Source organism: Vibrio sp. Vb0349, from assembly GCF_033338975.1.
The window spans coordinates 1-57671 of the sequence record NZ_JAWOTS010000011.1 but is presented as its reverse complement, the minus strand read 5'-3'; the positions used below and the strand labels follow the sequence as shown (position 1 = coordinate 57671).

The window sequence follows — 57671 nt, the reverse complement described above, 5'->3', positions numbered from 1 at the left end:
CGATACGAACAAAAGCGAGTCCAATTGTTCGACTTCGATTAACGCACTTGCGAAATCGAAAACATGCTCGGACTGGCCATAAGGTGTAATATCTTCACAAGTTTCAATGCTTTTTGCAGAGAAATACGCACTGATCTCTTGCCAAGTTTGTTGAGCTCTAATGTACGGACTCACCAACACTTTATCGAATTGCGCAAAACCCTGTTCTTTACAGGCTCTCGCAACCGCTTCTGATTCGACTCTGCCTCTTGGGGTCAATTGTCGTGCTGCGTCTGAATCTGCAAAATGCTCGGCTTCACCGTGACGCATGATGAATATTTTCATGTTATTTCCTAGGGATAGCTAACGCTACCAAAAGGTTGACTGCTATCTTTATTAGATAGACGGGGCTAACTTTAACAATGACGAAACAAAAATACTGATATAATTATCTGTTCATTATACCAATTCGCTTGTTAAAGATAGCGACTTTCTTAACAATCTATTAAAAGAATGTACTCAGTTCATCACACTATTTAACTGTGCAATGAGTTCAGAGCATTCACTCAAACAGTTCTTCCCCATACGCAAACGCGATGGGCCTGTGCAGAAGTCTACGAATAACAAAAATACGGCAAGCAGTATTTGTCGAAACGCAAACTTTGCGCCCCCCGCGAGGGGAGCCTAAATTACTGTAATGCGAAATCTGGAGACGCATCGTGCATCTAAGTCCTAACGATTCAAATCAATACCGCTACATTACCTTGAGCAATGATCTGCGTGTACTGCTGATTCATTCCGATACAGCTCAACAGTCGGCAGCTGCTCTGGCAGTGAACGTTGGACACTTCGACGACCCAAACGATCGCCAAGGTCTGGCACACTATTTAGAACACATGCTTTTTTTGGGTACGGAAAAATACCCTAAAGTGGGCGAGTTTCAAAGCTATATTAGCCAACACGGTGGAACAAACAACGCTTGGACTGGTACAGAGCACACTTGTTTCTTTTTCAATATTGCTCCAAATGCCTTTGAAAGTGCCTTAGATCGATTTAGCCAATTCTTTACCGCACCTTTGTTTAACGAAGAAGCATTAGACAAAGAACGCCAGGCTGTCGACTCCGAATACAAGCTCAAACTCAATGATGATTCTCGTCGCCTGTATCAAGTTAACAAAGAAGTCATCAATCCAGAGCACCCGTTTTCAAAATTCTCTGTCGGAAACTTAGATACTCTTGGCGACCGAGATGGTAAATCCATCCGCGACGAAATTGTGGAGTTTCACCACTCTCAGTATTCCGCCGATTTGATGACACTGACTCTATTTGGGCCACAGTCGCTCGATGAACAGCAAGCTTGGGTAGAAACCATGTTTGCCGACATCCCAAATCACCACCTTCGTGGAAAATCGATTGATGTACCGATAGGCACTGAGGAAAGCACGGGCATTTTGGTTCAAGTCGAGCCGCTCAAAGAGTTCCGTAAACTGATTCTCACATTCCCCATGCCGGGAATGGATGCGCATTATAGCGTGAAGCCACTCTCCTACTTTGCTCACCTGTTGGGTTATGAAGGAGAAGGCAGTTTGATGCTTCAACTCAAAGAAAAAGGCTGGATTACCTCTCTCTCAGCGGGCGGCGGCGCGAGTGGCAGTAACTACCGAGACTTTACCGTAAGCTGCACCCTGACGCCAAACGGCTTAGATCATGTTGATGATATCGTTCAAGCGGTTTTTCAATACCTCTCGATGATCAAACAAGACGGGTTAGATGAATGGCGCTATCTCGAAAAACAAGCGGTATTAGAATCGGCTTTCCGCTTCCAAGAGCCATCGCGCCCAATGGATCTCGTCAGCCATCTGGTGATCAACATGCAGCACTATCAACCGGAAGACACGGTTTATGGTGACTACAAAATGGCGGGCTACGATGAGGAGTTACAGCGTTCATTGCTGCGATACTTAACCATCGATAATGTACGCGTCACTTTGATTGCTAAAGGCCTGGAATACAACCGTACTGCCGAATGGTACTTTACCCCGTACTCCGTCACACCTTTTAGTGAAGACCAACGTCGTTTCTATCAACAAATCGACCCAAGCTGGCAATTCGTCTTACCGAAAAAGAACCCTTATATTTGCTACGACCTCGACCCCATGCCACTCGAAAATGGTGATTCGCTGCCAGAGTTGATTGAGGATCTCGAAGGGTTTCGGCTGTGGCATTTGCAAGATGACGAATTTCGCGTGCCTAAAGGTGTCGTTTATGTCGCTATCGACAGCTCTCATGCCGTTGCATCACCAAAGAACATCGTCAAAACGCGCTTATGTGTAGAGATGTTCCTCGATTCGCTAGCAAAAGAAACCTATCAAGCAGAAATCGCAGGGATGGGTTACAACATGTACGCTCACCAAGGTGGCGTGACCTTAACCCTCTCAGGGTTCAGTCAAAAGCTGCCTCAGTTGCTAGAAATGATTCTGCACCGTTTTGCTTCTCGAGATTTCAGCCCTGCTCGCTTTGAAACCATCAAACAACAACTGTTACGAAACTGGAGAAATGCTTCACAAGATCGCCCTATTTCGCAGCTGTTTAACGCACTTACTGGGTTACTTCAACCCAATAACCCGCCTTTCGCAACCTTAGTCGAAGCGCTAGAAGAAATCGAAGTCGATGAACTCTCGGTATTCGTAGAATCCATTCTTGCAGAACTGCACGTTGAAATGTTTGTTTACGGAGACTGGCAACGCCAGCAAGCCCATGACATGGCTACGACCTTGAAGGATGCTCTAAGAGTTAACGAGCAACGTTATGAAGAGGCACTTCGCCCGCTCATTATGCTAGGTAAAAATGGCAGTTTTCAACGTGAGGTGCATTGTAACCAGCAAGATTCCGCGGTCGTTATTTACCACCAGTGCGAGGATATTGAGCCTCGTAGTATCGCGCTATACTCATTGGCCAATCACCTTATGTCGGCAACGTTTTTCCACGAAATCCGTACCAAGCAGCAATTAGGTTACATGGTAGGCACTGGCAATATGCCGCTAAATCGTCACCCTGGTATTGTACTGTATGTGCAGTCACCTAATGCAGCACCTGCCGAGCTGGTTACCTCAATCGATGAGTTTTTAAATGCCTTTTATATGGTGTTGTTAGAGTTAAACGATTACCAATGGCACAGCAGTAAGCGCGGCTTGTGGAACCAAATAGCAACGCCGGACACCACACTTCGAGGTCGGGCTCAACGTCTTTGGGTTGCGATAGGAAATAAAGACACTGAGTTTAACCAACGTGACAAGGTACTGGCGGAGTTGAAGAAGCTGACGCGCGCAGACATGATTCGCTTCGTTGTGAACGAATTGAAACCTCGTACTGCAAATCGTTTGATCATGCACTCTCAAGGTCAAGCGCATTCGGAGGCTCCGCGCATCCATCTAGGACAAGAAATAGGATCGATTGAAGAGTTCCAACTTCGGCCAAAAGATTGCGGCTTGGGGTGATCTAGTTGCGCAGAAATAAAATTGTCAATTACTAGAATGAACCGACAAACCCATGAGGTTGTCGGTCTCATAGATTGAATCGGCACCATAATTGGCAGAAAATTGAAATTACGCCATTGCGGCTTATGCTCTAATTACCGCACTAAAAATAACTTAATGAGGTAATCATGAAAAAAGCACTTTTACTTGTGGCTCTTATACTGCCATTGGCATCTGCTCACGCTGAAATCTCAGTCAAAGGCGATGGCTTCGAATTAAGTGACGACTGTGTGCGCCTTAGCGGAGACAATGTATCCATCAAATCAGATGATTGCTCTTCAAAACAGTGGAATGATAAAGACAAAAAAGGTAATAGCAGCGTTCATGGGGACGACAACCCTGGTAAAGGCCACAATAAAGATAAGAAAGACAAGAAGAAGTAACCATTTCTTCTTTATGAAAAAGGCTTGCCACTGGCAAGCCTTTTTCTCTACCGAAGCAACGTTTAATAGAACGTTGTCCCTTCACCAGCTCGAGTAAGCAAACCATCACATGGCGCGTAACGATCGCCATACTTCGATGCAAACTCATTCATTTTCTCTACGAGCTCTTTAATGCCAAATTGGTCCATGTAACGGAACGGACCACCCAAGAACGGTGGGAAACCAATACCAAATATCGCGCCAATATCACCGTCACGTGGCGAGCGAATGATGCTATCATCCAAACAACGTACCGCTTCATTCAACATTGGCAGCACACAGCGCAACGCAATATCGTTATCGCTTAGCTTAGATTCAGGGTCGAGCTTAAGCAGTTTGTAAACTGATTTGTCGACATCTTTCTTCTTGCCCTTATAAGTGTAAAAACCCTTACCACTCTTGCGTCCTTTACGTCCATCATTTAACAAGATATCAAACACATCCGGGCCTTTGAATCGGTCACCTAACTCATTAACCAGAATCGGCATAATTTTCGCGCCAATGTCGACACCGACTTCATCCAACAAGGTAATCGGGCCGACAGGGAAACCAAAGTCAAGCAACGCCGTATCAATCTTTTCGATCGGTTCGTTAGCCAACAAAATATGCGCCGCTTCGTTCATGTATGGCGCAAGAATGCGGTTCACGTAAAAGCCCGCTTTGTCTTTCACTACGATCGGAGTTTTACCTTGCTTCTTAGCAAGTGCAACAACTGTTGAAACGGTTTCATCTGACGTCGTTTCATGCGGAATCACTTCCACCAAAGGCATTTTTTCTACTGGGCTGAAGTAATGCAAACCAACTACGTTTTCTGGACGCTCTGCTTTTTCTGCAATTTTGTGGATAGGCAACGAAGAAGTATTGGTCGCAAAGATAGTTTCTGTCTTAGCGTTCGCTTCAATGTCCGCCACCATTTTTTGCTTAAGATCTAGGTCTTCAAAAACGGCTTCAATTACGACATCAATATGATTAAAACTGGTAAAGTCGACACCACCAGACAGTTGCAGCATTTTCGCTTGCAGGTCGGCCTTGGATAGAATGCGACGTTTGCGCTGTTTCTCAAATAACTTGTAGTTGTAGTTGAGCGCGTTTAAAACGCCATCGTTGCTAACGTCTTTGATGCGAACAGGTACTTTTGCTTTTGCAACAGACACATGGCTGATTCCGGCGCCCATCAGACCACCACCAAGCACACCAACTTTATGAACTGGTGCTGGTTTCGCATCCGTGCCATTTTCTTTCTTCATTTCTGTTGTGGCAAAGAAGATCGAACGGAGCGCTTTTGACTCTGAGCTCATCACAAGCTCACCGAAGCGCTTCGCTTCAAGTTCTTGACCTTTAGCGAAGCCTTTCTCTAAACCATGTTGAATAACTTCTAGAATTGCAACCGTTGCTGGATAGTTACCGCGAGTTTTTTGATTCGTTTTCTTCGCAGCTTGCTCAAATACAAACTTGCGCCCTAGCCCGCTACCAGACATCACCTTTTCTTTCGTCGATAGCTTTTTCGTGCCCTTGTTTTTACCTTTGTCGATAAACTGTTTTGCTACGTCGAGCAAAATGGTGTCAGGCACACAGGCGTCCACAACGCCCAGTTTTTTAGCTTTCTTCGCACGAAGTTGTTTACCCGTCAGGATCAAGTCCAACGATGGTAACAGGCCAATCAAACGTGGCAGACGCTGAGTACCACCAGAACCTGGCAATAAACCAAGTTGTACTTCTGGCAGACCTAAACGCGTTTTGTCAGAATCCGTACAAACACGATAATCACATGCAAGAGCCAGTTCTAAACCACCGCCCAAACATGGGCCATGAATGGCCGCAACGACAGGATACGGTAAGTCCGATAGCTGCTGGAACAACTCCTGACCCTGCCTTGCTAAGGCTTCCGCTTCACTTGCTGTGGTGCATGCTTCTAGCATTCTAACATCTGCGCCCGCAACAAAATTGTCCGGTTTTAGGGAGTGGATGATCATCCCTTTAATACCACTGGAGTCTTTTAGCTGAGCAAAAATTTCTTTCATTTCGTCAGCAAAAGCCGCCTGCAGCGTATTCATTTTTTCATTAGGAACATCGATGGCTAACCAAGCAATATTTTGCTCATCAACCTTTAGACTAAATGCTTTTTGCTCGCTCATTACTCAACCTCCAGAATCATTGCCGCACCAAGACCACCAGCAGCACATGCGGTATTCAATGCAATACCACCGCCACGGCGTTTTAGCTCTCGTAGGGTTTGCGTCATCATACGCGCACCAGTCGCAGCAAATGGGTGACCATAAGCAATTGATCCGCCAAGCACGTTGAACTTATCCATGTCAATTTCACCAATCGCTTTTGAGCGACCAAGGTTTTCTTGAGCAAACTTATCGGAAGCAAACATCTTCACATTCGCCAATGCTTGAGCAGCAAAGGCCTCGTGCATGTCGATCAACGTCAGGTCTGACAGTTCCAAGCCTGTATTTTCAAGCACTTTCGCTGTGGCATAAGTCGGCCCCATCAGCATGTCCTTTTCCACGCCGATAGCAGAGAATGCATAACCTCGGATGTAACCAAGAATCTCCATTCCGAGCTCTTTCGCTTTACCTTCTCGCATCAACATCACTGCCGCACCACCATCAGTCAATGGCGTACTGTTCGCAGCCGTAACACTGCCATACTGACGATCAAACGCAGGTCGCAATTTCGCGTATCCCTCAACCGTTGAGTCATGACGAATATTGTTATCTTCCGAAATCCACTTTCTGTATGGTTCAGGGAAAGCCGTCATCACTTCATCTTGGATTTTTCCTTCTTTCCAAGCTTGAGAAGCCAGCGTATGAGAACGATGTGCAAGCGCATCCTGTTCTGCGCGAGAAATACCATGTGTTTTAGCCATTTGCTCTGCAGTTTGTCCCATGGATAAACCCGTAGAGTACTCTGCTACTGCTGGTGGCACTGGCATCAGGTCTTTAAAGCTCAAGTTTTTGAGGATACTAAGCTTCTGACCCATTGTTTTTGTCTTACTAAGAGCAAGCAGATTAGCGGCCAATTTCTTTGATACGCCAATAGGTAGGACGGAAGAAGAGTCTGCACCGCCAGCAATACCAATATCGATGGTTCCCGCCATGATGCTTTCTGCGACATTAACTGCCGCTTGAAAACTCGTTGCGCACGCTCGAGTCACACTGTAAGCATCAGTATGGATGTTCATACCGGTGCCTAACACGATTTCTCGTGCGATGTTTGGCGCTTCAGGCATTTGTACTACTTGTCCAAATACCACTTGTTCGATTAGCTTCGGATCAATATCTGTTCGAGCAAGCATTTCGCTTACTACCATTTTCCCTAAATCGACCGCTGGCACTTGGCTAAATTCCGTGCTTTGACGAGCAAAGGGAGTTCGAAGCCCCGCGACAATAGCGACACGCTCACCATTGCGTGTTTTTACTTCCTGCTTGCCCATTGTTTCTCCTTAAATACAAGAGGTCTGACCTGATGCATTGTAATGAATTTGTTAAATTTATCAAACGTGCGTTTAAATAAACGTGAAGCAAGTAGTTCAATTACTCTACTTCTTTGATTCTTATGCGATTACTAATGGTTAACTATAGAGAGTTAAAACGGTAAGAGGTATACGGAAAGTAAAATCGAAGCAAAAAAAAACCACACATAACTGTGTGGTCGGAATATCTATAAAACAATTAACTTACGCCAATTGAAAAGTAATCAGTTTCCTGATTAGGAGAAAGTAAAGTCAGCCTTCAAAAGGAAGTGTCATCTTGCTCAACATGTTAGTCGCAATGACTAACGAGATGACAAGGTGTACTATAACCCCTTCACTGCTTGATATTTTGAAATAGATCAATTTTATAGTGATTTTACGAGTTTTAAGCTCACCTAGAGCGATTATTGATTCAAAACAATTCAAGAATCCACCATCAGAAGTCCCTTTTAATGCTCCATCGAGTGAACTTATCCAAGCCATTGATTACTAATGATGATATTGTTAACAATATATATCAATTCGTGTTCGATGATATCTGACATTTGCGTATACACTTTTAGGTAACCACATGGCTTATTGTGTCAAAGGGGTTGCATGACAAATCCTGCAACCAAAACCGCTAGGCGATGAAGCAAGTAAAGTCATGCTCAGAACAAATAAGAAACTCACAGAGCGAGGATGGAGGCTCCTGTGGCCATATTAAAAATGTTTGGAAAGAAAAATTCCAACAGTCCGGTCAACTCTGATATGGACAAGCAAAGAAAATACGAAGCGCTCGTCCGAGGGTATCATCGTGACTTGTACCGCTATGCATATTGGTTGTGCAAAGATAAAGCGGTCGCGGAAGATCTAGTTCAGGAAACCTGTCTTAGAGCTTGGAAGTCACTCGATAGCCTCCAAGACGAAAAAGCTGCCAAGTCTTGGCTCATCACAATATTGAGACGAGAAAATGCGCGCCGCTTCGAACGTAAACAATTTGATTTAGTTGATATCGATGATTACGGCAATGATGCTAAAGTCAGCGATGACTCACATCATCAGCAAGAATGGCTGCAGGCACAGATCATGAAGCTCGATGTTGAATATCGTGAGCCTTTATTTCTCCAAGTTGTCGGTGGTTTCAGTGGAGAAGAAATTGGCGACATTCTTGATTTAAATAAAAACACAGTGATGACTCGACTATTTCGCGCTCGTAATCAACTTAAAGAGATGTTGGATTCTCAAGATACTAAGAGAGGACAAAAGAATGGATGATTTAGAATTTCGTCGTCGTATTTTGTCGGATCCAAAACAAAAGGATGAAGAGATTCTGCAAGCTTTAGCTGGTAGCGACGCCAACAATAAGTTTGTTGATGACGTTTTGGATCTCGATGTAAAAATTAAACAAGCCATGAATGTGGATGTACCCGAAGATCTCGCAGATAAGATTTTATTTAGCCAGACGTCGAGTGCACTTGATGAAGAGAAGGTCGTAAGACCAAACTTTGTCCGCAAAGCAATGGCACTTGCCGCTTCTATTGCGTTCACCGCAGGGTTATTAGTTGGCCAAGTAAACTGGGGAAATGTTTTGGTGTCTCCAGCACAAGCCAGTTTAGCGGATACCGCGATGAAACACGTTATTCATGAAGAACCGTTTGTTCGTCATCTTGATGAGGATGTACCGAGCTCGCAAATTAATGCGAAAATGTCGCCATTTCATTACCAGTTTAGTGAAAACTTTCCATATCACGTTTACTACCTAAACCACTGCGGTTTTGGCGAATCCAATGCGGTGCATATGGTGTTCCAAGGTCCAAAAGGTAAAGTAACGTTATTTATTACTGGTATTCCAAGCGAACAAAGTACCGACTTTAGTAAGGATGGCATGACCGGAATCGTTCAGCCCGTCGGGAGTTCAAGCCTGATTTTAGTCGGGGAAGAAGGTGAAAATATTGATGCGCTCGCTACGACTCTTGCATCAATGATTAAGCCGATGTAACAACTTCGACGATTTCCAGCCTTCAAAAGGTTAAATGCCGCTAAATGATCTTATTTAGCGGCATTTTTGTATAAATAGAACACAAAACATTCACCACCCCTATCGCATTTAGAGCTTAAACTCTAAATTATGCATTTTAAGTGCAATTTCCCGTCTTTTAGACATCATTTCTGCAATTTTTATTCAATTTTATCCAATGGTCGGATTTGTCCAAGCAACTATTGATACTACTATCTGCGCCACTGAGCAAAAGCTCAATTTATCGTCCAAAGAGACGAATCTAATAAGGAAAAACAAATGACTCAGAACACGCGTCTGTTTAAAAAGACTCTCCTAGCAGTAACGGTAGCTTTTGCCTCAGGTCAATCGATGGCAGCGGGTTTCCAAATCAACGCTCAATCAGCAACTGGCATCGGCCGTGCATTTGCTGGTGATGCGGTAATCGCAGATAATGCAGCAGTAATGGCTCGTAACCCAGCAGCAATGGCTCTGTTTGATAAAATGGAACTGTCGCTAGGTTTCGAAAGCATTACTTCAATGATTGAAGTGAAAGATGCGAAATATAACGTTAATACTCCTTTGGGCTCCAATACTGTAAGTGTTGCTGATACTGATGATGTGGGTGATACGTCAATAGCTCCAAACATTCACCTAATCGTTCCAGTAAATGACAAGTTTGCATGGGGCGTAAACGCATACTCTAATTTCGGCACTAAAACTGAATTTTCAGATAACTACACCGCAACCGAGTACGGTGGTCTTACGGATGTAAAAAGCTTCAACTTTGGATTGGCGGGTTCTTACCGTTTAAACGAACAATTGAGCTTTGGTGCTGGTTTAGATTTAATCTACGGCCAAGGCACAATGAAGCGTACAACTAGCTCTTCAGTCCCAGGGGTTGGCGGTCAAAAAATTCTGGACGTAGATAAAGCTGATGGTTGGGCTGTTGGTTTTAACGTTGGTACTGTGTACGAACTAGATGAAAACAACCGTTTTGGTCTAGCGTATCGTTACAGCCCTGAATTTACGGCGAAAGACGACAAAGGTCAGGAAATCACGCTACCTCTACCAGATATGGCCGAGTTTTCCGGTTTCCACAAAATCCAAGACACTAAATTTGCTGTACACTACAGCATCCAATACATCGGCTGGAAAGATTTCGACCAAATTGATTTTGAGAACCTAAATCAGGGTTTACTTAAAGGTGGTTACTCGAAAGACTATCAATGGCAAGATGGCTGGCACTACGCAATTGGTGGTACTTACTACCTAAACAACAACTGGACACTTCGTGCTGGTTACATGTACGACACAAGCGCTCAAGATAAAGTAACGTCTATCTCGGTACCAGACTCAGATCGCCAGTGGTTCTCCACAGGTTTCTCTTACCATATTGATAATAGCTCAAACATCGATTTTGGCTTCACGTACTTGTTAGGTGAAGATGTAAAAGTTAATGAGAATACTCAATTAGCTCCTGGTCTTTCTACCGGTGTAACAGCAACAACTCATGCTGATGCAATTCTATTCGGCTTACAATACAGCCGTAGCTTCTAAACGCTTCGCTGTTAGTTAGTAGAAAAATACTTTATATAAAAGGCTGGATTTCCAGCCTTTTTTCATATCTGCGATTTATTGCCCACTCAATTTGAGTGAACACGTGTATCTAAATCTCACAATTAGGACGCACAGCTGTTCGCTGAATTCCGTTTACAAGCCTTTCACAGTTAGATAATTAAACCACCTAATCAACACTTGATAGCATAATATTCCAAATGACTACTCATGCTGGATTTTCATTTCTAAAGTAAAAACTCTACCTTTAAACTTTCGTCCCACGTTATAAACAAATCAGCGAACATTCGAATGAAAACCAACAAGACTCTTCTATCAACAGCAGTGGCATTAAGCCTACTTGGCACAACGGGCATGGCTAACGCAGCAGGTTTCCAACTTGCTGAATATTCTGCAACAGGCCTAGGTCGAGCATATGCTGGTGAAGCTGCAATGGCTGACAACGCAAGTGCACAATGGCGTAACCCAGCAATGCTAACTTATTTGGAAGGCACTCAAGTGTCCGTTGGTGCAATCTATGTGAACCCAAATATTGATATTGAAGGTGATGTAAACTTCCACGGTAGCACTTCTTCTGCATCTTCAGATGACTTCGCACATGATGCAATCATTCCAAACTTCTACCTATCACACCAATATAATGAGAAATTCGCGATTGGTTTGGCATTTGGCACCAACTACGGCATGGAAACCGATTTAGGTAAAGGCTTTGGTGCCTCGCACTTCGGTAACGAAGCAAGCGTAACGACAATGGAAGCGAACTTGAACGCAGCTTACAAAGTCAATGAATCAATCAGCGTTGGTGGTGGTATCCGTTACATCATCGGCGAAGGCAGCTTTGGCGCAGCAGCTCCTAGGAATAACGTTGTAGGGTTAAATCCTGAAACTAATCAACCAATCAGTGTTCCTCAAGGTACCGCTCTAAAATACATGGAAGGTGACGATACCGCTTGGGGCTGGCAAGTTGGTACAGCATGGCAGATCAATGAAAATAACCGTATCGGCTTCGCGTACAAATCTGAAGTTGAACTAAAGCTTGAAGGCCATGCTGAAGGTCTTGGTTTTGGCTTCGGTACTTCTGAACGCGACAACGGCTACATGTATCTAAACCTGCCTGCAACGGCTGAGTTGGCAAGCTTCCACCAAGTAACAGACCAACTTGCGTTACACGCAAGCGTTAACTGGACGGATTGGAGCTCTTTCGAGAAATTGGAAGCACGTCTAAATACTGCTGGCACGCATATGGTTAAAGTAGAAAACTGGGAAGACAACTATCGCTTTGCTGTTGGTGCTACTTACCAGCTTGATCCTAAGCTAGCGCTACGCACTGGTATTGCATACGATACTTCAGCGGTAAGCGACAAAAACCGCACGATTACTATTCCAGAAACTGACCGTACTTGGCTAAGTATTGGCGCAACGTACGATTGGACGAAAGACTTCAGCCTAGACGCTGGCTTCACCTATATTTTTGCGAAAGACGCACCAATCGTTGAGTCTCGTGGTTACAAGTCAGACGACACTGCAGAACAAGTCGGCGGCCAATTCGTAGGCGAAACTACGGGTAATGTTTGGCTAATCGGTGTTCAAGCAAACTACCGTTTCTAACCAAGCTGCAAAATACAAAAAAGGCTTAGTATCAGCTAAGCCTTTTTTCATTTCTCGATTATGAAGAACAACGCTTAAAAGTCTTCTAGATATTCATCTAAATACTCTTCTTCTTCGATGTTAACTTCTTCTACCGTTTCAACTTCTGCTTTAAAGTTTTGACGCTGGATATAAACATCGCGAGTAAGAATATATGGATCCGGCGACGAGTCTAGCTGCGCTTCTTGCGGTACTAATAAAGCACGCTTCTCCATTCCTTCAAACGCCCACTTACCCAAACTCGCCCAGAAGTTGAGATAAGAGAGGGGTAAATACGTACTATCTACGGTATCTGTCACTTCACGTAAGGTATACGGACCATAACCTGGAACCATGAAGTAAGGACCATTTCCAACACCATAGTGGCCTACCGCATCACTGAACGCTTTCTCGTCGTACTTCGTAATACCCGCGGCACTTGCAATATCGAATAAACCGAAAATACCGAACGTCGAGTTAATCCAAAAACGGTTAAAGTGGTCCACGGCTTTCGTACCATTACCCATGATTAAGTTATTAACCATGCTTGCTGGCTCATCTAAGTTCGATAAGAAGTTAGCGATACCAGAACGAATAGGAACTGGCGTGTATTCTACATACGCAAGTGATACAGGACGAACCAAATACGGATCTAAATATTCGTAGTTGAGTTCCCACATGGTTCGGTTAAAGCCTTCCAACGGGTCATACACATCAGAAGTCGTTTGATTTGTTTCTTGTCCTGTTACTGCTTCATCAGGCGCACTTGAACAGCCAACCAGTCCAACGGCTAACAGCAACAAGAAGGTAGATTTACCCTTGTTATACATTTTATTTTCCATAACGACTATTAATGTACCTAAGTCACCCCGATTAACCATTGTACGTATGTTGAGCAGGATACATAGTAAAGATGACTCAGATATGGGAATAAATAAAGGCCAGCAATCGCTGGCCTTCGGTATTCTACTCGATCGTTTAGAGTCATACCACTAAAGGCAACTGACTCTACCTCGTTGTCATGTTTCAGAGACAGATGTTAACAATTAATACTGCTGATCAATGGTCACTTCTACTGGTGCGCCAAATTCAACGACGTCACTTTCTCCGTGCCAATCTTGATCACGCGTTGCTACGTTACCGTCAGAATCTACACGCACACGGACGATTAGCTTATCGAGTGAAGATAACTTTTGCCCTTGCATCATGGCATTGCCATCATCTAATACGACTGTGCGAGGGAAAGTACCTAGCGGATAACGAGCAGCAGCCACAGGCATCGGGGAGCCATCTGAACGATGTACTGACACAATCAGAACTGCGTTTGGATCCAACTGAGCATTTGGTGCCACATTAATTGTCACTGCTACACTCTTATCCGGTGAAACCGCTTCGCCCATTTGCTTACGAGCACTCTCAATACTGCGTGACAACATCTCGTAGCGACTATCTTCTGGACCAATCATTTGCTGCATGATTCCCCAGTACTTGATGGCTGCCGGGAAGTCTTGACGCTCAAACGCATCGAACGCTAACAAAGAAAACACACGCAGATCGACATAGTCTTGCTGCATCAGCTTGCCGAGTAATGAGCGAGCCGTCGCTTGATCCATTTCCTCTTGGGACAGCATCAGAGCTTGTGCATAACCCAACATCACATCAGGATCTTTGGGCTCTAGGCGGTATGATTTTTCCATCGCATCGATAGCCGTGGTGACATCACGATTTGCTAACGCAATACGACCTAACAGTAACCAACCGGTAGAGTCTTCCGGCTGGTAATGTAAGCGAGTTCGAAGGGCTAGGGTCAAATCCGCCATTTCATCGTCACTCAGCGGCTCAGAAGAAGCCGACATCAGCTTTTTCGATAACTCAGGTAGATTTGCAGACACTTCTTGCCATTGAACAATATCGTCTGACGCGCCAAATTTATAATACAAACCATAGCTCAGCACCACCGTCAGAATTACCGATGGAACTAAAACCGCGATTGGAGAAACCTTGGTTTCTTTTTGCGCTTTATCACCAGGGATATCGTCAAGCAGTGATTGCTTTAGATCAGAAATCAGTTCGTCTTCACTTTCAACCAGACCTTCGTCAGTTTCTTCTGCAAGCTCAGATAGTCGGTCTTTATAAAATGCCTTGTTAAGCTCATCGCGTAACACATCATCATTGTTCGCTTTTTGTTTAAGCAGCGGCAAAGCCACCAGCGCACAAGCAATAAGCGTGAGAGCAACGGTGGAAATCCAAAATAGTGTCATTACTTCTTATCTCCGTTGTTCTCTTCTTCAAGCAATGCTTTTAAACGAGCTTCTTTTTGCTCATCCCATTGCTCGTCACTGCTCGCTTTTGCCTTAACTTTAGATTTACGGCTACGCAGCACAATCAAACCAAAACCACCCAGTACTACAGCGAGTGGCCCTAGCCACAAAATCGCAGTCGCGACCGTAAATGGTGGGTTGTAAGTCACGAAGTTACCGTAACGGGCGATCATGTAATCAACAATCTCATCTTTGGACTTACCTTCTTTGGTCATTTCGTACACCTTATGGCGTAAGTCCTGAGCAAGTTCAGCGTTAGAATCCGAGATCGTGTTGTTCTGACATTTAGGGCAACGGAGCGTATGGCTTAACTCTTTGAACTGCTGTTCTTGTTCCAAGTTATCGAACTCGTACACTTCAATGGCAGCGTGAGCAGCAAGAGATAATGTCATCGCAGCAAAAACGGCAAGAATTAGCTTTCTCATTGCTTCGCCTCCTCAACCAATTTGTTGTAAAGCGGCTCCAGTGTTTCTGACCAATTACGTGGGTTTACATCCCCTACATGGCGATAGCGAATCACACCATTTGCATCAATAATGAATGTTTCTGGAGCACCATAAACACCAAGGTCAAGGCCAAGCATACCACTGCCATCAAATAGGCTGATCAAGTACGGGTTGCCGAGATCATTCAGCCAACCTATTGCTTTATTACGATCATCTTTGTAATTCATACCGATGATCTTAACGCCCTTACCCGCCAATTCGTTTAGGTATTTATGCTCTGCATAACACGTTGGGCACCACGTTGCCCAAACGTTCAAGAGCAACGGTTCACCTTTAAAAATTGATTGGTCGTACTGTTTTCCAGGCTCAGCCAGATCTTCTAAATGAAATTCAGGAACTGGCTTGCCAACCAAAACCGACTCCAATTTAGTTGGATCATCGCCCTCTTGATTACGCATTAATTGGGTTGCGAAAATGCCCGCTAGAATCATGAAAGCGACAAGCGGAATAAATAAGATTTTCTTATTCATGTTATGCCTCCTGCTCTTTTGACTTCGCGTTTTTCTTCGGCGATTTACGGAAGCGGTAGCGTTTATCAGAAATCGCTAGTGCGCCGCCTAATGCCATAATCAAAGAGCCAGCCCAAATCCAACGAACGAACGGTTTATAGTAAATACGAACAGCCCAAGATCGGTTGTCGTCTAAACGTTCACCCATTGCAATGTATAAGTCGCGGCTAATACCACGGTCAATGGCTGCTTCAGTCATCATAGACTTAGCCGTACGGTAGAAGCGCTTCTCTGCGTGAAGCGTATTCACGTATTTGCCATCGTGTGTGATCTCAAAGTCTGCGATGTAGCCATCGTAGTTTGGACCATCTTTATCACGCAAGCCTGAGAAGTAGAAATCATAGCCTTGAATTTGGAAGTGTTCGCCAGGTGCTAAACGTACATCACGCTCGATGCTGTAGTTCTGTACCATCGCAATACCGATAACAGATACCGCCAGACCAACATGACCCAACATCATTGCCCAGTGGCTACGTTGCAGCTTGCGAACACCTTCACTAAAGCTATGACGGTGCGTTGCGCGCTCGTACAGTTCAAAGCCATGCATCGCAATAATCCAAATCGCCATCACCCAACCAATGTAAGCCATGGTTGAGAAGAAATCGGCAAACAGGTACACGCATAGCGCGGCCAAGGCGAAAGCAAGCACACCTGAAACGAGCATTGGTTTCACAAGTTTAGATAAATTGTCTCGCTTCCAGCGAATAAGAGGACCAATACCAAGCAGAAAAGCAAATGGCATCATCAACCACGCAAACAGCATGTCAAAGAATGGCGCACCGATAGAAACCGACCCCAAACCAAGCTGCTTGTGTACAAGCGGCAACAGTGTCCCCACTAACACCACAACAAGAGCGGCGATAAGTAATACGTTGTTGGCTAAGAGCGCATTTTCACGTGAGACTAAGTCGAAGTTACCTCGTACACGCACTGCTGCCCCTTTTACGGCAAACAGCAATAAAGAGCCGCCGATAACGAAAACGAGGAAGCCTAGAATAAACATACCGCGCGACGGGTCAGACGCGAACGCGTGGACCGATACTAAAATACCGGAACGGACTAAGAAGGTGCCCAACAAACTCAACGAAAATGCAGAGATTGCCAATAGTACCGTCCACGCTTTAAATGTGCCGCGTTTTTCTGTCACGGCAAGAGAGTGCATTAATGCGGTACCCGCTAACCAAGGCATGAATGATGCGTTTTCTACTGGGTCCCAGAACCACCAGCCACCCCAGCCAAGTTCGTAGTAAGCCCACCAAGAACCTAGTGCGATACCAAGTGTTAAAAATACCCATGCAGCGGTTGTCCAAGGACGAGACCAACGAGCCCAAGCCGTATCAAGGCGTCCGGTCATTAGGGATGCGATCGCAAAAGAGAATGCAACCGAGAAACCAACATAGCCCATGTAAAGCATTGGCGGGTGAACAATCAAACCAGGGTCTTGAAGCAGAGGGTTCAAGTCACGTCCGTCAACCGGGAAGAACGGTAACGTACGTAGGAATGGATTTGACGTTAAGATGATAAACAGTAGGAAACCCACTGAGATCATGCCCATAACAGCAAGTACACGTGCAACCGACTCTTGCGGCATACCACGACTAAACGTCGCTACAGCGACAGTCCAAGCAGCTTGGATTAAAACCCATAGCAACAGTGAACCTTCGTGCGCACCCCATACTGCGGTTAAACGGTAGTACCAAGGAAGCTGACTATTCGAGTTGCTCGCTACATACTGTAACGTGAAGTCGTTGGTATAAAATCCCCAACATAAAATGGCGAAAGAGAACAACAGCATCAGGAACATAGACCAAGATAGCGGTCGCGCTGTGTTCATGAGCATGGTGTTATTATTCGATGCTCCCCACAATGGCAATACGCTCAACAGCACTGCCATTGCAAGCGAAAGAATGAGAGCAAAGTGACCGATTTCAGCAATCATTGGCCGCTTCCTTGTTTCTGTTCGGTGCTGTATTGAAGCGGTTCATGCGTTTTCTTCATCGCTTCTGCAATTTCTGGCGGCATGTATTCTTCATCGTGCTTCGCTAGGACCTCAAATGCCTCAACTGTTGTGGCATCTTTCAGTACACCTTGAGCAACAATACCCTGCCCTTCACGGAACAAGTCAGGAAGAATACCGTCATAGGTAATCGTCACTTTCGGACCGACATCGTGCAGGTCAAAACTCACTTTCAAAGAATTAGGATCTCGACGAACTGAGCCCACAACCACCATTCCACCGATACGCAGACGCTGGCCTACTTCTGGCTTGGTGCCATCTGGCTTACCATTAACCAATTCCGTTGGAGTGTAGAAAAGGTCCATATTTTGGTTAAGCGCATAAAGTATCAAACCAATGGTGGCACTAATACCGATAAAGATCGCTAGTACAATACCTAGCCTCTTTTTACGTCTCGGGTTCATAAGGTGTTCTCCATGTTCTTCGCTGCGTCGATACGAGCTTGACGGTCAATTTTTGCTTTCACTTCTTTCAATAATGCATCACCGCGGCGAAGGCTAGTGATCAGAAGAATCAGCATGGATAAGAAAGTAATACCAAACGCACTCCATACGTATGATGCATAGCCACCCATGGCAAAAAAGTCGCTCAGAGATTCAAAATGCATAATCAGTTACCTCACTGAGTTTGTTCTGTTGCGAGTTTGCGCACCCAAGGGCGGTGACTTTCTTTACTGATGATTTCGTTACGGAAACGGACCATCGTCACGGCACCAAAGAAGAACGCAAAGCCAAAGATGTTCAGCAATAACGGCCAAAGCATGTCGGATGAAATAGAAGGTTGTTCAAATTTCGTGATCGTCGCACCTTGATGAAGCGTGTTCCACCATTCCACGGAAAAGTGAATGATAGGTAGGTTTACTACGCCTACGATCGCTAAGATACCAGCGGCTTTTGCAGCGGTTTTTTGATCGTCAAACGCATGGTAGAGCGCAATCACACCAAGGTAGAGAAATAGCAGAATCAATTCAGATGTAAGACGGGCATCCCATACCCACCAAGTGCCCCACATAGGCTTGCCCCAAACAGCACCTGTAAGTAGAGCAATAAAAGTAAATACTGCACCAATCGGAGCCATCGCAAGTGCCGCCATATCAGATAGGCGAACTTGCCATACTAGGCCAATAAATGCAGCGATCGCCATCGACATATAAACGCCCATAGACCAAATAGCTGATGGGACATGAATGTAGATGATTCGGAAACTGTCACCTTGTTGGTAATCTGAAGGCGCAAATGCAAGCCCCCAAACCGTACCAACCGATAAGCATACGAGGGCCAATACAGAAAACCAAGGCAGAAACTTACCACTCAAACGATAAGCTGCTTCTGGCTTGGCATAAGGATGTAGCCATTTCCACATGTTTTGTTCTCACTCTTACTTCAGGGACACTGTCTAAAGGGTTGAGACCGTAGCAGTGCTTTAATAATAATTCTTTGATCAAGCGCCGCTTCATTGGCACTTTATTGAGTTAGTTGACACTAACTCGTAATGCGGCACTGATGGCAAAAGGCGTTAATGTCATCGCCCCCATTAGCATCGCACCTAAAATCGCTAGTTGACCGTTATACGCCATACCGAGTGCGGCAGCATCAATTGCCGATGTTGCGAAAATCAAAATTGGGATGTAGAGCGGAAGAATAAGCAAACTCAAAAGAACGCCACCCTTTTGCAACCCAACAGTCAACGCCACACCAATGGCGCCAATAAAACTTAGTGTTGGTGTACCGATCATCAAGGTTAATACAACCGATAGCCAAGTATTGAAGTCGAGCGAAAGTAAAACCGCCAATAATGGGCTAATTAAAATCAGAGGTAACCCTGTTAACAACCAATGTGCTATGACCTTTGAAACCACTACAAGTTGCAATGGAATCGGCATTAGCATCATTTGTTCTAGTGCACCGTCTTGAAAATCATCACGAAATAGACGCTCTAATGATAATAAGGCGGACAGCAATGCGGCAACCCAAACGATGCCCGCTGCAATACGTGCTAACAAATTAGGCTCTGGTCCAATACTCAGAGGAAAGAGAGTAATGACAATAATAAAGAACCACAGCGGGTTCAGAATGTCTGCCTGACGGCGAAATGCGATTAGGAGCTCACGACGAATGATGGTGGTCATCGAGGAAATCATATCAGTCACCCAGCTTTATTTTTCTAAGTTTCGGGCTGTCCGCAAACATATCTTGATGCGTCGTCAACACAACAATACCGCCATTATCAGCATGACTTGCGAACAAAGATTCAAGCACCTTGACACCTTGCTTATCAATGGCAGTCAACGGCTCATCTAAGATCCATAAAATTTGCTTACTGAGCCATAACCTTGCCAATGCGACTCGTCGTTGCTGACCTGCGGAAAGTTGTGCTACAGGCACATCTTCTCGACCAGCTAATCCTACTTGAGTCAAAGCGATAAAGATTTCTTCGTCTGAAGAGCGATTATTTTGAATAGATTGATAAAAACGTAAGTTTTCTAATGCGGTAAGCTCTCGTTTCACTCCTGTTTGATGTCCTAAGAAAAGCAGATCTTGATGGAAAACATCACGAGATTTTTCAACCTCTTCGCCTTTCCATTTAATGACACCTTCTTCTCTATCACCTAACCCTGTCACAATCCGTAGCAATGTAGTTTTACCAGTACCATTACGCCCTTCGATCTGGACCAATTCACCAGGCTTAATTTCAAACTGCAGGTTTTCAAACAGAACCCTTTCATCACGGATTGCTGTCAGGTTAGACACTTCTAACATAGAGCTTCAACTAAAAAATGAACGAGCCGCTATATTAGCACAGCTTAGTTATGACAAAACAGGATAAGAGGGCTAGGTTACATGTAAGTTCATGTATTTTTGTTAATTAATCATCACACTTTAATAAAATTAACTATAAGTAGTTATAAGCGCTCATTTTGAATTTGAGAGGCCAGAACTAAGAGCAAGATCGACTGAAGGTTGTCTAGGGTTGTATTTAAGAAGAGCATTAGAGGCTAAAAACAAAAAAAGAGGCGTAATAACGCCTCTTTTTTTCGCTTGATAACCTTTATCGTCGACGACGTCCACGCGTTGGATATTCTGAGTCATCTGATGGCTGACCACTTAATGGTGGAATCTTCTCTTTCCCCGCCAGTTTCTTCTGCAGTGAAAGCATCAACTCAGCTTCGGCTTTTGGTAGTTCGCACTCTTCAATCAGCTCGTTGATATCAGCGCCAAGCTGTACCATTTTAGAAGCGCGACTGTACAAGCGACCATCAGTATCAGCGTGTTCGAGTTCGCGAATTCTCTCGTTTAAGTGCTGAATAATGTCTTGTTGCTCGGTCACTTTTTGTCCAAGACCAACAACAACCGAGCGCACTTCGAGTAACTGCTTACTCAACTTTTGCACTTCTTTATCTGCGTGTCGAGATTGAGCTCGTTGTTGATCTAACTGCTTTTGTAACCCCGAGCGAATCCGCAGTTGCAAAACAACCAATACCAACACGATAAAAGCAACGCCACCCGCAAGGAATGGGGCAGATAAAAGAGCCTCTTCAGCCATCATCATTCAGCCATTAAAGGTGAGCCATCTCGTCCCACTCGTCATCTGTTAGCAGCTTGTTCAAATCCACAAGGATAAGAAGCTTGCCGTCACGGTTGCTCACACCCTGGATGAACTTCGCACTCTCGTCGGTACCAACTGAAGGCGTCGTATCAATTTCAGAAGAACGCAGATAAACGACTTCTGCCACGCTATCTACTAAGATACCAATCACTTGACGCTCAGACTCGATCACAATAATACGAGTGTTGTCGGTGACTTCGCCTTCCATCAGGCCAAAACGTGAACGTGTATCGATAACAGTAACTACATTACCGCGTAGGTTGATGATACCAAGTACATAATCTGGTGCACCTGGAACAGGGGCAATTTCAGTATAACGAAGTACTTCACGAACTTGCATTACGTTGATGCCGTACGTTTCTTCTTCTAGCTGGAACGTCACCCACTGAAGAACTTCGTCATTCGATGCATCTTTCTTCACTTCTACTTCAAAAGCTTGAGACATAGTTAATCCTCGTTAATGTCGTTCCCGACTTAAATCTAATTCAGTGATTTGACATCTAAACCGGCGTTTAGCATGTCAATGAGCGCCTGGACATGAATTAAGGCACACATTTTTTCTTTTACCATGCCCGCTAGCCAAGGGCGTTTACCCGCCTGCTCACGCCAGCGAACCTTGTCGATATTAAGCGTTTCAGTCCCCATTAATTGGTTACTGGCCAACCCCCACATGCTCTCACCAAGCATGACGACATATTGGTAGTTATCTTTATAGCTATCATCACGAAGCTTATCTGCCATCACCCATTTCGCGGTATCGACGACATCAAACTGCTGCTCGCGATTTGTTTGTAGCCCCAAATACCAGGCGGGTTTTCCTATCAAATGGTTAAGCTCGCTAATGCGATGAATACCACCTAACTCATCAAGAGGTACAGCAAACGTGACACCATTCACATCAAAGTAAAGAACTTGGAAGTCCTCACTTCGCTTCGTGCTTTCCCAGACCGTTGGTATATCAGAATCTGCTTGTGTTTCGAGTTCAGTATCGACGTTCGATTCTATATTGATACTTTGTTCGATCACTGCGTGAGGTTCATCCACCTCTGGTTGCGCTTCCTCAAAAACTGGCTCATCAATCACCCAGTCCTGTATTTCCTCAACACCCTGAAGCTCAGGCACCTCACTAAAGGTTTGTACCTCAGGCTCAGCCGCTTTTATCTCTGCTGCAATATCAATCGTATTTTGTTCAAGAATACTATCAATATCCAACTCAGCCACTGGGTTGCTTGCTTCAAGCTGACTTAATAGCCTTTGAACATCTTCCAGGTTTGGAGCTTCCAACTCTGGCGGATATGTTTCTTGAAACTGGTACGTTTCTGGCTCCGAGTATTGTAGCTGTAATTCTGGCTCTGGCTCTGGCTCTGGCTCTGGCTCTGGCTCTGGCTCTGGCTCTGGCTCTGGCTCTGGCTCTGGCTCTGGCTCTGCAGATGATACCTCTTGAGCCAACAGGTCAAGGTCTTCCTCAAGAGTCGTTATTTCAGTTTCATCATCCAGTAATGCATTAAAGTAGTCATCAAGTGCTTGTTCACTGGACAGCACATCATTACTGCTCATCGAACGCCAACCTCTCCAGATAAATCAGTAGCTGTTTATAGGCAAACACACCACGACTACCAGATGCAAAATGCGACGCTGGCAAGTGCTTTAAACTGGCATCGCGGAACTTGGTATCAATAGGCACCGCTGAGGTCCACACTTGATTTGGGTAATCTTTTTTCAGTTGCATCAATGTCTGCAATGACGCTTTCGTGCGCTTATCGTACATGGTTGGGACGATAGTCACTTTGAAACCGCCCGGGCGAGATTTTTGCATAATGGTTAGCGTACGCATCATGCGCTCTAGACCTTTCATCGCCAAAAACTCTGTTTGAACAGGAATCAAAATTCGGTCACTGGCTGCCAACGCGTTCACCATCATCACGCCAAGGATTGGCGGACAATCAATCAACACATAGTCATAGTCTTGTGAGACAGTTTGCAGCGCCCGTTTTAAGATTAATCCCATACCACTGCGATTACCCATTACGCGATCAAGCGTGGCAAGGGACATATGCGCGGGAATGATATCCATTCCTTCCAGCTCTGTTTCTAAAATCAACGGTTTAACCGTCTCACGAGAAAACGTCTTCAACTGGAATAAATCAAATAGGCTCGAAGTTACTGCATCAGGATCATAACCGAGATAAGTAGTCAGTGAGGCGTGAGGATCAGTATCAACCATCAATACTCGATGGCCTTTCTGGCTCAATAAGCCCGCCAATGTCACTGTTGAGGTGGTTTTACCCACGCCTCCTTTCTGGTTAGCTACACTCCAAACAATCATGATGAATCCTAAGCTAGGCCAACTTCCACCAACATGCGTTCAGCAATGCGGTCAAGCGGTAAATCTTCTGAAGAAATGCCTGCTTTAGCAACCGCTTGGGGCATGCCATAAACAACACAACTTTCTTCATCTTGTGCCCAAATTGTTGAGCCTGCAGACTTCAACATGCGAGCGCCCTCACGACCGTCTGCACCCATGCCTGTCAACACTAAAGAGAGCACTTTGTCGCCATATACTTTTGCGGCAGAACCAAAAGTCACATCCACACATGGTTTGTAGTTCATGCGGTCGCCGCCATCAATAATGCGAAGACGAGCAGCGCCCGCTCGTCCATCCACCATCATTTGTTTCCCACCTGGTGCAAGGTATGCCACACCGGGCTGTAACACATCGCCATCTTGTGCTTCTTTCACTTGAATCTTACACAAGGTGTTCAAACGACTAGCAAACGCAGCAGTAAACGTTGCTGGCATGTGTTGAATCAATACAATCGGATGCGGATAGTTCATCGGCAAACGCGTCAGAATTTTTTGTAGAGCAACGGGGCCACCTGTTGATGTGCCAATTGCCGTCAGTTGATACTTCTTACCAGAAGCACGGTACTTTGTCGCAGCAGGTCGAGTTGGTGTTGGAGTCACAGGTGAAGCCGTTCTTGAACCTAATGATCGAGTAGTCGTGCTGGTACTCGCTGTTGGGCGAGCGATAGGTCGACGCATGAAAGCGCGCTTCGAGGCAATCTGAATCACACGCTGTTGAAGTAATGACACCGCTTCTTCACGGTTACGCGCAATGTCCTCAAACTTTTTCGGTAAGAAGTCCAATGCGCCCGCATCTAGCGCATCAAGCGTAGCTTTCGCCCCGTCGTGGGTCAGGGACGAAAACATTAGAATTGGCGTTGGAGCAGCGGCCATTATTTCACGTACAGCTGTAATGCCATCCATCACTGGCATTTCAATATCCATCGTGATGACGTCAGGTTTGAGAGATTTGGCTTTCTCAACCGCCTCTCTACCATTTACCGCAACGTCAATCACTTCTAGGCGCGATTCTGAGTTGATGATTTCGCTCACGCGACGTCGGAAAAAACTCGAATCATCAACGACTAGTACTTTAATCGCCATCTTATTCCTTTTAATAACGTCAGCTTTGCTTAAAGGCGTGAAGCCGCAGCGTATCGCTTAAGTAAATCAGGCACATCTAGAATTAATGCAATGTGGCCATCGCTAGTAATTGTCGCACCAGCCATACCTGGAGTGCCCTGTAATAGATTATCGAGTGGCTTAATAACCACTTCTTCTTGACCAATAAGCGTATCCACAACAAAACCAACGCGTTGGTTACCAATCTGTACAATCACCACGTGACCGTGACCAGTACGCTCTTGGACGTTTTGCGATTTGGATGCTAACCAGTTTTGTAAGTAAAATAGCGGGATAGATTTCTCACGTACAATGATCGTCAGCTGACCATCTACCACGTTTGTACGGCTAAGATCTAAGTGGAAAATTTCACTCACCGAAGCCAGTGGTAGAGCAAACGGATGACCGCCAACACCAACCATCAGAGTCGGTAAAATCGCTAACGTTAGTGGTACTTTGATCGTGATCTTAGTGCCCTTGCCTAGCTCAGAATCGATATCGATTGAACCGTTTAAGGTATTGATCGCCGTCTTAACCACGTCCATACCCACACCACGACCAGAGATGTCAGAAATTTTATCTTTACTTGAGAAACCAGGTGCGAAGATAAGGTTGAAGCACTCTTTATCTGTTAAACGTGCCGCCGCATCTTCATCCATCATGCCACGCTTCACCGCGATGCCACGCAGTTTGTTCGGGTCCATACCGCCACCATCATCTACGATGGATAGTTCAATATGGTCCCCTTCTTGCGATGCTGACAAAATCACTTTACCTGTGCGTGATTTGCCGGCCTTCGCGCGTGCGTCTGGCATTTCAATACCGTGATCAACCGAATTACGCACCAAGTGAATCAACGGATCGGCCAATGCTTCTACAAGGTTTTTATCGAGATCGGTTTCTTCACCGCGCATTTCTAGCACGATGTCTTTATTTAGGTTACGAGCCAAGTCACGGACAACGCGCGGGAAACGGCCAAACACTTTCTTAATTGGCTGCATACGCGTTTTCATTACCGCGCCTTGTAGATCCGCAGTTACCACATCAAGGTTAGCGACCGCTTTGGACATCTCTTCGTTGTCGCTATTCAAACCAAGGCTTAGTAGACGGTTACGCACCAATACGAGCTCACCCACCATGTTCATGATGGTATCAAGCGTCGAGGTGTCAACACGAACGGTTGCTTCAGCCTGAGGTTTTTTAACCGCTGGTGCTTTGGCTTCTTCTTTTACCGCGACTGGTTTAGATTCTGGCTTTGGTGCTGGCGCTGCTTGAACGGGTGCTGGCTTAGCAACAGGCTCAGGTTTCGCAGGGCTTTGCTCTACGTTTGCTGAAGCAGGCTTCGTTGCCATGTCCAATTCTTCTAGCGTTGGGCCTTTACCTGAACCATGTAGCTCATCGAGTAACTTTTCGAACTCTTCGTCCGTCATTAAGTCACTGTCTTGATTTGATGAAGATGCCAGTGGAGCGGAAGGCTCTGCCGCTTTAGGTGGCTCTACTGGTACGGATGCAGATGCAGCAGCCTCTGCCGTAGAAGGGCTTTTTCCTACACCGTGCAGTTCATCGAGTAAACGTTCAAACTCATCATCAGTGATATCACCACTTTCAACTGATGGCGCACTCGATTGAGGCGGTTCAGATGGCGTTGTAGGTGTCGCAGACATTGAGGTGCCTGGCGCTGAACCTTTACCATGAAGCTCATCAAGTAGCTTTTCGAATTCGTCTTGGGTAATTTCATCAACAGAGCCGACACTTGATGGTGCTGACGGCGCAGCAGGTTCTTCGATGATAGGCTCGGGAATAATAGGCTCTGGAGTAGCCACTGGTTCTTCAACTACGGTTGCCGCTACTTCATCTTCTGACTCAGGTTTGCATAGACGATGAAGTTCTTCAAGAAGCTCAGGGTCCGCAGCTTCTAACGGCTCACGATCTTGAACAGCCTGGAACTGGGTATTAACCGTATCCAAGGCTTTTAGCATCGTATCCATTAAGTTTTGCGTTACCGTGCGTTGACCGTTTCGTAAAACGTCGAACACGTTCTCCGCACCATGACAAGTATCGACTAGCTCTGCCAATGAAAGGAAGCCGGCACCGCCTTTTACGGTATGAAACCCGCGGAAAATAGCATTAAGTAAGTCTTTGTCTTCTGGGTTATTTTCCAATTCAACCAACTGCTCAGAAAGCAGCTCGAGAATTTCCCCAGCCTCAATGAGAAAGTCCTGAAGAATATCTTCGTCTAAATCGTAGCTCATACGTTACCTTTAAAATCCAAGACTGGACAACAAGTCATCGACTTCGTCCTGCGATGAAACCGCATCTTCTCTCAGTTCTGGATGAAGAATCGGGCCTTCGGCTTCGCTTGTTTGTGTATTCTTTTTATCTGCCGGTTCTGACAAAACTTGAATGTGTTCTTCAAGTTTATTTCCAGAGAATACGGTTAGGATTTCCACTAAGCGGCCTTCAACTTCATTAACCAACGTAATTACGCGGCGAATGATTTGGCCAGTTAGGTCTTGGAAGTCTTGCGCCATGAGAATTTCGGTCAATTGGCCGCGCAATTCAGTGCTGTCACCTTCGACTTGCACTAATAGCCCGTCGATTCGGTGACACAGTGCTTTAAATTCGCTTAATTCTATGCGCCCGTGCATGAGTTCATTCCATTGAGGACGAACTTTTAGAAGGCAATCATGCAGGTTATCAGCGATAGGAAGGCAGCAGTCGACCGCATCCATTGTTTTGTTGGCTGCAAGCTCTGTCTTCTCGATCACATAATTGAGACGATCCCTAGCGTTAGGGATTTCGTCTTTCGCAATTTCGGTCATGCGCTGATCGAGACTGAACTGCTTGAGTGATTCGTGAAGGTCTCGAGTTAACGCTCCAATTTCTTGCAGCATTGGGTTATCGGCACCTTCGTAGATCGAGGCAACAAGCATATTGGCTTGGTCTTGTTCCCCGTTTTCTAGCATTTGAACGAGTGACTTCGCCTGCTCTAGTGAGATCATTCTGAATAGACCCTTTTACGTTTAGTTCTTCTTATCACTTTGAAAACGCTAAACGAGTCATTTAATAGGTATTTAATAATTGGTATGAATGACTCGAATAACAAAGAGAAAGAGAGAGTTATAAACGCTCGAAAATTTTATCTAATTTTTCTTTTAATGTTGCAGCAGTAAATGGCTTAACAATGTAGCCGTTTACACCTGCTTGAGCAGCTTCAATGATCTGCTCACGCTTCGCTTCAGCCGTGATCATTAGAACTGGCAGATGCTTAAGTTCTGCATCCGCGCGGATGTGTTTAAGCAAATCGATGCCTTGCATACCTGGCATGTTCCAGTCAGTTACAACAAAATCGAAGTCACCTTTTTTCAGCATTGGTAATGCGGTTAAACCATCGTCCGCTTCTTGAGTGTTATTGAAACCCAAGTCACGAAGCAGGTTTTTAACAATACGGCGCATTGTTGAGAAATCATCAACAATAAGGATCTTCATGTTTTTATTCAAAATTGCCTCCACTGAATCGTAAAATCAGTGTTTTTAGTCATTTTGTGTCCACGCACTGAGCTTGGTACGTAAACGTTGCATCGCTTGACTCAGTATTTGACTTACGCGAGATTCGCTTACGCCTAACACATCGCCAATTTCTTTCAAATTGAGTTCTTCATCATAATAAAGCGAAAGAACCAAAGCTTCACGCTCTGGAAGCTGTTTTATTGATTCAACCAGTGCTTTTCGAAATGATTCATCAACTACCCCTTTGAATGGGTTGCTGTCATCGGTTTCATCCGCCGGTGAAATCACATCATCAGAAACGCCTAAATCTTCAATACCGACTAATTTTGAGCAGTTGATATCGGTAAGAGCACTATGATATTGATCCAGTGTCATACCGAGATGCGTGGCTACTTCAGAATCAGTAGGATCTCGATTTAATTCGCCTTCCAGCTCCGCAATCGCTTGGTTAATCTCTCGATTATTTTTATGAACAGAACGCGGTACCCAATCGCCTTTACGCATGTCATCTAACATTGCGCCACGAATACGGATACCTGCATAAGTTTCAAAGCTCGCACCTTTAGAACCATCATAATTCTGCTGAGCTTCGATAAGACCGATCATGCCGGCCTGAATTAAATCCTCTACCTGAACACTCGGCGGTAAACGGCCTAGTAGGTGGTGAGCAATGCGCTTAACCAACACTGAATAACGTTCAATGAACGCCTGCTGGCTATTAAATTTGCCATGTTGGTCATAGGTTATCGCTTTATTCACCAAAAGGGTCCTCTGCGAATTCGGTACGATTTAGCAACCTTTCCACAAAAAATTCCAAGTGTCCACTTGGTGTTTTCGGTAGTGGCCACGTCAACGCTTTGTTTGCTAGTGAGCTGATAGCTAAAGCAGCAGGCGAGCGTGGGAACGCATCAACGACAATTTTTTGTCTTTTTACAGCCTGTCGTACTTTATCATCTAATGGAATACATGCTACGAGTTCAAGGCTAACATTCAAGAATCGCTCTGTGACTAGTGTCAACTTTGCAAACAATTCTCGCCCTTCACGGTAGCTTCTGACCATATTTGCTACAACTTTAAAGCGTTGAACTTGGTGTTCTTTACTCAACAGCTTGATTAATGCATAGGCATCTGTGATTGACGTCGGTTCATCACACACAACTACAACCACATCTTGAGCTGCTCGCGAAAAACTGATTACCATGTCAGAGATACCAGCAGCGGTATCAATCAGCAGGACATCCATTTCGTCTTCAAGACTACCAAATGCTCGGATGAGTCCAGCATGCTGAGCGTGAGAAAGCTCTGTCATGCTCTGTGTGCCAGAAGTTGCAGGAATTATCTTTATACCATAAGGCCCTTCGACAATCGCATCTTTTAGCTCACATTCACCCGCTAAGACATGTCCTAGATTACGTTTTGCACGAATTCCGAGCATCACGTCCACATTGGCCAGACCTAAATCAGCGTCGAGAACCATCACCTTCTTGCCTTGGCGAGCCATACAAATCGCCAGACCCAGTGTTACGTTTGATTTCCCCACACCACCTTTGCCGCCAGTAACAGCAATCACTTTGGTCAACGATGGTTGTGTTAAGCGACGGAGGCCGCTTGCTTGATCGTGTATCATATTCTCAGTCATAGTAGTCCGCCGCCTTAGAGTCCTTCACTGTCACTGTTCCAAAAGTGAGGTTCGTTCTCTGTCGACTTCTCTAACAGTTCATTTGCTTTCGCAAGCATATATTTTGGTTGCGCTATCACAATGTCTTCTGGTACGCGCTGACCATTAGCGATGTAAGCTACTGGCATTGCGTTTTGAATCACTACACTGATGAATTCGCCTAGGCTTAATGACTCATCAAGCTTCGTCATAATACAACCCGAAAGTGGTATACGTCGGAAGTGATCCAGCGTTTCTTGTAGAACACGACGTTGTGCGGTAGCCGGCAAAACAAGGTAGCTGTGAATCACTTCTCCGCTCTCTTGCATTAGAGTGTCGAGCTGCTCGGAAAGCCTCACATCTCGTTGCCCCATCCCTGCCGTATCGACCAAAATCAGTCTTCTGTTTCTTAGCTGATATATAACATCGGCTAACTCGTTAGAATCTTTAGCAACTCTTACGGGACAACCCATGATTCTTCCGTAAATTGAGAGTTGCTCATGTGCACCTATGCGATATGTATCTGTTGTCACAAGGGCCACATTGTCGGCACCGTATTCCATGGCTGCGCGTGCTGCGAGTTTCGCTACGGTTGTTGTTTTCCCAACCCCCGTCGGACCCAACAATGCGACTACGCCACCACGTTTTAAAATGTCCTGTTTAGGAATATTGATTTGATCCGCCACCAGCGACAATAACGCTTTCCACGCTCGCGCTGGCTTTGTATCTTCCGGGATATAACAGGCCATCTGGTCTGCTAACTCCGGAGAAACGCCCATTCGCTCTAAGCGCTTAATCAGCATAGCTCTTAGCGGCTCACGGCGTTCTACTTCTTGCCACATCAGGCCAGAAACTTGGTGCTCCAACAGACGACGAATTGACGTCATCTCTTCGCGCATGCTTTCTAGCTCATCGGCCGACTCGTCACGCTCATCACTTGGGCGACGTCGGTCATATCGCGTCGGGTCCAGCTTGGGCGTCGGACGTTCAAATCGATTGTCCTGTGCGATTAGCTTCGCCAAAGGTGAATCTGGTTGATATGGCGCTGGCTTTTCTTGGTTGTAGCCGTCGCGATGCTTATTTTGGCGTTGCAGCAAAGCAGAGAGCGAATCTTCATTTTCCGCTACGTGATCGTCAGCATCTGCTGCACCACCGCTATATTGCTTAAGCATATTAGCGAATCGCTGCGTCATTGAGCCTGTTTTTTCATTGTTACTGTTATTACTGTTCAGGCTAATTTTATCTTCATCTAAATGACGATCTTGGTAACGATCAGCAGAAGACGATGACATTTGACGATGTTCGTTATAGCGATTCGATTGAGAAGCACCGCGATTTTGCTGTGACGCTGCGCTTGCTTGAGACGGATTAGATTCACTATCTATCGCCGCAACAATCGCTACTCCACCAGCCACTTTCTTGTTTGACATGATCACCGCTTCCGCGCCTAACTCCTCTTTCACTTGGAGCAGCGCCGTTCTCATGTCTTTGGCAAAAAATCGCTTTATTTTCAAACTATGAATCCATTAATGATGCGTGAGATCAGTTACCCACGGCTTGCACAATTCTGATCTGTTTTTCATCCGGGATTTCTTGGTAAGACAGTACCCGGAGATTAGGTATTGTGTTCTTCACAAATTTCGCCAACGTCGAGCGTAATACACCAGAAGTAAGCAGAACGGCAGGTTCGCCTTTCAGTTCTTGTTCCTGTGTCGCTTGGCTTAGTGAAGACTGCAATCGCTCAGCGAGTCCCGGTTCAATCCCCGCGGATTCGCCTCCTGATGCTTGCATAGTTTGATGCAATATTTGTTCCAGTTCGGGTATCAAAGTAATCACTGGTAGCTCAGGCTCTATACCATTGATTTCTTGAACAATTAGACGTTTAAGACTAATTCGAACTGCTGCCGTCAATATGTCAGCTTCTTGACTCTTACTTGAGTACTCAGCCAAAGTTTGAACAATCGTGCGAATATCGCGGATTGGAATGGCCTCGTTTAACAAGTTTTGTAGGACTTTCACCACCACACCTAATGGTAATTGGTCAGGAACAAAGTTCTCGACTAACTTAGGCGCGCTGCGTCCTAACATTTCTAATAAATTCTCTACTTCTTCATGACCAATTAGCTGTGACGCGTTGTTGGTCAATAGCTGGCTCAGGTGCGTCGCTAATACCGTTGATGAATCAACAACCGTATAACCTAAGGCCTGAGCGTGCTCACGCTGATCTTCTCGGATCCATACGGCTTCCAGTCCAAAAGCAGGGTCAATGGTTGGCTCACCATCAATCATGCCATACACCTGACCTGGGTTAATCGCTAGCTCTTGATCCGGACGAATCTCTGCTTCGCCCACCGCAACCCCCATCAATGTAATTCGGTAACTGTTTGGGGTCAGCTCAAGATTGTCACGAATATGAACCGCTGGAATTAGGAACCCAAAATCTTGCGATAACTTTTTACGCACGCCTTTTACGCGCTCTAACAGTTCCCCACCTTGGTCTCTGTTCACCAAAGGGATTAAGCGATAACCGACTTCCAAGCCAATAATATCGACTGGCTGGACGTCATCCCAAGACAGTTCGCGCTGTGATGAAGGTTCTGTACCTTCATCTGCTGTTGCTGGTAAAGCGGGCTCTTTCGCTTTCTGCTTCTGCCGTTTGTCGATGAAATATGCCGCTGCACCGGCCGCGACTGCCAGGCTCAAAAACGCAAAGTGCGGCATGCCCGGTACGATGCCCATCACACCAAGAATAGCTGCAGTAATCATCAGCGCTTTTGGGTTGTCGAACATCTGGAAGACCAGTTGTTCACCCATGTCTTCATCGGTGTTTTGGCGCGTCACCATCATTGCCGCTGCAATCGACAGCAATAACGATGGGATTTGTGCGACCAAACCATCACCGATTGTCAGTAAGGTATAGATTTCAATCGCTTCACCGAAACCCAATCCATACTGCGCCATACCGATCGACAGACCGCCGACGATGTTGATAAACAGAATCAAAATACCGGCAATCGCGTCCCCTTTTACGAACTTCGAGGCACCATCCATCGAGCCATAGAAATCCGCTTCTTTGGTCACTTCAAAACGACGAACTCTTGCCTGCTCTTGGTCTATCAATCCGGCATTCAAGTCCGCATCAATCGCCATTTGCTTACCCGGCAACGCATCAAGCGTAAAGCGAGCACTTACCTCAGAGATACGACCCGCACCTTTGGTCACCACCATAAAGTTGATGATCATTAAGATGAGGAAAACCACTAGGCCGACCGCGTAGTTACCACCAATAACGACGTTACCGAACGCCTCAATTACGTTACCTGCCGCATTACCGCCTTCATGACCATGCAGTAAGACGACACGAGTCGAGGCAACGTTCAAAGCCAAGCGGAGCAACGTGGCGATCAGCAATACCGTTGGAAAAGCAGCGAAGTCCAAAGGGCGACGTGTGTAAACGGTCACTAACAACACCACCATCGACAGCGCGATGTTAAAGGTGAAGAACATATCCAGCAAAAATGCTGGAATCGGCAGTACCACCATCGCTAGGGTGGCCAAAACCATCACCGGAGCACCAATAGCTGGCATTTCACGTTGAGGGATTCGTGGCAATTTATCTGCAAACGGCAGGCTTAACTTCATACTGCGAGAGATCTCAATCGATTGAAGCGTCACGTAAGCTCTTACTATTAATACGCGACCGCTTTAGCCTAAAAGTTTAGGTAGGGTTGATAATTAAAGCGTTTTAAGCAATCTATGTACCATAATTAGCGCCAAAATAATGACTAAACACTCAAATAGAGCTTAGCTTTTGATCAAACGAGCTTTTTTAAGGCTTTACCGCTTTTCGTATCAATGGCGGTGTTCGGGTGGGATTGGCAAATCATAATCTTGAATTTTCGGGCGCTGTCCACCTCGTTTTCGGTATTGCTTCAATTGGAATACAAATGCCAAAACCTGAGCGACGGCAGTAAATAACCCATCGGGGATCTCTTGCTCGAGTTCTGTCGTGTGGTACAACGCACGAGCCAAAGGTGGTGCGGGCACAATCGTAATGTCATGTTCGCGGGCGACTTCTCGAATCTTCATCGCCATGTGGTCAGTACCTTTAGCGATCACGACTGGCGCACGGTCTGTCTTCTGTTTATAACGAAGCGCTACCGAGAAGTGCTCTGGGTTAGTAACAATAACATCAGCTTGAGGAACATCCGCCATCATTCGACGTTGAGCAGCTTCCCTTTGCAACATACGAATACGGCCTTTCACTTCCGGCTTACCTTCAGTCTCTTTGTATTCGTCTTTGACTTCTTGCTTGGTCATTTTTAACTGATCGGCGTGCTGCCAAATTTGAAATGGAATATCGATGGCAACCACAATCAATAGCGAGCAACTGATCAGCAAAATAAAGTTCAGCAAAATATCTAAAGCATGGAAGATGTTTTGCGGATACACATCCATACTCAATTGAATCAGATCGGCCTGCGATGCTTGGATCAAATAGATGGCGACACCAGTGACCAGAACCACTTTAAGGATTGATTTGATCAACTCTACCCAGCTTTGCATTCCAACCATTCGCTTTAAACCGCTAAGCGGATTCATTTTCGACAGCTTGGGCATGGCCGCTTGGGCAGAAAAACTGATTCCTCCCACACCTGCTGCTCCAATCATGGCGGCGGTAAACAATGTCGCTAACACCAAAAATAGTGGGAACAACAAATCACTCATCGCGCCCAAAGCGATATCAAACAGTTTTGCAGTATCGAAAATCTCTTCTCGTTGAAGATCAAATAAACGGCTCATGATGGAAAACAATGAACGTGCTAACGCCTCGCCAAACCACATCAATGAAATGGCGCCAACGATCAGCACAGATGCTGATGCCAGCTCTTTAGATCGAGCGACCTGCCCCTTTTCTCTGGCTTGTTGTAACCGTCGGGGCGTGGCTTCTTCGGTGCGTTCCTGACCGTCTGATTCTGCCAAATCTTAGCACTCCAAGCGAATAAGCCGACAAATCTGCGCCTCACCCACTGTCCAGAACATTTCATAATGACTGTATAGACCAGCCAGTATGTACCAACAAAGTAATAGACCCACCATCAAAGCAAAAGCAAAACCAAGCGAGAAGATATTCAGCTGTGGTGCGGCACGGGTCATTACACCAAACGACAAGTTAATGGTCAGTAGTGCAATAATGCCGGATAGAGACATACTCAGTGCCGTTTGGAACATAATACCAAGCCAGCCTGCCATTTCACGGAAATCAACCGCGTTGAGCGAGCCGGAGCCAATCGGCAAAGTTTTGAAACTGAACACCACCAATTGCAGCATTTTTAAGTGTCCATCGGTGGCAAGGAAAAACATTGTCGTTAAGAACATGAATAACTGGCCAAGCAATGGCGTGTTCTGACCATTTGCGGGATCAACCATAGAAGCAAAGCCCAAACTTGATTGCATACCCAATATTTGACCAAGTAGGACAAAGGTTTGAATCATAAATTGAGTAACCATACCCATCGCTATGCCGATGATCATTTGCTCGGCAATGGTCATGAAGCCACGAAACGAGAGTAGCTCAATGTCTTGAGGTACGGCGGGGATGGCTGGCATGACAGCGAAAGTGATGGCTAAACCGAGGTAAAGGCGGATTCTTGGCGAAACAAATCGGGCCCCGGTTACTGTCATCACCATTAACATGGATGAGATACGAACATAGGGCCAGAAGTAGTTTGCGATCCAATCTAAGACAACGCTAGTGGGGTACTCCATAGGCGCCTCTAATAAAGCACCTGAGGTAAGCGTTCAATCAAGCCATAAAAATATTCCATCAACATTTGCGTCATCCAATGCCCAAACAGCATCAGGGCCAAAAGCGTGACAATCAAACGCGGTAAGAAGCTCAATGTTTGTTCGTTGATGGATGTCGCAGCTTGAAAAATCGCGACTACAAGGCCGATAAGCAAGCTTGGGATGATAATAGCGCAGACCATGATAAGCACCATCCAAAGTGCTTCACGGAAAAGCTCGACAAACATTTCTGGTGTCATGTCTTATCCTCTATCTGCGCTTATCTAAAGGGCAAAGCTGCCCGCAAGTGTCGAGAGTATCAAGTTCCAACCATCGACCAATACGAACAACATCAACTTGAACGGCAACGAAACAATCATTGGTGACAACATCATCATACCCATTGCCATCAGTACCGAAGCGACTACAAGGTCAATAATCAAAAACGGCAAGAAGAGCATAAAGCCAATTTGGAATGCAGTTTTTAGCTCTGAGGTGATAAAAGCCGGAATCAATACCGCCATCGACACATCTTCTGGATCCTCGACTTGCTCTCCTGACATGGTTACAAACGTCTCCAAATCTTTGATTCGGGTCTGCTTAAGCATAAATGCTTTCATTGGCGCTTGTGCAGCATCAAACGCTTCTCGCGCCGTAACTTGCTCGTTCAAATAAGGCTGAACAGCTTTGTCGTTGATTTCGTTCAGGACAGGAGACATAACAAAAAAGGTCAAAAACAGCGCAATACCAATAATGACCTGATTAGAAGGCGTTTGTTGCAAACCCATTGCCTGACGCAATATCGACATCACCACCACAATTCGAGTGAACGAGGTCATCAGAATCACCATGGCAGGCAAGAAGCCAAGCATGGTCATTAACGCTAAAATTTGTAGTGTAACCGAGTAGTCTTCACTGCCATCAGGGTTCGTGGTCATGGTGAATGCTGGAATACCACCGCCACTAGAAACGGACATAGCACGGCTAGCACCAGTATCACTTTGCATAGCCTGAACTGTAACACCACTTCCATCGGCTAAGTTATCTGGCAGCGCTGACTCCTCTGCTTCAGCAAAGGTAAATGAAGAAAACAGCACGCCGACAAAAAGTAACAACGTACTCAGGAGCAAACGAATTGGATTACCCTTTGTCATGTTTTTTGATCAGCTGGCTAAATTGAGTCGCAAAAGCATTGGTCGCCAACTCTTCCTCTTTCAGTGGCTTATCTAACTTGGCTAAAGTTTGGATCGATTGGCTAGTAATCCCAACCAAAAACTGTTCTTCACCCACTTGAACTACTGCGATTCTTTCTTTTGTACCCACTGGCAACTGACTCACTATACGCAAGCCCTTTTGTTGTCCCATCGCTGGCACTTGCATACGTTTCAGCAACCAAGCCAGCAAAAGAATCACGCCGATTACAAGCACAAGCGAGCCAAGTGTCGTCGCAAGATCCAGATTATTTGGTGCGGCAGCAAATGCATAAGGAGCACTTAGCATTAAGCTCAGTGCTCCAGTGATTTGCTTCAATCGCATTTTGATTGAACGACTCATCTTAACGCAGCTTCTTAATTCGTTCAGTTTGGCTGATCACATCCGTCAAACGGATACCAAACTTATCGTTGACGACCACGACTTCGCCGTGAGCAATCAAAGTACCGTTAACCAATACGTCGAGCGACTCACCGGCTAGACGATCCAACTCAACAACCGAACCTTGGTTAAGCTGCAACAGGTTCCGAATGCTAATTTGAGAACGACCGACTTCCATCGAAATCGTCACCGGGATATCCATAATAGTGTCGAGTTTACGACGCTCATCTTCGCTAATTGGGCTTGAAGTGTCTTTTAGCTCTTCCAGTGGCGCAGCCAATACTTCATCTACGTCTACAGAAGGGGCAGACGGGTCTTCGCCAAGAGCGGCTGCCCATTCGTCTGCTAGCTTTTGATCGTCACTTGGTTCCATTTTTCTATCCTGTGTTACGCCTAACTCATGCCATAGCATGTCTGTTTAATAAGGTATCTTAATGGTCTATATCGTCTTCACTCTCAAGCTCGGACATGATGTCTTTACCTAAGAAAGCTAAATCTGTTTTGACGACATGTGGGCGCTCAATTTCCTCAGAAATTTGCACCGCTAATTTGTCTTCCGAACGACCCATTTTTACGCGATAGGTCGGTAGGTCTTCTACAAACATCGTCGCATGTTCTGGCATTTCAATCGGGATGATATCTCCCGGTTGCAGCTCCATGAGATCACGCAAAGAAATGTCTTTTTCGAGCAAGTTCACGCGGAAGTTAACCGGACAATCCATGATCTCTTCACGTAGTGCTGAGCTCCAGCGAACGTCCGTTTCCATCTTGTCGGACTGAACACCTGCATCCAATAGTTCACGGATAGGCTCAACCATGGAGTAAGGCATAACGACATGAAAATCGCCGCCACCGCCGTCAACTTCTATATGGAATGAACTCACGACAATCACTTCTGTCGGGCTGACAATGTTTGCCATGCTTGGGTTTACTTCAGAGTCGAGATATTCGAACTCTACCCCCATCACTGGCGACCACGCTTCTTTATAATCTTCAAATACAATTTTCAGTAACAACTGAATGATGCGGCGTTCCGTTGGGGTAAATTCGCGGCCTTCGATTTTGGCGTGGAATCGACCATCACCGCCAAAGAAGTTTTCTACCAGAATAAAGACTAAACGAGCCTCCATTGTGATCAACGCAGTGCCTTTTAACGGACGAAAACGCACCATGTTCAAACTGGTTGGCACGTACAATGTGTTCTGGTATTCACCAAACTTCATCATCTGCACGCCATTGATCGACACCTCTGCCGTTTTACGCAGCATATTAAACAGACTAATACGCATGTGCCGTGCAAAGCGCTCGTTGATAAGTTCGAGCGTCGGCATTCGACCACGTACGATTCTGTCTTGCGACGAGAAATCAAAATTGACGGCACCCTCAGTGTCGTTTTCTATCGGTTCATCGACGTCATCAACATCGTCAACCCCATGCAATAGCGCATCAATTTCGTCTTGGCTTAATAGATCGGTCACGTTTTACCTATTGAATAACAAAATCTGTAAACAGTACTTTTTCAATCACTGGCTTACCGACCGCAGCATTCAGCGCTGCTTTGATATCTTCGGAAGCACGATCGCGCAATTCCACTCGTCCTGTAGGAGAGCGCAATTGATCAACCGTCGCGGAAGCAAACGTTGATAGCATAGAGCTTTCAATCAGTGGCGAATGATACCGCGCCAACTCTTCATTTTCTGCACCGCGAACCATTAACTGCGCTTTAATTTGAACCAACCTATCGCGGCTATCCCCAGTAACGTTAAATACAAATGCCTGAGGAAGATTCACATACGCGATGGGCGCAGCATCCGATGCCTTCACTTGAGCCTGTTGAGACGATTCAGCCTGAGCAGGTTCATCAGAGCCCATTAGAAAAAATGCCGCTGCCCCGCCACCAAGTAGTAATACTACAACAGCGATGATGATGATAAGTAACTTGCTTTTTCCTTTCGGCGCATCGGCCCCTTGTAACTGTTCTTCTGCCATTCTTGTCTCTTATTGTTCTTTTGAGTTACCAAGACGTTTTAGTGAGTTGCTTGGTAACCGTATGCCATTGCCGTTAAACGGCCTTTTATGCGTAAAAACTAATTCCATCACGCTTTGAAGCGACATTCAAATCCAGATTGACATCAGATTCAAAACCCTCTTCGGACTGTCCAGAAAAACCGCCACTTTGCGCGCTTTGACCATGTTGTTCAGCAGTATACCTACCTTGCTGTTGCCCGCTGTTTTGTTGCTGGACGGAAGAATCAGCCAGCTGCATACCTTGTTGCGCTAGCATTTCTCTCAAACGAGGGAGCGTCTGTTCAATAATGTCACGAGCTTGCGGGTTGTTCACTGTAAAATGTACATTGGCAACGTCGTTATTCATGGTCATACGAATTTGCATACGACCTAACTCTGGTGGATCAAGACGAATATCGAGATTTTTCAGATTCTTCGACATCATCATTTGCACTTTTTCCTCAACTTGCTCGTTGGCTAGCTCTTTAGTTAGTTGCAACGGAAGCTGAGCTTGTTGTGCAGCATCAATACGCGTTTGTTGCTGCACATTAATTCCTCGCTGACCTGCCATAGCCTGAAGCTGTCCAGCGAAGCCATGTTGGAGGTCCGGCTTATCTTGTTTATCCGCAGTCGACTTTAGCGCACCAGTCTCCAATGCTGCGTTCATCACTTTCTGGCTAATCTCTCCGTCTTTCACACCTTGAAGCGACGTCGGCACTTGCGCGGCTATCAACGTATCAGGCGTTGGAGATAATGCGACTTTTTCTCCACTATGAGCAGTTTGTGGCTGGGGTACTTGAGCCGCTGTATGCTGGATTTGCTGAGACACTGCCATAGGTCCAGCCTGGCGAGTTAAATTATGTTGTACTTGTTGCTCTGCGAGAATCTGTTTAATGTCATTAGGGAGCGCAACAAATTGGGCAAGGTCTTGATCAGGAATATCCGCCGTGATCCTTCCTTGTTTCAACCCTTCAATGATCTGAGCTTCTTGCCGAGTCAGTGGTTTTCCTTGCGCCAACTTAGTATCTATAACTTCAAGTTCATCCAAGGAGACTCGTGGAAGCGCGTCGATGTTGGAACCATCAACGTCTGTTAACAACGGCGACAGATCATTAGCTACTTCACCACTGACTGCGCTCTTAGCCGTCGGATGGCTGGCTTGTTTCGCTAGCTCTTGCCAAGCAGCAAACTCAGGCGAAAGTTTGTCGACATCGATAGGTTGACCATTCTTATCTAAAATTGGCTCTAAGTCTTGTCCTGGGATCATCTGTGCTTGTTCAAGCGAATGAACTGATGGCGTTTCATTCAAAGCCAGCTCATCAAGGTGTGTCGAAACGGTTGCTTGCTCGTGGAACGAATGCACTAAATTCGCGCTCTGAGGCAAAACTTTGCCACTATCGATGGATGCATTACTCGCATTCAGGGTTTGATTCGCTTGTTCAATTCGACCAAGAAGCTGTTGTCCTTCGCCCATCGTGCTTTTTACGTCCATTGTATTTGATGGGTTACTCGTATCAATTGATGTTGATTTCACTTTTTCAATAGCTTCAACATCATTCTCCAAAGGTGTGCTGTTACTCGCCTTTTGTAAACTTGCTTCTTCACTTAAGGTTGCATTCGGTTTGTTTGCTGATATTTCATCAAAACCATGGGTCTCGTCACTGACGGATTCTTGGCTTTCTTGCGCCAACAATTCGTCCGAGACGTTAGCAGAAGAAGTACTGCCTACATCCGCTCTTTCTTTTTCTTCAACCACTGTCGATTCTGTTGCTACTTTTTCGGGCTTTTGTTTACCAGCAAACGCATCGGTTAACGTTTCTAAAAATCCCTTGCTCTCAGTGCTCTCTGCGGACGCTTTAGCGGACACATCAGAAACTGGCGTCTTGGTAGTCGCAGATACATGGGACAAATTCACACTCATTTAGAAACTCTCGTTCTCGTGGCTCTGAGTATATCGCTGGCAGGCAGCAATACTGGCGGCAAACTAAGGTCAAAAAGACCCGACACTGACAGCTAAAATGCAAAAATCACACCACAATATTGGGCCAATTCTCGGCAAGCTAATAGATGGCATGTTTATGGAACAAACATCAACAATACTATCCGATAACCTGGTTCCTAACATGATGTACAGCTACTTGATTGACTTTGAAAAACGATAAGCGTAAACAGACACTTGGCTTAACAATTAAGGAATCACTTTGAAGATCACAGAATTACGCCAATATAGAATCAGAGCAGGCAAAACAGAACAGTGGCTAAGTTGGATGAAGGAAGAACTGTTGCCCTATCAACGCTCACAAGGCATGCGTGTACTGAATACTTACGTCCACACTGGTGATGATGGACATGACTATTTTGTTTGGCTTCGAGAGTTCGACAATGAACAAGCACGCCAGGCTCTCTACGAAAAAACATACAACGAGTGGTGGGTTCGCGAGATTCGACCGAAGGTATTTGAGCTAATTGAACAAGACTCAATCAAAGTTACCTTACTTGAAACGGTAGAGATGTAGTCAACTGCAACACCGTAATGCAATATCGAACCGATAACCTTTAGAAACGATGTGGTTTTCGACTGTAAAGTAAGGTGGAAAACTCGTCCATTTGCTTTTGTTCGCGCTTAGCTTCAGCAAGTTGTTTCTCTTTTTCGCGTTTGTCTATCATCCACTCATAGGATTTGCGTTCTTTACGCACGGTTAACCAATATTCTTTACAGTTTTCAACCTGCTCTTTGAAATGACTTTCTGCTTGCTTTTGCTTAGATAAAGTTTCATCTAGCTGGGTAAGGAATCGATTTAGGTGTCCATATTGACTTGCCGTTAGGCCCGCCTGACCACGGTCGACGAGTTGCTGGCAATAATCAAGCCGATACTTTTCAATTTGTTCAACCTGACGGTAATAATCTTCGAGTTCAGAACGCGCTTTGTTCAGTGCAAGCACAGCTTGGTCTTCACGATCCTTAGTTTGCTCAAGTAGAAACTCCATCGCATTATTCACGCGCTATCACCCACCCAAAATGTTTCTAAGCATATTGACGCACATATCGTATGGCACCGATTCTTTCATGCTCTGCTGCAAGTATTCGTCTAACTTCGGTTTCAAAGTAAATGCGCCATCAATAGCAGGATCGGTACCCGGTTTGTACGCTCCAATCGAGACCAAATCTTGATTCTTGCGACAAATAGACAAGACCTGTCGCACCGCTTTTGACATCAGAACGTGCTCTTCGGTCGTGATTTGCGGCATAACACGGCTCACCGACTTCTCGACATCAATCGCCGGATAATGGCCTGCATCCGCCATTTCACGAGAAAGTACAATATGGCCATCAAGAATGGCTCGCGATGCGTCCGCTATCGGATCTTGCAAATCATCCCCTTCGGTCAACACGGTAAAGAACGCCGTAATCGAGCCTTGTTCGGCACTTCCATTACCCGCTCGCTCAACCAGCGCTGGCAGCTTGGCAAATACAGAAGGCGGGTAGCCTTTCGTCGCTGGCGGCTCACCAACAGAAAGTGCGATTTCACGCTGTGCTTGTGCAAAACGAGTCAACGAGTCCATCAATAGCAGAACATCTAACCCTTGGTCCCGGAAGTATTCAGCAATCGTTAATGCCGTTTGGCACCCCTTTAAGCGCATTAGAGGTGAAGCATCGGCAGGCGCCGCGACCACCACTGAGCGGCGACGACCGTCCTCACCCAAGATCTCTTCGATGAACTCTTTAACTTCACGTCCACGCTCACCTATCAGGCCGACGACCACAACCTGTGCGGTGGTGCCTCGCGTCATCATGCCAAGCGTGACCGATTTACCCACACCAGAACCTGCAAACAGACCGATACGCTGACCTTTACCAACCGTCAACAAACCATTGATGGCTTTTAGGCCAACATCGAGCGGTTCAGAAATTGGCTTTCGAGCCAACGGGTTGATTGGTTCGGCATTAAAAGAGGCACGGTGATCGGTATACAAAGGGCCAAGTCCATCAAGTGGATTCCCAACCCCGTCTATCACGCGCCCAAGTAACTCCATGCCGACAGGCAAACCAGCGTCACTGGTTAAAGGGGTGACTCTCGCGCCAGGTAAAATGCCCGTAATTTGTTCGCTTGGCATTAAAAATAGGTTGTCACCTGAAAAGCCGACAACCTCGGCTTCCATCTGACCTGACATGGTTTCCACTAAGCATAAACTGCCAATTGGTGCGCGACAGCCGGTCGCTTCCAACGTTAACCCAACCACACGCACCAGTTTGCCAGAGGCGACAGGACGCGTCGTAATGCCTTCAACTTTGTAGCTTTTTAAGCGGTCAGAGAGTGCTTGCATGGATTACTCGCCCTCTTGATGACGGTTTGCGCCACAAAAGCTGTGCAATACGCTTTTGACGCGTTCTTCCATGCGATAATTAATGCTTGATTCACCGGCTTCAATCTGGACGTCACCTCGATTGAGCGATGGCTCAGCAACTAACGTCCAGTTGCGACAATCAAGGTCTTCTTCACCATAAGCTGAACGAATAATAGCGACATCTTCTGGATTCAGGTGCAAGGTAATAGGGTGGCCTGATATTGGTAGCGCCTCGACCGACTGCTTCACTGTATCTAAAATAATTTGAGGGTTGGTTTGTACTTCAACGTGCACCACTTCTTTGACTAAGCAGAGCACCATATCCACCAGCTGCTTTTCAACCTGAGCATTCATCAACTCCAAAGGTTGAGCAAACTGATTGGCCAAGTTCATAAAAGTTTCAACTTGCTGCTGAATGTATTCTTGCCCTGCAGTTACCCCTTCAGCTTTTCCGAGCTCGAGACCTTCAGCATGGCCGGCTTGCAACCCTTCTTCTTTACCTTTGTCGTAACCTTGCTTAAAGCCAGCTTCCTGACCTTGATGTAAGCCTTCTTGATAAGCACCTTGCTTAATCAGTTCAATTTGTTCTTCGGTTAGCGCAAGTGGCTGCTCTTCTTCAGGCTCATCAAAATTCGGCACCCATCCCGGGTCATAGTTGAACGCGGTTTGTTTTGCTTGTTTGGCTTTAGGCTCGCCATAATCAGGCAGCCCCCAACGTTGAGGTTCGATCATCGAATCATCTTCATCAGGACGGATAAATCCACGTTTTCTATCGCCAGCCATGGGTTACCTATTGTGTGTTCGATTAAGAAGTGAGGGTGCTCCGCAATAGGATAATTGCGAAGCAATAGAAATTATAAGAATTCGTCAGCACCGCCAGACAACATGAGCTCACCAGCATCCGCCATTCGACGGGCAATTGCTAAGATTTCTTTCTGAGCGGCTTCTACATCTGCCACTCGTACTGGCGGCATCGCTTCTATGTCATCACGCATCATATCAGCAGCACGTTTAGACATGTTCTTGAAGACTTTCTCACGTAACGAGTCATCTGCACCTTTGAGTGCTTTTTGCAACACGTCTTGTGGTACGTCACGCAGCAACTTCTGAATACCTTGGTCGTCCACCTCGACTAAGTTTTCGAAGACAAACATTAGGTCTTGGATTTGCGTCGCCATGTCTTCGTCCTGATCGCGAATTTGCTCCATTAACAAACCTTCAACGTTGTTGTCTAGGTAGTTCATGATCTCCGCTGCTGCTTTCAGGCCGCCAATTTTGGCTGCTTGTGCACCCGCTTGACCCGCGAACTGTTTCTCCATGATTTCGTTCAGCTCTGCCAATGCTGATGGCTGAACTTCTTCAAGGTTGGCAATACGCATCATCAGATCCAAACGCACGCGCTCAGGGAACTGAGATAAAATCTCTGCAGATTGGTCTGCTTCTAAATAAGACAGTACGATAGTTTGAATCTGTGGGTGTTCATTGACAATAATGCTCGCCACTTGGCGTGGGTCCATCCATTTCAAAGAATCCAAGCCTTTTGAGCCCGTACCAAGTAGGATCTGGTCAACTAAGTTGTTGGCTTTGTCTTCACCAAGAGCGGCAACCAGTGCATTACGCATAAAGTCTTCGCTGCCCATACCAATGTTGGTGTATTTCTGGATATCCTCCAAAAACGCACGATGAACAGCAGATACCTTGTCTTGGCTGAGATCCTTCGCGCGGGCCATCGCACTACCAACACGCTGAACCTGTTTTGGTTCTAGGTGACGGATAATGCCAGCTGCATCTTGTTCATTAAGGCTCAGTAGCAAAATTGCCGCTTTTTCTTCGCCAGTAATGGTTGAAACATCCAGCTCTACTGGCATTCCCGCGGCGTTGTCATCTTGAGGTACGATATCGTTAGCCATTGTCATTCATCCAGTTTTTCACTACTTGAGCAGCCAGTTCAGGTTCATTAGCAACCAGAGCACGAACCGCTTTCAATACATCTTCATCTTTATGAAGGTTTGGCAAATCAATACTTGAGCCAAACTCGAACAGTTCGCTGCTTTCGATGTCACTGCCAATCAAGCTAGTTTCACCATCCGCACCAATCGGCAAGCCGTCTGGTCCGTACATTTCGTCTTCATCATCGCTGGTAGGGTTAAGCAATTTCTTCATTGCTGGGCGAACCAGAACCAACACAACCACAATAATCACTAATGCACTTGCGAACCAACGAACCCAATCACTGAAGTTAGGGTGCTCCCAAATTGGTGGTTCTTCTAGCTGCTCAGCCTCTGGCTCAGCAAACTTTACACTCAATACATTCAGTAAATCGCCACGACCTTGATCAAAGCCAACGGTACCAATTAATACTTGGCGAATGGCATTGATTTCAGATTCGGACATTGGGGTATAAGTCACTTCACCCGTATCAGGGTTAACTTGACGACGGTCTTTAATCGCAACAGAAACGGTCTGACGAGCCACCGTCCCGGTCTGCTTTCGCTCGTGGCTGATGGTGGTATCTAGTTCAAAGTTACGCGTGGACTCTTTACGAACTGACCCCTGCCCCATGACAGAACCATCTTTCATTTGAGCCACATCTTGCGGAATTGAGGCATCCGCTGGAGGCTGATTACTCAACGCACCCGGAATACCCGCTACCATGTTACCGTTATTGTAATCTTCGAGTGCGTACTCACTGCGGGTCGCAGGGGTGTTCGGATCAAAGCGTTTGCGAGTTTGTTCAACCGCACTGAAATCCATTTGGATATCAACCTGCGCCGTATAGTTGCCATAACCTAAAATCGGTAATAGTACGGAATCAATTTTTTCGCGCAGCGCTTGCTCTTGGCTGCGTTCTAATTCTTGTTCTTTGCGTCGTGCCGCAGAAGCAGGATCTTGGGAGCCTGAGCTGAGTAAGCGGCCATGCTGATCTGTGACGGTAATTCGAGAAGTTTTCATTCCCGGCACGGCACTCGCTACCATGTCGACAATAGAATCCACTTCTTGCTGCTTAAGGTTCGTGCCTGTCGACAATGTCAAAAATACCGACGCAGACGCTTCCTGGTTATGACGCACAAACACGCTGTGCTTTGGCAGTGCCAATAACACTCGTGCTTTGCGAACTTGCTTCATCTCTTCAATTGCTTGAGCTAATTGGCGCTCTCTACTGAGTTTGAGACGCTCTTGCTCGAGACGTTGTGAAACACCAAAACCCATGTCTTGCAGCAAAATATCATCGCCCGCTTCTGTAGCTTGGTTAACGCCGGAACGAACCATGCCAAGTTTGATCGAGTTGTACTCACTCGATTCAACAGAAACAGTATTGCCATCAAGCTTATAATTGATTTTCTGCTGGTCCAGATAATCCAGAACGGGGATCAATTCTTCGGTCTCATACGCACCAAGTGGGCGCATCTCCGGTTCTTTGACCCAAAAGAACAACATCACGATCAATGCAACACAGATGGATATCGACAGCACAAGCACAACCTGACGAAGTAAATCGAGGTCGCCCACTGCCATATCGAATTTTGACGCACTGCGCTCCTCTAGATCTGGATTTTGACTCTCCACATCCACATCGGAACTTGCTACCAGTGCACCATCTGAGCCGCCTTCAGTGACGGTTAAATCTGTAGACTTGTCTGCCACACTTATTACCTAAATTACACTGGCATGTTCATGAGGTCTTTATATGCCTCAACGAGTTTATTGCGAATTTGAACCGTCGCATCAAAAGCGACACTAGACTTGTTACGAGCGATCATAACGTCAGAAAGGGATACATCGGCATCACCACGATCAAAACGGGTTTGTAAATCACCAGATGCTTTTTGAAGTGTGTTCACGTTATTGATGGCTTTAGTTAGGAGATCGTTAAAATCCGCTCCAACTTTCGCCCCACTTGCAGTAGGAGCCGTATTGGTTGCTTCTACCATCATGGCGCGCATTTCTGCCTGAATACCATCAATTTTCATTAGCACCTCTAAGCCAAAAGATTGACTATTAACAAAACTGATTATTGACACAGCAATTAACGTGCCATAAGACATTAGTAATCAATTTACTTACACTTTTTGTCTTATGGCCGTTGTCTGTGTTAATTCGGGATATCTATACCAGCATCACGCATTTTGGCAAGCTTATAGCGCAAGGTTCGAGGGCTTATACCCAGTTTCTCCGCCATTTCTTTGCGTCGACCATTACACTCAACCAAAGTCTCCAAAATAATGGCGTATTCTTGATCGCGCAGCTCGCTGCCTAAGCCTTCTCCACCAGTTACTGGGCGGCTGACACTCTCAGCTTGAGCAACTGGCTTAACATTGGGCACGACCATATCTGCATTTTGCACCACGTGTTGCAAGCTATTGGCATCTTGCCAATCTACGCCCTCAAGCAAAATGTGCTCTGCATCGATGTCGCCATTTTCACTTAATATCAGCGCTCGTTGAACCACGTTATCCAATTCACGAACATTACCCGGCCAAGGGTATTGCAATAGTTTTTCTAACGCAACGGTCGAGAATTGAGGCACTGGCATGCCCATTTTGCTGCAATGACGCTCAGCAAGATGCTTGGCAAGCGGTGCAATATCGCCTTTACGTTCTTTAAGTGCAGGCCACGCAATTGGGAATACATTCAGGCGGTAATATAAGTCCTCTCTGAAGTTTCCTTCTGACACGTATTGCTTAAGATCACGGTTACTCGTCGCTAACACACGAACATCTAACTTGATGCTTTTGCGACTGCCTAGGCGCTCTACTTCTCGCTCTTGCAAAACACGCAACAACTTCGCTTGCAGGTTCAAGTCCATCTCACTGATTTCATCAAGTAAAATTGTGCCACCTTGTGCTTGTTCAAACTTTCCTGGGCATGCCTGAACAGCACCAGTAAATGCGCCCTTTTCATAGCCAAACAGTGTTGCTTCGAGCATATTGTCAGGAATCGCAGCACAGTTAATTGCGACAAAAGGACCATTTTTACGATTTGACGCGTTGTGAATATAGCGCGACATCACTTCTTTACCTGAGCCACTAGGACCTAGCACCATAACATTCGCATCTGTACGTGCCACTTTATCGGCCAACGCAAGTAGACGCAGACTTTTTTCATCTGCCACGACCGCGTCACCATTGTCATCGCTTTTGATCGGTGCATATCGACTGACCATGTTCAGCAATACTTCTGGTGCAAATGGTTTCGCCATGTAGTCAATCGCGCCGTCTTTCATTGCCGACACGGCATCTTCAATATTGGCGTACGCCGTCATTAGCAATACTGGTAAGTTAGGCCAATTCTGCTTGATGCTTTTGAGCAGAGCTAAACCACCCATACCCGCCATTTGCACATCAGAAACGACGATATCAACCGTATTCGATTTCAGCTTTAACAGTGCATCTTCAGCACAGTCCGCTTCCAACCACTCATACCCTGCCAGAGCCAGAGTATCGACTAGGGCTTCACGAAGACCTTCATCGTCTTCTACGATCAGCACTTTGCTTTGCGCCATTATGATTCTCCAGAAATTGTTATTACCAAAAGCCGCTTATTGCGCTTCTGTTTGCACTCGCTCTAGCGGAATGCACATGGTGAAGCAGGCTCCATCACCCTGCTCTGAAATAAGTTCCAATCGACCGTCATGGGCACGGCAAACCATTTGAACAACTGCCAACCCTAATCCAGTTCCTTGAGAACGTGTGGTAAAAAATGGCTCCATAATTTTGGCTTGCAGTTCTTCGGGCACTCCCGGTCCGCTGTCTTGCACAGAAATGCGTAACTCACCATTTACCGGGCGGAAAAAAATATCGACTTGCGATTCTTTACCAGACATTTGAATCGCATTCATGACCAGATTACTTAATGCGGATGCAATGGCGTTCGCATTGCCTAGTAGCTCAGTTTGTTCTTCTTCAACTTCTAGGCAGTAATCAATACTGTTGTTTTTTAGCGCGGTTTCGACCATCGGCTGATATTCCGCTACCAACTGGGCAATCGTGAATGGCTTAATGACTTTATTATCACCACCTTTAGCAAAAAGCAGCATATCATTAACCTGCTTTTCCAAATCGTGCAGTCGATCCATTAATTTGGTTTGGAAGCGATCTTTTGTCGCTGGAGGAAGATTTGGCGCTCCCAAATTGGATGCATATAACATAGCGCTCGACAGCGGCGTTCTTACTTGGTGAGCAAGCGACGCAACCATACGTCCTAACGACGATAAGCGCTGTAAATCACTGACACGAGCTTGAAGTAAACGGGTTTCGGTTAAATCGGTAATCAGGATCAATTGACCTGTTGTGGACGCCGAGATGGCGAGTCGAACTTTACGGCCATTACGTAATGAAACTTCGTGGCCATCATCTTCACGTGGGTCAAACACCGCCTGGATAACGTTGAACCATTTTTCGTTAACCAGTGGAATCTCAAGAATTCGGTGCGCTTCTGGATTTGCTTCACGCACTACTCCGTACGTATCGAGCAAAATCACTCCAGCAGGCATCACATCAAGCACCTGTTTGTAGCGCTCAACCTGATTCTCTACGGAATCTAAATGGGATTGATTGGTGTTGTTATCCATTACTGCCTGTCGAAATATCGCCGCTAAAACTAAAATAGCTTGGTAAGCAATTAGCGTACCAAGCTATTTTTTATATTTATCAGGACGTTAAGCTATCGACAATAAGTTGACACTCAGAGATAACGGTTTTGGATGCCAGAAAAACGATGTTAACTAGCACAAGTGATAATTCAGATATCGTCTTAAAACTTCACTTTACCTAGCGCTGTAAGTTGTACTTACGCATTTTTTCCACCAGCGTAGTACGTCGCATACCCAGCATGTCGGCCGCTCTTGCTACAACGCCACCCTGCGCTTCTAATGCTTGGCTGATCATATTAACTTCTAAATCAGCCAGCAGCTCTTTCAAATTAACCCCTTCCGGTGGCAGCGCTTGCGGGGCGTTCATGCTGTGATCAAGGTCGTCTTGATCTTCAAAGCTAAAATCTTCAGAGAAGATATCTTGGAATACATCACGCTCTTGCTCTTCCACCGAAACAAATGGATTGCTCTCTGGTTGGAACTCTGGGATGTCACTGTAGCGATATTTGGTTGGTAGATGGTTTACATCCACCAAGCTATTTGGATACAGAATAATCATTCGCTCAACAAGATTAGCCAACTCGCGTACGTTGCCCGGCCAGTTATGCTCCATAAGTGAGTTGATTGCACGAGGTGTAAAGCAGATAGGTTGTCCGCCTTCCGCCTCTAAACGTGTCATCAGTTCTTGTAGCAGCAATGGTATATCTTGTTTGCGCTCTTTCAGCGCTGGCATCTCAATTGGAAACACGTTCAGACGATAGAACAAGTCTTCTCGGAACGTGCCTTCTTCAATCATATTTTCTAGATTACGGTGTGTCGCCGCCACCACTCGAACATTTACCTTGATGGTACTATTGCCACCTACACGTTCAAAGCAGCGTTCTTGCAATACACGAAGCAATTTTACTTGCATCGACATTGGCATATCGCCAATCTCATCAAGAAAGATCGTGCCACCGTCTGCGAGCTCAAATCGACCTTTACGGGCAGTTAACGCACCAGTAAACGCGCCTTTTTCGTGACCAAATAATTCGCTTTCTAGGAGCTCAGGCGGTATTGCACCACAGTTAATAGGTACAAATGCGCCATCGCGGTATGAAGAATGATAGTGGATGTTACGCGCAACAACTTCTTTACCCGTACCGGACTCACCTAAGATCAACACGTTTGCTTCCGTGTTTGATACTTGCTCAATCAGATGTCGAACTTCTTGAATACCTCTACTTTGACCAACTAAGCTGCGAAAAAGCGTGTTTTTGCGTGCACTAGCAACAACATTCACTCCTTTTCGCCCCAGAAAATCTTTGCAGTGGCGTAACGCTTCACTAAGCTGTGGGTAATTAAGCGGCAGCTCTAGTTCACCAACAAAATTTGGAAGATCATCAACAGGCAAAGGAAAACGGCCCATGACTAGAAGAGGGATGTGGTAAGCGCTGTTTAAATGAGAGATAACCGTACTCGCCGCTTGACCTGCTGGAATATTACCAACAATACAGCACGACCATACGCTAGACCAATCAACATCGCTGAGCTGATCAGAACTGACCGCTTCGCAATTTTCTCCAACAAATTCCAATATATTGCTTAAATTTAAACGACTTGATGCGTCATCATCAATTACAAGCAGCTTTGCCAAACCATGCATAAGTAAGAATGATTGCCTTTATTTTAGGTGCGTTGCGGCCAAACCTTGATTTGCGCAATTGGGTGCTAAAGAAGGCAGAACCACCACACTCAATTTACGATAGACAAAATAGGAAAATCAGCAACAAAAAAGCCATTAGGGCTACTAATGGCTTCTATTTTATTTGAATATAAAAATAAGGCAACCAAGCAATAGAGAGGTGTGAGCTTGATAGAAACTTTGCTACACAACTCGTTGCGCAATTGACAAATATATTCGTCTAGTATCTTAACGCATTGTTTTGACTATTAAATACCAACTTCAGCAGCGGTAAGATTATGAAACTCTGTTGGGATTTGGTCCCAAGCGGACTTGATCTCACGGATAATGTCGATAACGTCGTCGATCAGCTGAGGCTCATTTTGATGGTTAGCAGCAGAAATTTGCGTGATCATAAACTCATACAGTGAATCTAAGTTTGAAGCAATATCACCACCATCATCCATAGATAGACAGCTGCGTAGCGCGATAATGATGTCTAACGCTTTACCTAAGCGCTCACCTTTTGCTGGAATATTGCCTGCCTGCATGGCTGCTTTACCTTGAATAAGGCGCTCAATCGCACCAGCCATAAGCATTTGAATGACTTTGTGCGGAGAAGCCGCGCTAAGCTGGCTGTCGACTGATACCTTTTTGTATGCTTGCAAAGAACCGCGCATAGTAATCCTCTTTTAAATAAATTTTTTGTACTGCTGAAGTGAACGCTGGCCATAACGAAACTTATGGAGCTCTTTTCCGACCTTTGACGTTTCCGATTGCATCAGCTCGACAATTCTTTTGGTACGAGTTAGCAATGCTTGCCACTCTGCATCCTGCTTAACCAAAGGATTTTGATGAATAATTGGTAACAGGTTTTGCAATAACCGTTCCCTGATATCGACCAAGCGAAGAATTTCTTCAGCATTAAAATCAATTTTTTCTAATTCTTGCGTAATCAATTGATCTATATCACTAATTTCCATGAGTTCTTTTTGCATTTATTAACCCAACGCACTCATCAAAGCGCCTAACTGGCCTTGCATTTTACCGGTCGCATCTTGCATCGCGGTAAACTTCGCATGAGTACGCTTCTCTAGGCTTTCCATGCGGCGATCTAATGCCGCTTGATCGTCACTCAAACGGTAGTTTTGTTCTATGAGACTTTTTTCTCGAGTACGAATACTGCCTGTAATACCTGTGATACCGTGAATCGCATCTTCTACTCGTTTAGCAAAACCTGTGTTGCCACCGAAGAACTTTTCTAACTCGTTGAAGTTATTGTTCAACTGGCGATCTAGCATGTCATAGTTGATTTCTAGGGTGCCTTGACGTGTGGTCGTAATGCCAAATTCTGTTAAGGACTTTAGGTTTTCAGGTGCTTTATCGATTCGAGTAGAAAAGACCGATTTTAATCGTGAATCTGCACTGCGTACGGTGCTGTCACCTGACAACGGCCCTTTTTGGCCAGTTACCGGATCCACACTCGCCAACGCTTGGGAGGTTTGATAAAACGAGTTATACGCTGCCACAAAGTTTTCGATATCGTTGCGTACACTTTGACGGTCGTACTCGACACCAATTTCAGCAGGCGGTTTATTCGGTTCTGATTTGCCTTTTAGTGTTAAATCAACACCTTCGATCGCATCTTCAATCACATTGTTGTGGCTAGATAGCTTTGCCACGCCATCAAGCAGAACTTCTGAATCTTGCCCTGCTTGTACTTCTGTCATCCCAAGGTATTGTTCAAAAGCAGATTGTGCCTTTGCGATTTTCGCTTCTGCTTCATCAATTTTTTCCAGACGCTCACGTTCTTGAGGATCAAGTTTAGCGCGATGAATTTGCTTAGCTTGCGCTTCGGACAGTTCACCACGTGCCACTTTTTCGTCTAACGCTTGCTTTTCACTCGCAATTTTTTGCTCGATTTCCGCTTTTTCTTGCTCAAGAAGCTGCTTAGCCTCTTTCGTCGTAACGTAAGAATCGGTTAGGGTGCCCGATGCGGCATTATTCCAGCCTGGTACATCTGGTGCCTTCTCTATTGCCTTTTCGTCGAGTTCAAGCTCTGGTTCTTCATAAGAGTCCAACAAAGTACCTGACGCAGTTTCTGTCCACCCTGGAATTCTGTCTTCAGGGCGTAAACTCGCGCGTCGGTTGGCTTCATCAATGGCTTCTTGACCAGCTTTGGCTGCTTCTGCACCCGCCGCAGAGATTGGCGCTTGCGATGCATCATCTTGTACATCGTCTGCCGCTTTTTGCTCTTCTGGAGGTAGAGGATTGCCGTTTGCATCCAGCTCTTCTGCTGGTTGTTCCGGAAATTTAAGAGGACCTAAGACATCTTCCGCCGCTGAACGAGCTTCTTCAAGCGCGTTGACGCGGTCTTCAAGTGTTTGGTATTCGAAATATTTAAGAGGGTTGCCTTTTTCTGCCTCCACACTGACTCTGATTTGATGATCCTTACCAGAGAGGTTAGAAGCAAGGATAAGGCGTGGACCTTTGACGTCGTTAATAAGAGATGCACGAACGCCAGGGTTATCTTTAGCGCCATTGATGCCACGTACTACATCGATGAGCTTAGATCGGGAACGAACATCGATATTAAAACGCTCATCACCAAGCGAAATCTGCAGCTTACCAGGGCCAAATTTTGCGTCTTCTGGCAATACGTCAGAAGCGACTTTATGGCTCTGAGCAAGCTGCAACACATCGATAGCATATTTGCCAGCGATAGCATCTGTGGTTGCCGTGGCAGATACAATATTGTCATTGGTCGTTTCGACGGTGCGAACGGCAAATGCTTTCTCCTGACGAAAGTTCGCCATGAGATTTTTCATCGTATCCAATGATTCTCTGAGTCGCCCGTAAGCACTGATACTGGCGTTAATTGTCGTGCGTTCGTTGTCGATACGTTGCTGCTTTGGTACGCGTTCGGCATCCACAATTTTGCTGACCATGGAATTAATATCCATGCCGCCAGACATCCCCAAAGGGCCTAAACTCATCAAATCACCTCTAAAAACGACTTACACTTTTTCAGTCAACAACCCGCTGTTGGCTGTGTGCTCAGCTAGGCGACGCAATACCACTAGCATTTCTTCATCAGGAATTTGACGAATCACGTCACCGGTATTGGCTTCATAAATCGTCACCACATCTCGTCCGGATTCTTCATCCACTCGAAATGCGACTCCTTTGTTTATGGACGTTACAAATTCATTCATTTGTGCGACCAATTTTTCACGTTCTTCCTTGTTCAGTTCTTGACGGCTTTCAGCCATCTCGATCGCAGCTTGAACAGAGAAGTCGTATTCGGTGTTTTTCGCTTTTTGCGGCGAAATCTCACCATTTGAATTTGCTGGGCTAGACGTGCCTATATCATTGCCATTTTTATTTGCAAACTTTGTGCCATTTGGCGTGCCGTAAGGCTGGATGTTCGATGCGTAGGAGGATATATCCATTACAATCTCCCTTCCACCTTATGGGCTAACGATAGAATCTATCGCTTTGGTGCCCCAGCACTAAGGTGTTGACCTCAGGCTGGGTTTACCACTTAGCCCAACAAGCTTAGCGCTGCAGATGGAGACTGCTTCGCTTGAGCCAGGATTGAAGTACTTGCTTGCTGAAGAATTTGCGACTTAGTCATCGCAGTGGTTTCCTTCGCGTAATCAGTATCTTTAATACGGCTTTTAGACGCGTTAACGTTCTCGTTAATGTTGTCTAGGTTGCTGATTGCGTGGTTGAAGCGGTTTTGGAAAGCACCAAGTGAAGCTCGTTGGCTGTCTACGGACTTAAGAGCACCGTCGATAACCGCTACTGCTTCTTGAGAGCCAGCTACTGTGGTTACGTCGATGTCTTTCACTGTTACGTCTTTCGGGCCACCAAAGCCGATCTCGTCTGCTAGGTTGCCAGAAAACTCAACATCACCTTCAACTTTTTGAGAAGAAGCAAATACTTGTAGTTTGCCATCTTCGCCAACAGAGGCTTTTACATCATCGTTTTGACCGTTGATGTATGTCGCTAGCTGTTCAATATCATCGCCTTGCTTAGCGCTGATTGATAGCTCTTTCTCTTCACCCTGCTTGTTGGTATAGCTCATTTTGAACTCTGTTTTCTCACCAACAGTCCAAGATGCGTCTTTACCCTCTTCTGCTGCGTAGCTCTTACCACCCATTGCTGAAGTGTCTGAGCGTAGGTTACCCATAGAAAGCATCACTGCTTCACCTGAGTCCGCACCGATTTGGAAAGATTGAGTACCGTAAGTACCGTTTAGAAGCTTGTTACCACCGAAAGAGGTAGTTTCAGCAATACGGTTTAGCTCATCGTTTAGCGCTGTTACTTCTTCTTGGATCGCTACACGTTCTGCTTTTGAGTTAGAGCCGTTCGCCGATTGAAGCGAAAGATCACGCATACGTTGTAGGATGTTGGTAGATTCATTCATTGCACCTTCAGCAACCTGTGCAATAGAAATACCGTCGTTTGCGTTTTTCACTGCCATGTCTAGGCCACGGCTTTGTGCATTCAAGCGGTTTGAAATCTGTAGACCTGCAGCATCGTCTTTCGCGCTATTGATTTTATAACCCGAAGACAAACGCTCCATTGATTTTTGTTGACCGTCAGCTGCCTGGTTTAGGTAACGCTGTGCAGTCATCGCAGAAACGTTAGTATTAACGTTAATCGCCATAATTGATCTCCTTAAGGCTTTAGTGAATGTACCGTCGTGTCTCTCATCTCACTTAGGTACATCTCATTTCTCTCAGTCCCTTTAACGGCGACCGATGAATATCCTTTAGAAGAAATTTTCAATTTTTTGCGATTATTTTCTTTGGCTTACTGAAATGTGATGAAGCTCTAATGTCGTGATTCGCAGAAATCCTGGGGCCCCAAAAGACAGAAAAAAACCCAGCCGAAGCTGGGTTTACTCGCTCATCTCTCACCACGAGCCAATGAGGTTCTCGTCTTAGGTTTGAAATTAACCTAGCAGACTTAGCGCTGAGTTTGGCGCTTGTTTCGCTTGCGCAAGGATTGAGCTTGACGCTTGCGATAGAATTTGTGACTTGGTCATTGCCGTCGTTTCTTTCGCGAAATCTGTATCTTTGATACGGCTCTTCGACGCATTCACGTTCTCGTTAATGTTGTCCAAGTTGCTGATTGCGTGGTTGAAACGGTTCTGGAATGCACCTAGCTCTGCGCGGTGGCTGTCTACGTATTTCAGTGCTGCATCGATGATAGCAACAGATTCTTGTGCGCCACCAACTGAGGTTACGTCGATAGTATCTACCGTTACTTTTTTACCTTCGCCCAAACCTAGCTCACCAGATAGGCCGCCTGAAAACTCGACTTCGCCTTCGACTTTGTTGTTGCCAGCAAAGATTTGCAGTTTACCGTCTTGGTCTACTGAGGCTTTCACTAGGTCAGTTTGACCGTTAATGTAAGTCGCAAGCTCTTCGATATCGTCACCCGCTTTTGCGCTGATGTTGATTTCTTGCTCTTGGCCGTA

56 protein-coding genes (1 of these 56 running past the window's edge) are annotated in these 57671 nt (G+C 45.7%); 7 read left to right on the top strand and 49 right to left on the bottom strand.

Features of this window, described 5'->3' with window-relative positions:
* Positions 1-324 carry the 5' portion of a phosphohistidine phosphatase SixA gene (sixA, locus tag R7Q47_RS13880; protein ID WP_005380537.1) on the bottom strand. 141 nt of this gene lie to the left of the window's left edge, so 324 of the gene's 465 nt are visible here — the first part of the coding sequence; the start codon lies at positions 322-324; the stop codon falls past the left edge of the window.
* Between the two features lie 374 nt (positions 325-698).
* Here sixA and R7Q47_RS13875 point away from each other — a divergent pair, with 374 nt between their 5' ends.
* Positions 699-3476 carry an insulinase family protein gene (locus tag R7Q47_RS13875; protein ID WP_248486909.1) on the top strand — a complete coding sequence of 926 codons (2778 nt, stop codon included), beginning with the start codon at positions 699-701 and terminating at the stop codon, positions 3474-3476.
* A gap of 167 nt (positions 3477-3643) precedes the next feature.
* Positions 3644-3898: a hypothetical protein gene (locus R7Q47_RS13870; protein WP_005384444.1), complete on the top strand. Its 255-nt coding sequence runs from the start codon at positions 3644-3646 to the stop codon at positions 3896-3898.
* A 62-nt stretch (positions 3899-3960) separates the two neighbouring features.
* On the opposite strand, the gene fadJ is transcribed toward R7Q47_RS13870, so the two are convergent.
* Together fadJ and fadI are read right to left on the bottom strand one after the other, a co-directional pair.
* On the bottom strand, positions 3961-6072 hold the full coding sequence (gene fadJ / locus R7Q47_RS13865) for a fatty acid oxidation complex subunit alpha FadJ (protein WP_248486917.1): 2112 nt from the start codon (positions 6070-6072) through the stop codon (positions 3961-3963).
* Positions 6072-7379 carry an acetyl-CoA C-acyltransferase FadI gene (fadI, locus tag R7Q47_RS13860; RefSeq protein ID WP_170893573.1) on the bottom strand — a complete coding sequence of 436 codons (1308 nt, stop codon included), beginning with the start codon at positions 7377-7379 and terminating at the stop codon, positions 6072-6074. Before fadI ends, fadJ begins: the two co-directional genes overlap by 1 nt.
* A gap of 720 nt (positions 7380-8099) precedes the next feature.
* Here fadI and R7Q47_RS13855 point away from each other — a divergent pair.
* From R7Q47_RS13855 to R7Q47_RS13840, 4 genes are all read left to right on the top strand, one after another.
* Positions 8100-8675, top strand: a complete 576-nt coding sequence (locus R7Q47_RS13855) for a sigma-70 family RNA polymerase sigma factor (protein ID WP_005380528.1) — start codon at positions 8100-8102, stop codon at positions 8673-8675.
* Complete coding sequence (locus R7Q47_RS13850) at positions 8668-9399, top strand: DUF3379 domain-containing protein (RefSeq protein WP_033907380.1); 732 nt, start codon at positions 8668-8670, stop codon at positions 9397-9399. Before R7Q47_RS13855 ends, R7Q47_RS13850 begins: the two co-directional genes overlap by 8 nt.
* Before the next feature lie 297 nt (positions 9400-9696).
* The gene (locus R7Q47_RS13845; RefSeq protein ID WP_318089156.1) at positions 9697-10956 is read left to right on the top strand and encodes an outer membrane protein transport protein; all 1260 of its coding nucleotides are present in this window, start codon (positions 9697-9699) and stop codon (positions 10954-10956) included.
* A gap of 309 nt (positions 10957-11265) precedes the next feature.
* Complete coding sequence (locus R7Q47_RS13840) at positions 11266-12582, top strand: outer membrane protein transport protein (RefSeq protein WP_033907381.1); 1317 nt, start codon at positions 11266-11268, stop codon at positions 12580-12582.
* Between the two features lie 74 nt (positions 12583-12656).
* Here R7Q47_RS13840 and R7Q47_RS13835 read toward each other — a convergent pair whose 3' ends face one another.
* The 31 genes from R7Q47_RS13835 to R7Q47_RS13685 all read right to left on the bottom strand — a co-directional run bounded on the left by R7Q47_RS13835 (position 12657) and on the right by R7Q47_RS13685 (position 41499).
* Positions 12657-13430: a VacJ family lipoprotein gene (locus tag R7Q47_RS13835; RefSeq protein WP_005380523.1), complete on the bottom strand. Its 774-nt coding sequence runs from the start codon at positions 13428-13430 to the stop codon at positions 12657-12659.
* Between the two features lie 216 nt (positions 13431-13646).
* Positions 13647-14861, bottom strand: a complete 1215-nt coding sequence (gene ccmI / locus R7Q47_RS13830) for a c-type cytochrome biogenesis protein CcmI (RefSeq protein ID WP_017820807.1) — start codon at positions 14859-14861, stop codon at positions 13647-13649.
* A complete protein-coding gene (locus tag R7Q47_RS13825; RefSeq protein WP_005380519.1) occupies positions 14861-15346 on the bottom strand; it encodes a cytochrome c-type biogenesis protein in 486 nt (161 codons plus the stop codon). The genes ccmI and R7Q47_RS13825 overlap by 1 nt, the downstream gene beginning before the upstream one ends.
* Positions 15343-15897, bottom strand: a complete 555-nt coding sequence (locus R7Q47_RS13820; RefSeq protein WP_005380518.1) for a DsbE family thiol:disulfide interchange protein — start codon at positions 15895-15897, stop codon at positions 15343-15345. The genes R7Q47_RS13825 and R7Q47_RS13820 overlap by 4 nt, the downstream gene beginning before the upstream one ends.
* Before the next feature lies 1 nt (position 15898).
* On the bottom strand, positions 15899-17875 hold the full coding sequence (locus R7Q47_RS13815) for a heme lyase CcmF/NrfE family subunit (protein WP_017635943.1): 1977 nt from the start codon (positions 17873-17875) through the stop codon (positions 15899-15901).
* Positions 17872-18357 carry a cytochrome c maturation protein CcmE gene (gene ccmE, locus R7Q47_RS13810; protein ID WP_005380516.1) on the bottom strand — a complete coding sequence of 162 codons (486 nt, stop codon included), beginning with the start codon at positions 18355-18357 and terminating at the stop codon, positions 17872-17874. The genes R7Q47_RS13815 and ccmE overlap by 4 nt, the downstream gene beginning before the upstream one ends.
* The gene (gene ccmD, locus R7Q47_RS13805) at positions 18354-18560 is read right to left on the bottom strand and encodes a heme exporter protein CcmD (RefSeq protein ID WP_005380515.1); all 207 of its coding nucleotides are present in this window, start codon (positions 18558-18560) and stop codon (positions 18354-18356) included. The genes ccmE and ccmD overlap by 4 nt, the downstream gene beginning before the upstream one ends.
* Positions 18561-18571: 11 nt before the next feature.
* Complete coding sequence (locus R7Q47_RS13800) at positions 18572-19315, bottom strand: heme ABC transporter permease (RefSeq protein ID WP_005380513.1); 744 nt, start codon at positions 19313-19315, stop codon at positions 18572-18574.
* 109 nt (positions 19316-19424) lie between these two features.
* Positions 19425-20093 carry a heme exporter protein CcmB gene (gene ccmB / locus R7Q47_RS13795; RefSeq protein ID WP_005380512.1) on the bottom strand — a complete coding sequence of 223 codons (669 nt, stop codon included), beginning with the start codon at positions 20091-20093 and terminating at the stop codon, positions 19425-19427.
* Between the two features lies 1 nt (position 20094).
* Complete coding sequence (gene ccmA, locus R7Q47_RS13790; protein ID WP_005380511.1) at positions 20095-20712, bottom strand: cytochrome c biogenesis heme-transporting ATPase CcmA; 618 nt, start codon at positions 20710-20712, stop codon at positions 20095-20097.
* Positions 20713-21001: 289 nt separating this feature from the next.
* Positions 21002-21496, bottom strand: a complete 495-nt coding sequence (locus R7Q47_RS13785; RefSeq protein WP_151515182.1) for a DUF2802 domain-containing protein — start codon at positions 21494-21496, stop codon at positions 21002-21004.
* A gap of 13 nt (positions 21497-21509) precedes the next feature.
* Entirely contained in the window at positions 21510-22004 is a 495-nt protein-coding gene (locus tag R7Q47_RS13780; RefSeq protein WP_005380507.1) for a chemotaxis protein CheW, read from the bottom strand.
* Positions 22005-22039: 35 nt separating this feature from the next.
* Positions 22040-23116 (bottom strand): chemotaxis protein CheW, encoded by a 1077-nt coding sequence (locus tag R7Q47_RS13775; protein WP_017635946.1) that lies wholly within the window; start codon positions 23114-23116, stop codon positions 22040-22042.
* Positions 23106-23885, bottom strand: coding sequence for a ParA family protein (locus R7Q47_RS13770; RefSeq protein ID WP_005380505.1), 780 nt, complete (start codon positions 23883-23885; stop codon positions 23106-23108). Before R7Q47_RS13770 ends, R7Q47_RS13775 begins: the two co-directional genes overlap by 11 nt.
* Before the next feature lie 8 nt (positions 23886-23893).
* The gene (locus R7Q47_RS13765) at positions 23894-25006 is read right to left on the bottom strand and encodes a chemotaxis response regulator protein-glutamate methylesterase (RefSeq protein ID WP_025767174.1); all 1113 of its coding nucleotides are present in this window, start codon (positions 25004-25006) and stop codon (positions 23894-23896) included.
* Between the two features lie 29 nt (positions 25007-25035).
* Entirely contained in the window at positions 25036-27276 is a 2241-nt protein-coding gene (locus R7Q47_RS13760) for a chemotaxis protein CheA (RefSeq protein ID WP_151515037.1), read from the bottom strand.
* Positions 27277-27285: 9 nt separating this feature from the next.
* Complete coding sequence (locus R7Q47_RS13755; RefSeq protein ID WP_005380502.1) at positions 27286-28026, bottom strand: protein phosphatase CheZ; 741 nt, start codon at positions 28024-28026, stop codon at positions 27286-27288.
* A gap of 118 nt (positions 28027-28144) precedes the next feature.
* Positions 28145-28513, bottom strand: a complete 369-nt coding sequence (gene cheY, locus R7Q47_RS13750; protein WP_017635949.1) for a chemotaxis response regulator CheY — start codon at positions 28511-28513, stop codon at positions 28145-28147.
* A 45-nt stretch (positions 28514-28558) separates the two neighbouring features.
* Positions 28559-29293, bottom strand: coding sequence for an RNA polymerase sigma factor FliA (locus R7Q47_RS13745; protein ID WP_005380499.1), 735 nt, complete (start codon positions 29291-29293; stop codon positions 28559-28561).
* Complete coding sequence (locus R7Q47_RS13740; RefSeq protein WP_005380498.1) at positions 29286-30173, bottom strand: MinD/ParA family protein; 888 nt, start codon at positions 30171-30173, stop codon at positions 29286-29288. The genes R7Q47_RS13745 and R7Q47_RS13740 overlap by 8 nt, the downstream gene beginning before the upstream one ends.
* Positions 30174-30187: 14 nt before the next feature.
* Positions 30188-31705 (bottom strand): flagellar biosynthesis protein FlhF, encoded by a 1518-nt coding sequence (flhF, locus tag R7Q47_RS13735; RefSeq protein ID WP_033907111.1) that lies wholly within the window; start codon positions 31703-31705, stop codon positions 30188-30190.
* Positions 31706-31733: 28 nt separating this feature from the next.
* A complete protein-coding gene (gene flhA, locus R7Q47_RS13730; RefSeq protein ID WP_318089181.1) occupies positions 31734-33833 on the bottom strand; it encodes a flagellar biosynthesis protein FlhA in 2100 nt (699 codons plus the stop codon).
* Between the two features lie 210 nt (positions 33834-34043).
* On the bottom strand, positions 34044-35174 hold the full coding sequence (gene flhB, locus R7Q47_RS13725; protein WP_005380490.1) for a flagellar biosynthesis protein FlhB: 1131 nt from the start codon (positions 35172-35174) through the stop codon (positions 34044-34046).
* 3 nt (positions 35175-35177) lie between these two features.
* Complete coding sequence (gene fliR, locus R7Q47_RS13720; RefSeq protein ID WP_005384463.1) at positions 35178-35960, bottom strand: flagellar biosynthetic protein FliR; 783 nt, start codon at positions 35958-35960, stop codon at positions 35178-35180.
* An 8-nt stretch (positions 35961-35968) separates the two neighbouring features.
* On the bottom strand, positions 35969-36238 hold the full coding sequence (gene fliQ, locus R7Q47_RS13715) for a flagellar biosynthesis protein FliQ (RefSeq protein WP_005380488.1): 270 nt from the start codon (positions 36236-36238) through the stop codon (positions 35969-35971).
* A gap of 24 nt (positions 36239-36262) precedes the next feature.
* Positions 36263-37132 carry a flagellar type III secretion system pore protein FliP gene (gene fliP / locus R7Q47_RS13710; protein WP_064377156.1) on the bottom strand — a complete coding sequence of 290 codons (870 nt, stop codon included), beginning with the start codon at positions 37130-37132 and terminating at the stop codon, positions 36263-36265.
* Positions 37119-37532 carry a flagellar biosynthetic protein FliO gene (gene fliO, locus R7Q47_RS13705; RefSeq protein WP_005380480.1) on the bottom strand — a complete coding sequence of 138 codons (414 nt, stop codon included), beginning with the start codon at positions 37530-37532 and terminating at the stop codon, positions 37119-37121. The genes fliP and fliO overlap by 14 nt, the downstream gene beginning before the upstream one ends.
* A gap of 1 nt (position 37533) precedes the next feature.
* The gene (gene fliN, locus R7Q47_RS13700; protein WP_005380479.1) at positions 37534-37944 is read right to left on the bottom strand and encodes a flagellar motor switch protein FliN; all 411 of its coding nucleotides are present in this window, start codon (positions 37942-37944) and stop codon (positions 37534-37536) included.
* Positions 37945-38002: 58 nt separating this feature from the next.
* The gene (gene fliM, locus R7Q47_RS13695; protein WP_005380478.1) at positions 38003-39049 is read right to left on the bottom strand and encodes a flagellar motor switch protein FliM; all 1047 of its coding nucleotides are present in this window, start codon (positions 39047-39049) and stop codon (positions 38003-38005) included.
* A 7-nt stretch (positions 39050-39056) separates the two neighbouring features.
* Positions 39057-39560 carry a flagellar basal body-associated protein FliL gene (gene fliL / locus R7Q47_RS13690; protein WP_005380477.1) on the bottom strand — a complete coding sequence of 168 codons (504 nt, stop codon included), beginning with the start codon at positions 39558-39560 and terminating at the stop codon, positions 39057-39059.
* Positions 39561-39645: 85 nt separating this feature from the next.
* The gene (locus R7Q47_RS13685) at positions 39646-41499 is read right to left on the bottom strand and encodes a flagellar hook-length control protein FliK (RefSeq protein WP_167415378.1); all 1854 of its coding nucleotides are present in this window, start codon (positions 41497-41499) and stop codon (positions 39646-39648) included.
* Positions 41500-41779: 280 nt separating this feature from the next.
* Between R7Q47_RS13685 and R7Q47_RS13680 the strand changes: the two genes are divergently transcribed.
* Positions 41780-42094: an NIPSNAP family protein gene (locus R7Q47_RS13680; protein ID WP_033907108.1), complete on the top strand. Its 315-nt coding sequence runs from the start codon at positions 41780-41782 to the stop codon at positions 42092-42094.
* 40 nt (positions 42095-42134) lie between these two features.
* Here the strand turns inward: R7Q47_RS13680 and fliJ are convergent, their stop codons facing one another.
* The 15 genes from fliJ to R7Q47_RS13605 form a co-directional block, all read right to left on the bottom strand.
* Positions 42135-42578 carry a flagellar export protein FliJ gene (gene fliJ, locus R7Q47_RS13675; protein ID WP_005380474.1) on the bottom strand — a complete coding sequence of 148 codons (444 nt, stop codon included), beginning with the start codon at positions 42576-42578 and terminating at the stop codon, positions 42135-42137.
* 6 nt (positions 42579-42584) lie between these two features.
* Positions 42585-43904, bottom strand: coding sequence for a flagellar protein export ATPase FliI (gene fliI / locus R7Q47_RS13670; protein WP_033907107.1), 1320 nt, complete (start codon positions 43902-43904; stop codon positions 42585-42587).
* A gap of 3 nt (positions 43905-43907) precedes the next feature.
* Positions 43908-44708 carry a flagellar assembly protein FliH gene (gene fliH / locus R7Q47_RS13665; protein ID WP_005380472.1) on the bottom strand — a complete coding sequence of 267 codons (801 nt, stop codon included), beginning with the start codon at positions 44706-44708 and terminating at the stop codon, positions 43908-43910.
* 71 nt (positions 44709-44779) lie between these two features.
* Positions 44780-45835 (bottom strand): flagellar motor switch protein FliG, encoded by a 1056-nt coding sequence (gene fliG, locus R7Q47_RS13660; protein WP_005380470.1) that lies wholly within the window; start codon positions 45833-45835, stop codon positions 44780-44782.
* Positions 45828-47570 carry a flagellar basal-body MS-ring/collar protein FliF gene (gene fliF, locus R7Q47_RS13655; protein WP_005380462.1) on the bottom strand — a complete coding sequence of 581 codons (1743 nt, stop codon included), beginning with the start codon at positions 47568-47570 and terminating at the stop codon, positions 45828-45830. Before fliF ends, fliG begins: the two co-directional genes overlap by 8 nt.
* Positions 47571-47584: 14 nt before the next feature.
* Entirely contained in the window at positions 47585-47896 is a 312-nt protein-coding gene (gene fliE / locus R7Q47_RS13650) for a flagellar hook-basal body complex protein FliE (protein ID WP_005384482.1), read from the bottom strand.
* 122 nt (positions 47897-48018) lie between these two features.
* Entirely contained in the window at positions 48019-49428 is a 1410-nt protein-coding gene (locus tag R7Q47_RS13645; RefSeq protein WP_053349543.1) for a sigma-54-dependent transcriptional regulator, read from the bottom strand.
* A 36-nt stretch (positions 49429-49464) separates the two neighbouring features.
* A complete protein-coding gene (locus R7Q47_RS13640) occupies positions 49465-50496 on the bottom strand; it encodes a sensor histidine kinase (RefSeq protein WP_005380459.1) in 1032 nt (343 codons plus the stop codon).
* Positions 50497-50695: 199 nt separating this feature from the next.
* Positions 50696-52162, bottom strand: a complete 1467-nt coding sequence (locus tag R7Q47_RS13635) for a sigma-54 dependent transcriptional regulator (protein ID WP_005384490.1) — start codon at positions 52160-52162, stop codon at positions 50696-50698.
* Positions 52163-52449: 287 nt separating this feature from the next.
* The gene (gene fliS, locus R7Q47_RS13630) at positions 52450-52860 is read right to left on the bottom strand and encodes a flagellar export chaperone FliS (protein WP_005380457.1); all 411 of its coding nucleotides are present in this window, start codon (positions 52858-52860) and stop codon (positions 52450-52452) included.
* 12 nt (positions 52861-52872) lie between these two features.
* Positions 52873-53178, bottom strand: coding sequence for a flagellar protein FliT (locus tag R7Q47_RS13625; protein WP_005380456.1), 306 nt, complete (start codon positions 53176-53178; stop codon positions 52873-52875).
* A gap of 3 nt (positions 53179-53181) precedes the next feature.
* The gene (fliD, locus tag R7Q47_RS13620; protein ID WP_248486921.1) at positions 53182-55176 is read right to left on the bottom strand and encodes a flagellar filament capping protein FliD; all 1995 of its coding nucleotides are present in this window, start codon (positions 55174-55176) and stop codon (positions 53182-53184) included.
* Between the two features lie 21 nt (positions 55177-55197).
* Positions 55198-55632, bottom strand: a complete 435-nt coding sequence (gene flaG, locus R7Q47_RS13615; RefSeq protein ID WP_005384493.1) for a flagellar protein FlaG — start codon at positions 55630-55632, stop codon at positions 55198-55200.
* A gap of 92 nt (positions 55633-55724) precedes the next feature.
* On the bottom strand, positions 55725-56855 hold the full coding sequence (locus R7Q47_RS13610) for a flagellin (RefSeq protein ID WP_005380449.1): 1131 nt from the start codon (positions 56853-56855) through the stop codon (positions 55725-55727).
* A 288-nt stretch (positions 56856-57143) separates the two neighbouring features.
* Positions 57144-57671: flagellin (locus tag R7Q47_RS13605; RefSeq protein ID WP_206946719.1), on the bottom strand; the 528-nt coding region annotated here is incomplete at its 5' end.

Coding starts and splice junctions, on each gene's coding strand:
- R7Q47_RS13870 (WP_005384444.1), top strand. CDS start 3,644: ATGAAAAAAGCACTTTTACTTGTGGCTCTTATACTGCCATTGGCATCT.
- fadJ (WP_248486917.1), bottom strand. CDS start 6,072: ATGAGCGAGCAAAAAGCATTTAGTCTAAAGGTTGATGAGCAAAATATT.
- fadI (WP_170893573.1), bottom strand. CDS start 7,379: ATGGGCAAGCAGGAAGTAAAAACACGCAATGGTGAGCGTGTCGCTATT.
- R7Q47_RS13855 (WP_005380528.1), top strand. CDS start 8,100: ATGGAGGCTCCTGTGGCCATATTAAAAATGTTTGGAAAGAAAAATTCC.
- R7Q47_RS13850 (WP_033907380.1), top strand. CDS start 8,668: ATGGATGATTTAGAATTTCGTCGTCGTATTTTGTCGGATCCAAAACAA.
- R7Q47_RS13845 (WP_318089156.1), top strand. CDS start 9,697: ATGACTCAGAACACGCGTCTGTTTAAAAAGACTCTCCTAGCAGTAACG.
- R7Q47_RS13840 (WP_033907381.1), top strand. CDS start 11,266: ATGAAAACCAACAAGACTCTTCTATCAACAGCAGTGGCATTAAGCCTA.
- R7Q47_RS13835 (WP_005380523.1), bottom strand. CDS start 13,430: ATGTATAACAAGGGTAAATCTACCTTCTTGTTGCTGTTAGCCGTTGGA.
- ccmI (WP_017820807.1), bottom strand. CDS start 14,861: ATGACACTATTTTGGATTTCCACCGTTGCTCTCACGCTTATTGCTTGT.
- R7Q47_RS13825 (WP_005380519.1), bottom strand. CDS start 15,346: ATGAGAAAGCTAATTCTTGCCGTTTTTGCTGCGATGACATTATCTCTT.
- R7Q47_RS13820 (WP_005380518.1), bottom strand. CDS start 15,897: ATGAATAAGAAAATCTTATTTATTCCGCTTGTCGCTTTCATGATTCTA.
- R7Q47_RS13815 (WP_017635943.1), bottom strand. CDS start 17,875: ATGATTGCTGAAATCGGTCACTTTGCTCTCATTCTTTCGCTTGCAATG.
- ccmE (WP_005380516.1), bottom strand. CDS start 18,357: ATGAACCCGAGACGTAAAAAGAGGCTAGGTATTGTACTAGCGATCTTT.
- ccmD (WP_005380515.1), bottom strand. CDS start 18,560: ATGCATTTTGAATCTCTGAGCGACTTTTTTGCCATGGGTGGCTATGCA.
- R7Q47_RS13800 (WP_005380513.1), bottom strand. CDS start 19,315: ATGTGGAAATGGCTACATCCTTATGCCAAGCCAGAAGCAGCTTATCGT.
- ccmB (WP_005380512.1), bottom strand. CDS start 20,093: ATGATTTCCTCGATGACCACCATCATTCGTCGTGAGCTCCTAATCGCA.
- ccmA (WP_005380511.1), bottom strand. CDS start 20,712: ATGTTAGAAGTGTCTAACCTGACAGCAATCCGTGATGAAAGGGTTCTG.
- R7Q47_RS13785 (WP_151515182.1), bottom strand. CDS start 21,496: ATGGCTGAAGAGGCTCTTTTATCTGCCCCATTCCTTGCGGGTGGCGTT.
- R7Q47_RS13780 (WP_005380507.1), bottom strand. CDS start 22,004: ATGTCTCAAGCTTTTGAAGTAGAAGTGAAGAAAGATGCATCGAATGAC.
- R7Q47_RS13775 (WP_017635946.1), bottom strand. CDS start 23,116: ATGAGCAGTAATGATGTGCTGTCCAGTGAACAAGCACTTGATGACTAC.
- R7Q47_RS13770 (WP_005380505.1), bottom strand. CDS start 23,885: ATGATTGTTTGGAGTGTAGCTAACCAGAAAGGAGGCGTGGGTAAAACC.
- R7Q47_RS13765 (WP_025767174.1), bottom strand. CDS start 25,006: ATGGCGATTAAAGTACTAGTCGTTGATGATTCGAGTTTTTTCCGACGT.
- R7Q47_RS13760 (WP_151515037.1), bottom strand. CDS start 27,276: ATGAGCTACGATTTAGACGAAGATATTCTTCAGGACTTTCTCATTGAG.
- R7Q47_RS13755 (WP_005380502.1), bottom strand. CDS start 28,026: ATGATCTCACTAGAGCAGGCGAAGTCACTCGTTCAAATGCTAGAAAAC.
- cheY (WP_017635949.1), bottom strand. CDS start 28,513: ATGAAGATCCTTATTGTTGATGATTTCTCAACAATGCGCCGTATTGTT.
- R7Q47_RS13740 (WP_005380498.1), bottom strand. CDS start 30,173: ATGACTGAGAATATGATACACGATCAAGCAAGCGGCCTCCGTCGCTTA.
- flhA (WP_318089181.1), bottom strand. CDS start 33,833: ATGAAGTTAAGCCTGCCGTTTGCAGATAAATTGCCACGAATCCCTCAA.
- fliR (WP_005384463.1), bottom strand. CDS start 35,960: ATGGAGTACCCCACTAGCGTTGTCTTAGATTGGATCGCAAACTACTTC.
- fliQ (WP_005380488.1), bottom strand. CDS start 36,238: ATGACACCAGAAATGTTTGTCGAGCTTTTCCGTGAAGCACTTTGGATG.
- fliP (WP_064377156.1), bottom strand. CDS start 37,132: ATGACAAAGGGTAATCCAATTCGTTTGCTCCTGAGTACGTTGTTACTT.
- fliO (WP_005380480.1), bottom strand. CDS start 37,532: ATGAGTCGTTCAATCAAAATGCGATTGAAGCAAATCACTGGAGCACTG.
- fliN (WP_005380479.1), bottom strand. CDS start 37,944: ATGGAACCAAGTGACGATCAAAAGCTAGCAGACGAATGGGCAGCCGCT.
- fliL (WP_005380477.1), bottom strand. CDS start 39,560: ATGGCAGAAGAACAGTTACAAGGGGCCGATGCGCCGAAAGGAAAAAGC.
- R7Q47_RS13685 (WP_167415378.1), bottom strand. CDS start 41,499: ATGAGTGTGAATTTGTCCCATGTATCTGCGACTACCAAGACGCCAGTT.
- fliI (WP_033907107.1), bottom strand. CDS start 43,904: ATGCAAGCACTCTCTGACCGCTTAAAAAGCTACAAAGTTGAAGGCATT.
- fliH (WP_005380472.1), bottom strand. CDS start 44,708: ATGGCTGGCGATAGAAAACGTGGATTTATCCGTCCTGATGAAGATGAT.
- fliG (WP_005380470.1), bottom strand. CDS start 45,835: ATGGCTAACGATATCGTACCTCAAGATGACAACGCCGCGGGAATGCCA.
- fliE (WP_005384482.1), bottom strand. CDS start 47,896: ATGAAAATTGATGGTATTCAGGCAGAAATGCGCGCCATGATGGTAGAA.
- R7Q47_RS13645 (WP_053349543.1), bottom strand. CDS start 49,428: ATGGCGCAAAGCAAAGTGCTGATCGTAGAAGACGATGAAGGTCTTCGT.
- R7Q47_RS13640 (WP_005380459.1), bottom strand. CDS start 50,496: ATGGATAACAACACCAATCAATCCCATTTAGATTCCGTAGAGAATCAG.
- R7Q47_RS13635 (WP_005384490.1), bottom strand. CDS start 52,162: ATGCATGGTTTGGCAAAGCTGCTTGTAATTGATGATGACGCATCAAGT.
- fliS (WP_005380457.1), bottom strand. CDS start 52,860: ATGCGCGGTTCTTTGCAAGCATACAAAAAGGTATCAGTCGACAGCCAG.
- R7Q47_RS13625 (WP_005380456.1), bottom strand. CDS start 53,178: ATGCAAAAAGAACTCATGGAAATTAGTGATATAGATCAATTGATTACG.
- fliD (WP_248486921.1), bottom strand. CDS start 55,176: ATGAGTTTAGGCCCTTTGGGGATGTCTGGCGGCATGGATATTAATTCC.
- flaG (WP_005384493.1), bottom strand. CDS start 55,632: ATGGATATATCCTCCTACGCATCGAACATCCAGCCTTACGGCACGCCA.
- R7Q47_RS13610 (WP_005380449.1), bottom strand. CDS start 56,855: ATGGCGATTAACGTTAATACTAACGTTTCTGCGATGACTGCACAGCGT.